This window comes from Flavobacterium sp. (assembly GCF_031411595.1).
Lineage (GTDB): Bacteria > Bacteroidota > Bacteroidia > Flavobacteriales > Flavobacteriaceae > Flavobacterium.
In genome coordinates, this window is sequence record NZ_JANOBI010000054.1 from 1 (window position 1) to 56,741 (window position 56,741).

Annotated in this window: 49 protein-coding genes and 1 tRNA gene; 14 read left to right on the forward strand and 36 right to left on the reverse strand. The window is 36.7% G+C overall.

The genetic code is table 11. The features are described 5' to 3' along the window. Window positions 1-187 (reverse strand): type IX secretion system membrane protein PorP/SprF (locus tag RMO03_RS12675; RefSeq protein ID WP_309642473.1); only part of this gene is annotated, 187 nt, incomplete at its 3' end. A 69-nt stretch (window positions 188-256) separates the two neighbouring features. Next, the gene (locus RMO03_RS12680; protein WP_309642474.1) at window positions 257-7,765 is read right to left on the reverse strand and encodes a fibronectin type III domain-containing protein; all 7,509 of its coding nucleotides are present in this window, start codon (window positions 7,763-7,765) and stop codon (window positions 257-259) included. A gap of 184 nt (window positions 7,766-7,949) precedes the next feature. On the opposite strand from RMO03_RS12680, the gene hflX reads away from it, so the two are divergent. Beyond that, window positions 7,950-9,176: a GTPase HflX gene (hflX, locus tag RMO03_RS12685; RefSeq protein ID WP_309642475.1), complete on the forward strand. Its 1,227-nt coding sequence runs from the start codon at window positions 7,950-7,952 to the stop codon at window positions 9,174-9,176. Between the two features lie 74 nt (window positions 9,177-9,250). Here the strand turns inward: hflX and RMO03_RS12690 are convergent, their stop codons facing one another. From RMO03_RS12690 to RMO03_RS12735, 10 genes are all read right to left on the reverse strand, one after another. Further along, window positions 9,251-10,168, reverse strand: coding sequence for a DUF3078 domain-containing protein (locus RMO03_RS12690; protein ID WP_309642476.1), 918 nt, complete (start codon window positions 10,166-10,168; stop codon window positions 9,251-9,253). An 86-nt stretch (window positions 10,169-10,254) separates the two neighbouring features. Continuing rightward, entirely contained in the window at window positions 10,255-10,767 is a 513-nt protein-coding gene (locus RMO03_RS12695) for a DUF2480 family protein (protein ID WP_309642521.1), read from the reverse strand. A 2-nt stretch (window positions 10,768-10,769) separates the two neighbouring features. Beyond that, window positions 10,770-11,093 carry an SUF system Fe-S cluster assembly protein gene (locus tag RMO03_RS12700; RefSeq protein ID WP_309642477.1) on the reverse strand — a complete coding sequence of 108 codons (324 nt, stop codon included), beginning with the start codon at window positions 11,091-11,093 and terminating at the stop codon, window positions 10,770-10,772. A gap of 4 nt (window positions 11,094-11,097) precedes the next feature. After that, window positions 11,098-11,517, reverse strand: a complete 420-nt coding sequence (locus tag RMO03_RS12705; protein ID WP_309642478.1) for a SufE family protein — start codon at window positions 11,515-11,517, stop codon at window positions 11,098-11,100. Then, a complete protein-coding gene (locus RMO03_RS12710) occupies window positions 11,517-11,951 on the reverse strand; it encodes a hypothetical protein (protein WP_309642479.1) in 435 nt (144 codons plus the stop codon). Before RMO03_RS12710 ends, RMO03_RS12705 begins: the two co-directional genes overlap by 1 nt. A gap of 11 nt (window positions 11,952-11,962) precedes the next feature. Further along, window positions 11,963-13,177 carry a cysteine desulfurase gene (locus tag RMO03_RS12715; RefSeq protein WP_309642480.1) on the reverse strand — a complete coding sequence of 405 codons (1,215 nt, stop codon included), beginning with the start codon at window positions 13,175-13,177 and terminating at the stop codon, window positions 11,963-11,965. A 256-nt stretch (window positions 13,178-13,433) separates the two neighbouring features. Further along, window positions 13,434-14,750, reverse strand: a complete 1,317-nt coding sequence (gene sufD / locus RMO03_RS12720; RefSeq protein WP_309642481.1) for a Fe-S cluster assembly protein SufD — start codon at window positions 14,748-14,750, stop codon at window positions 13,434-13,436. A gap of 36 nt (window positions 14,751-14,786) precedes the next feature. Then, complete coding sequence (sufC, locus tag RMO03_RS12725; protein WP_309642482.1) at window positions 14,787-15,539, reverse strand: Fe-S cluster assembly ATPase SufC; 753 nt, start codon at window positions 15,537-15,539, stop codon at window positions 14,787-14,789. Between the two features lie 50 nt (window positions 15,540-15,589). Continuing rightward, a complete protein-coding gene (gene sufB, locus RMO03_RS12730; protein WP_309642483.1) occupies window positions 15,590-17,038 on the reverse strand; it encodes a Fe-S cluster assembly protein SufB in 1,449 nt (482 codons plus the stop codon). A gap of 14 nt (window positions 17,039-17,052) precedes the next feature. Next, window positions 17,053-17,382, reverse strand: coding sequence for an iron-sulfur cluster assembly accessory protein (locus RMO03_RS12735; protein WP_309642484.1), 330 nt, complete (start codon window positions 17,380-17,382; stop codon window positions 17,053-17,055). Window positions 17,383-17,585: 203 nt separating this feature from the next. Here RMO03_RS12735 and RMO03_RS12740 point away from each other — a divergent pair, with 203 nt between their 5' ends. The 7 genes from RMO03_RS12740 (at window position 17,586) to RMO03_RS12770 (ending at window position 26,039) form a co-directional block, all read left to right on the forward strand. Continuing rightward, window positions 17,586-18,443 carry an MBL fold metallo-hydrolase gene (locus RMO03_RS12740; protein ID WP_309642485.1) on the forward strand — a complete coding sequence of 286 codons (858 nt, stop codon included), beginning with the start codon at window positions 17,586-17,588 and terminating at the stop codon, window positions 18,441-18,443. A gap of 112 nt (window positions 18,444-18,555) precedes the next feature. Continuing rightward, window positions 18,556-18,987, forward strand: a complete 432-nt coding sequence (locus RMO03_RS12745; protein WP_309642486.1) for a MarR family transcriptional regulator — start codon at window positions 18,556-18,558, stop codon at window positions 18,985-18,987. A 240-nt stretch (window positions 18,988-19,227) separates the two neighbouring features. Continuing rightward, the gene (locus RMO03_RS12750; RefSeq protein WP_309642487.1) at window positions 19,228-20,826 is read left to right on the forward strand and encodes a S8 family peptidase; all 1,599 of its coding nucleotides are present in this window, start codon (window positions 19,228-19,230) and stop codon (window positions 20,824-20,826) included. Window positions 20,827-20,919: 93 nt separating this feature from the next. Continuing rightward, window positions 20,920-22,824 (forward strand): M1 family metallopeptidase, encoded by a 1,905-nt coding sequence (locus tag RMO03_RS12755; RefSeq protein WP_309642488.1) that lies wholly within the window; start codon window positions 20,920-20,922, stop codon window positions 22,822-22,824. 251 nt (window positions 22,825-23,075) lie between these two features. After that, window positions 23,076-23,462 carry a ribonuclease P protein component gene (rnpA, locus tag RMO03_RS12760; protein ID WP_309642489.1) on the forward strand — a complete coding sequence of 129 codons (387 nt, stop codon included), beginning with the start codon at window positions 23,076-23,078 and terminating at the stop codon, window positions 23,460-23,462. A gap of 121 nt (window positions 23,463-23,583) precedes the next feature. Next, on the forward strand, window positions 23,584-25,224 hold the full coding sequence (locus tag RMO03_RS12765; protein WP_309642490.1) for a S41 family peptidase: 1,641 nt from the start codon (window positions 23,584-23,586) through the stop codon (window positions 25,222-25,224). After that, window positions 25,224-26,039 carry an OmpA family protein gene (locus RMO03_RS12770; RefSeq protein WP_309642491.1) on the forward strand — a complete coding sequence of 272 codons (816 nt, stop codon included), beginning with the start codon at window positions 25,224-25,226 and terminating at the stop codon, window positions 26,037-26,039. Before RMO03_RS12765 ends, RMO03_RS12770 begins: the two co-directional genes overlap by 1 nt. Here RMO03_RS12770 and RMO03_RS12775 read toward each other — a convergent pair whose 3' ends face one another. The 4 genes from RMO03_RS12775 to RMO03_RS12790 form a co-directional block, all read right to left on the reverse strand. Further along, the gene (locus RMO03_RS12775; protein WP_309642492.1) at window positions 26,040-26,486 is read right to left on the reverse strand and encodes a GNAT family N-acetyltransferase; all 447 of its coding nucleotides are present in this window, start codon (window positions 26,484-26,486) and stop codon (window positions 26,040-26,042) included. Next, window positions 26,483-27,478, reverse strand: a complete 996-nt coding sequence (locus RMO03_RS12780) for a DUF4837 family protein (RefSeq protein ID WP_309642493.1) — start codon at window positions 27,476-27,478, stop codon at window positions 26,483-26,485. The genes RMO03_RS12775 and RMO03_RS12780 overlap by 4 nt, the downstream gene beginning before the upstream one ends. A gap of 39 nt (window positions 27,479-27,517) precedes the next feature. Further along, window positions 27,518-29,788: a LysM peptidoglycan-binding domain-containing protein gene (locus RMO03_RS12785; protein WP_309642494.1), complete on the reverse strand. Its 2,271-nt coding sequence runs from the start codon at window positions 29,786-29,788 to the stop codon at window positions 27,518-27,520. 224 nt (window positions 29,789-30,012) lie between these two features. Beyond that, window positions 30,013-31,200: a phosphoglycerate kinase gene (locus RMO03_RS12790; protein ID WP_309642495.1), complete on the reverse strand. Its 1,188-nt coding sequence runs from the start codon at window positions 31,198-31,200 to the stop codon at window positions 30,013-30,015. A gap of 233 nt (window positions 31,201-31,433) precedes the next feature. Here RMO03_RS12790 and RMO03_RS12795 point away from each other — a divergent pair, with 233 nt between their 5' ends. Continuing rightward, a complete protein-coding gene (locus RMO03_RS12795; protein ID WP_309642496.1) occupies window positions 31,434-32,582 on the forward strand; it encodes a DNA polymerase III subunit delta' in 1,149 nt (382 codons plus the stop codon). 4 nt (window positions 32,583-32,586) lie between these two features. Next, on the forward strand, window positions 32,587-32,970 hold the full coding sequence (locus RMO03_RS12800; RefSeq protein WP_309642497.1) for a DoxX family membrane protein: 384 nt from the start codon (window positions 32,587-32,589) through the stop codon (window positions 32,968-32,970). A gap of 35 nt (window positions 32,971-33,005) precedes the next feature. Here RMO03_RS12800 and RMO03_RS12805 read toward each other — a convergent pair whose 3' ends face one another. The 7 genes from RMO03_RS12805 to RMO03_RS12835 form a co-directional block, all read right to left on the reverse strand. After that, window positions 33,006-35,282, reverse strand: a complete 2,277-nt coding sequence (locus RMO03_RS12805; RefSeq protein WP_309642498.1) for a helix-turn-helix domain-containing protein — start codon at window positions 35,280-35,282, stop codon at window positions 33,006-33,008. A gap of 153 nt (window positions 35,283-35,435) precedes the next feature. After that, a complete protein-coding gene (locus RMO03_RS12810) occupies window positions 35,436-35,996 on the reverse strand; it encodes an OmpH family outer membrane protein (RefSeq protein ID WP_309642499.1) in 561 nt (186 codons plus the stop codon). A 54-nt stretch (window positions 35,997-36,050) separates the two neighbouring features. Beyond that, the gene (locus tag RMO03_RS12815; RefSeq protein ID WP_309642500.1) at window positions 36,051-36,902 is read right to left on the reverse strand and encodes a class I SAM-dependent methyltransferase; all 852 of its coding nucleotides are present in this window, start codon (window positions 36,900-36,902) and stop codon (window positions 36,051-36,053) included. Next, window positions 36,902-37,336, reverse strand: coding sequence for a hypothetical protein (locus tag RMO03_RS12820; protein WP_309642501.1), 435 nt, complete (start codon window positions 37,334-37,336; stop codon window positions 36,902-36,904). The genes RMO03_RS12815 and RMO03_RS12820 overlap by 1 nt, the downstream gene beginning before the upstream one ends. An 87-nt stretch (window positions 37,337-37,423) precedes the next feature. Next, complete coding sequence (mnmG, locus tag RMO03_RS12825) at window positions 37,424-39,295, reverse strand: tRNA uridine-5-carboxymethylaminomethyl(34) synthesis enzyme MnmG (protein ID WP_309642502.1); 1,872 nt, start codon at window positions 39,293-39,295, stop codon at window positions 37,424-37,426. Between the two features lie 9 nt (window positions 39,296-39,304). Beyond that, window positions 39,305-39,730, reverse strand: coding sequence for an rRNA maturation RNase YbeY (gene ybeY / locus RMO03_RS12830; protein ID WP_309642503.1), 426 nt, complete (start codon window positions 39,728-39,730; stop codon window positions 39,305-39,307). Then, a complete protein-coding gene (locus RMO03_RS12835) occupies window positions 39,723-43,127 on the reverse strand; it encodes a DUF4175 family protein (protein WP_309642504.1) in 3,405 nt (1,134 codons plus the stop codon). Before RMO03_RS12835 ends, ybeY begins: the two co-directional genes overlap by 8 nt. Window positions 43,128-43,280: 153 nt before the next feature. Here RMO03_RS12835 and gltX point away from each other — a divergent pair, with 153 nt between their 5' ends. After that, entirely contained in the window at window positions 43,281-44,786 is a 1,506-nt protein-coding gene (gltX, locus tag RMO03_RS12840) for a glutamate--tRNA ligase (protein WP_309642505.1), read from the forward strand. A gap of 40 nt (window positions 44,787-44,826) precedes the next feature. On the opposite strand, the gene RMO03_RS12845 is transcribed toward gltX, so the two are convergent. The 8 genes from RMO03_RS12845 to RMO03_RS12880 form a co-directional block, all read right to left on the reverse strand. Beyond that, on the reverse strand, window positions 44,827-45,519 hold the full coding sequence (locus tag RMO03_RS12845) for an outer membrane beta-barrel protein (RefSeq protein WP_309642506.1): 693 nt from the start codon (window positions 45,517-45,519) through the stop codon (window positions 44,827-44,829). Between the two features lie 8 nt (window positions 45,520-45,527). Then, window positions 45,528-46,124, reverse strand: coding sequence for a hypothetical protein (locus tag RMO03_RS12850; RefSeq protein WP_309642507.1), 597 nt, complete (start codon window positions 46,122-46,124; stop codon window positions 45,528-45,530). A gap of 4 nt (window positions 46,125-46,128) precedes the next feature. Beyond that, window positions 46,129-46,878: a hypothetical protein gene (locus tag RMO03_RS12855; RefSeq protein WP_309642508.1), complete on the reverse strand. Its 750-nt coding sequence runs from the start codon at window positions 46,876-46,878 to the stop codon at window positions 46,129-46,131. Window positions 46,879-47,095: 217 nt separating this feature from the next. Then, window positions 47,096-47,755 (reverse strand): outer membrane beta-barrel protein, encoded by a 660-nt coding sequence (locus RMO03_RS12860; RefSeq protein ID WP_309642509.1) that lies wholly within the window; start codon window positions 47,753-47,755, stop codon window positions 47,096-47,098. Between the two features lie 67 nt (window positions 47,756-47,822). Further along, window positions 47,823-48,077 (reverse strand): DUF6327 family protein, encoded by a 255-nt coding sequence (locus RMO03_RS12865; protein WP_309642510.1) that lies wholly within the window; start codon window positions 48,075-48,077, stop codon window positions 47,823-47,825. 2 nt (window positions 48,078-48,079) lie between these two features. Next, on the reverse strand, window positions 48,080-48,430 hold the full coding sequence (locus RMO03_RS12870; protein WP_309642511.1) for a competence protein: 351 nt from the start codon (window positions 48,428-48,430) through the stop codon (window positions 48,080-48,082). A 4-nt stretch (window positions 48,431-48,434) separates the two neighbouring features. Further along, window positions 48,435-48,764: a YtxH domain-containing protein gene (locus tag RMO03_RS12875; RefSeq protein ID WP_309642512.1), complete on the reverse strand. Its 330-nt coding sequence runs from the start codon at window positions 48,762-48,764 to the stop codon at window positions 48,435-48,437. A 311-nt stretch (window positions 48,765-49,075) separates the two neighbouring features. After that, window positions 49,076-51,172, reverse strand: coding sequence for a glutamine--tRNA ligase/YqeY domain fusion protein (locus tag RMO03_RS12880; RefSeq protein ID WP_309642513.1), 2,097 nt, complete (start codon window positions 51,170-51,172; stop codon window positions 49,076-49,078). Window positions 51,173-51,307: 135 nt separating this feature from the next. Here RMO03_RS12880 and folB point away from each other — a divergent pair, with 135 nt between their 5' ends. Both folB and RMO03_RS12890 read left to right on the forward strand, forming a co-directional pair. Then, on the forward strand, window positions 51,308-51,667 hold the full coding sequence (folB, locus tag RMO03_RS12885; RefSeq protein ID WP_309642514.1) for a dihydroneopterin aldolase: 360 nt from the start codon (window positions 51,308-51,310) through the stop codon (window positions 51,665-51,667). A gap of 82 nt (window positions 51,668-51,749) precedes the next feature. Further along, window positions 51,750-51,820 (forward strand) — tRNA-Cys (locus tag RMO03_RS12890). 138 nt (window positions 51,821-51,958) lie between these two features. Here RMO03_RS12890 and RMO03_RS12895 read toward each other — a convergent pair. The 5 genes from RMO03_RS12895 to rnr form a co-directional block, all read right to left on the reverse strand. Continuing rightward, entirely contained in the window at window positions 51,959-52,351 is a 393-nt protein-coding gene (locus RMO03_RS12895; protein WP_309642515.1) for a VOC family protein, read from the reverse strand. A 10-nt stretch (window positions 52,352-52,361) separates the two neighbouring features. Further along, window positions 52,362-52,601 (reverse strand): hypothetical protein, encoded by a 240-nt coding sequence (locus RMO03_RS12900; RefSeq protein ID WP_309642516.1) that lies wholly within the window; start codon window positions 52,599-52,601, stop codon window positions 52,362-52,364. A gap of 114 nt (window positions 52,602-52,715) precedes the next feature. Next, window positions 52,716-53,390, reverse strand: a complete 675-nt coding sequence (locus RMO03_RS12905; protein WP_309642517.1) for a LysE family transporter — start codon at window positions 53,388-53,390, stop codon at window positions 52,716-52,718. 35 nt (window positions 53,391-53,425) lie between these two features. Beyond that, window positions 53,426-54,094 carry a head GIN domain-containing protein gene (locus RMO03_RS12910; protein WP_309642518.1) on the reverse strand — a complete coding sequence of 223 codons (669 nt, stop codon included), beginning with the start codon at window positions 54,092-54,094 and terminating at the stop codon, window positions 53,426-53,428. A gap of 1 nt (window position 54,095) precedes the next feature. Further along, complete coding sequence (gene rnr, locus RMO03_RS12915; protein ID WP_309642519.1) at window positions 54,096-56,276, reverse strand: ribonuclease R; 2,181 nt, start codon at window positions 56,274-56,276, stop codon at window positions 54,096-54,098. Between the two features lie 106 nt (window positions 56,277-56,382). On the opposite strand from rnr, the gene RMO03_RS12920 reads away from it, so the two are divergent. After that, complete coding sequence (locus tag RMO03_RS12920; RefSeq protein ID WP_309642520.1) at window positions 56,383-56,619, forward strand: DUF2007 domain-containing protein; 237 nt, start codon at window positions 56,383-56,385, stop codon at window positions 56,617-56,619. Window positions 56,620-56,741 lie beyond the last annotated feature (122 nt).

The following is a 56,741-nucleotide window of genomic DNA, read 5'->3' on the forward strand; positions in this document are numbered from 1 at the left end:
CATCTTCAATATCAACCCATTGTTTTCTGTATAACAATCCGAAAGACAGATTCTCTTTCGAACCTGCATATGCAGGATTGATGACGTTCATGTTATACATATACTGCGTGTAATGAGGGTCTTGTTGGGCGTTGGCATCGAATAATGCAAAAACCATTATTAAAGTTGTAAAAAATATTTTCTTCATTTTTTTATGTTTTGAATTGTTTGATTGCTGTCTTTTAACGACAGAGCAAATTTATATTTCGGTTTACTTTTATAGTTCGTGATTAATATAAATCCATCCTGTTTTTGATTTTTCTCCATTTCTTTCAATAACATAAAAATAGGTGCCGTCCGGTAATTCATCACCACTGTCAGATTGGCCATACCATTCTTTTGAGTAATTTGATTTACTATAAACTTTAGATCCGTATCGGTTGAAAATTTCAAGTTTGGTTACATTTTGTCCTTCTAAATCAAAATAATCATTCAAACCATCTCCTGTTCCGCTTCCTTTAGGAGAAATTCCTTTTTGGATCGAACAAGATATCGTTGTTGCATTGAAAACATCCGATTCAAAGCAACCCGCTAAATCAGTGACTTCCGCTGTGTAATTCCCCGGTTGGGCAATTTCAAGTGTACTTGATGTTGCTCCAGGTACAATATTTCCTCCATTATCTCTCCAAACAAAATGTGCTGTTTGTAAATCAGTAGTTTCAGAAGTAACGGTTAAAGTGTAATTACCATTTAAACAACCACCAATAACATCAAACACGGGTTTAGCACCAACTGAAACGGTTATGGTTTGAGTATCAAAACAACGTCCTGTTACTGGTGTTGGTGTAAAGACATAACTACCAGCCTGCGTAATGATATTTGGAGACCATGTTCCAACGATTCCGTTAGGAGCGTTTGTTTGCAATACTGGTGCGGTCGTACCTGCACAAAACGTTACGGTATCAATAAAATCAGATTGCTCTATAGGATTCACTGTTACAGTAATCGTTTTTGGTAACGCACATTGTCCGGGATTCGGTGTAAAGACATAATTCCCTGTTTGCGTATTGTTTATTGTTGCAGGCAACCAAGATCCAGCAATAATATTGTTTGATGTTGTAGGCAATGTCGGTATTGACGTTGCTCCGGAACAAAAATCAGCAATCGCATTAAATGTAGGCACTATGGTTGGTGTCGAAATTACGATATTATATTGTCTGTCAGATGCACATTGTCCTGGAGTTGCATGAAATGTGTAAACCTGATTACCGACAGTTTGATTATCAATGGCTGCTGGCACCCAACTTCCTGCAATACCATTCGGAGAATGATCTGCTAATATTGGCACCACTGCGCCAGGGCAGAATGGTGTAAACTCTGCAAAATCCGGTACACGAATAGCATTGATTGTAATAGGGAAATCTGTATGACCTGCTGAAATACAATTCGCTAAATCTGCAGCAACTGTATAAGTTACTACATAATTCCCAGCGGCTGAACCTGCTGTATTGATTTCTCCAGTTGTTGCATTAATCAATAGCAAATTCGAATCTGCGGTGTAAGTTCCTCCAGTTGTGAAGTTTGCGACCGGTAATGGTGACTGATTCGCATCACTATTACAAACTGGTGTTGTATAAGTAAATCCAGTTACAGGACTATTTACGAAATCAGGTGTAATATTTACAACCAATGAGTTGGTACAACCTGTTATTATGTCTTGAGCTGTAATCGTATGTTGTCCTACGGCTACAGGACTAAAAGTAGTTGTAAACTGCCATGGTCCATTATCAATATTATATTGATAGACATTAGATGAAACTATTGGATAAAAGCCTACATCAGAATAATCCCTAGGGTCGGTAGCATTCCAATCAACAACTGTCCAATCTGCAGGATTCCATGTAGTACTTGGAGCCGTTGCCGTAGTATTTCTTCTATAATCATAACCTGCTGCATTTAATGGTGTAAAATCAGTGCCATTAATACCCCAAACATCGACTACAGCATCAGTACTTGTGGTAAGTACTATACTATCATCAGTATTGACTCCAGTACAACCAGGAATTAAATCCGGAGATACTCCACCTTGATTCGGATCTGTACTTAATTTTATGATTTTAGTCGTATTATTTGCTATAGTTCCAGATAAAGGTTGATCGCAATTCGCAGTTGCGTTTCCATTGGTGTACACTTTAAGTTTGTAATTACTTAAATCTACAGGAGAACCAGTTCCGTTGAATATTTCCACATAAGATAATGAAGGCGAAGGTGCTCCTGATGGCTGATCCGTCACTTCCGATATAAACAAATTAGATGCTAATGTACCACCTGTTGGATTAAGCGGAGAAGTAACTTCTATTGTTCCTGTAGGCGTTAAACAAGTGGGTTGCGTTATCGTAACGGTAGGAGGATCGATTCCAAAGATAGAAACCGTGAAACTTCCTTCCTCAGAACATGTCCCTGATTGCGCATAAATATATATTGTTTGGTTTTCACTGATTACAGTAGCAGGATTTATTATTGTACCCGTTCCGTTTGGTCCTCCAGTTGCTGTATAATAAGTATTATTTACAGGTAAAACAGGTAAAGTAAAGTTATTACAATCCGATACACTGTTTTGAACGGCCAATACAACAGCAGGATCAATAGTGATGCTTAATTGGCTTTCTGCAGTACATAATCCGGATTGACCATAAATATTTAATGTTTGTGTACTACTAATTGTATCTCCACCCGAACCGCTATACATCGTTCCGGTTCCGGCTGCTCCTGTATAATAATTAAATGGGACATCTAAAGCTGGTAAAACATAGTTGACACATGCTGTTACAGGAGGAAGGACTGGCGCAACCAAAACATCTTGAATGTCAACCGTGAAACTAATTTCATAATCACAAGCAGGCACCGAAGTAGTTTGTGCATACACATATATTGTATGTAGTCCTAATCCTGTTATAGTAGTATCAGTAATCGGATCTAAACCGCCCGGTTGGTTAAAATAATTCCCAACAGTTAAAGCTGGTAAAACATACGATTGACAAGCCACTACATTTGGCATAGGCGGAATAATAACTTCATTAATACGAAGTAAAACATCTTCTGTTTTTGTGGTTATTTGACCTCCACAACCTGTGTATACTGCTTGAGCAGTCATGTTTGTTGTTTCAGAAACACATACATTGATGGTAGGAGCATTACTATAAAACGCTCCGCCTTTCAACCAAGAAAACACAACATTTGAATTACCATTCGGAGTAAATCTCCATGCTTCATTGTGCGCTTCCCAAGGTCCTAAGTTTCTGTCCGGTGGGAAATGTGCTAATGTTCCATCTAAATTTTGAATTCCAATAACACCTGAACCTTCGTTCCAACCCGGACATACAGTTCTGTCTTGAACATATACTTCAATAATATTAGAAGTTTCATACAATACCATTTGACTCGTTTGCAATCCCACACTAGTTCCACAACTAAATTGACCTACATTGTAATAATTTACTACAAACGCTCTACAAGGTGCTACTCCCAAAATTTGATAATTAATACTTCGTACAATAGGAGATGTGTCTACTGCAGGATTAATATCTTGGTATGGGCCATAAATTGCATTCAAAATAGGGAATGCAGGATTTGGTAAATTAACCGCAGGATCTGTATTCCATGGGCATCCGGCATTAGGATCTGGAGCAGTAAATGTCAATACTCCGTTAGAACCTACATAGACTGTCGGATAATTAACCCCATAAAAGCAAAAGTTAAATGGAAGTGTAAAAGGAGCTGACCAAACATCATCCGTATTAACAGGTAATTGAGTTCCTCCTGTAAAAGGGAATGGCGGAGCAAACACTGTCGGTAAAACAGTATACGTTGAAGTATCTTTAGAATCTGTAAATTCTGCTGCAAGATCCACACAATTTAATCCTGGACATAAGTCGATTACGCCCGGACTTGTAGTAGCAACATTAATCTCTACACTGGCACAAACTGCTGGAGGAAGTGCTATAAAGAAATTGAAAGGTCCTGTCCAAAAACTTTGATCGGTATCAGAACAATGACTTCTGACATAATATTCATAAAATCCTGGGTCTAAAGTTGGTGTTGTAAATGTTGTTGCTGTAAGTGGAATTCCAACAGTACCGGGTCCTGGTACCGGTCCACTTGGAGCTTGATATACTAAGTCCCAATTTGTAGCGGTTCCCGGCTCGGTCCATGATAATGTTGCAGTTGGGTCATTAGAATTGGCCGCCCCTAAATTCGTTGGTTGCGGACAAGTCGGAGGCGTACAGAAATTAAACGGTCCTGCCCATGTACTTAAACCATTGACACCACCACAAACGCTTCTAACATAATAGTCATAACACGTATTCGGTGTTAATCCTGTTGCCGGATATGCATTTTGAGTGATTGTCGTTCCGGTTTGAGATACTGCCGGAGCAGTAGAACCTGCAGCTTGAATGGATATTTGCCATTCTGTTACCGGGCTGTTTACATTATTTGTCCAACCTAAACTCGCGGTAAATGGTGTTATACTAGTTGCTGTTAAAGCTGCTGGTTTGTAACATGACGGCGGTGTGGTTACTGCTCTTGGGCCTGTTGGTGTACTTGGACTTCCTATAATATTCCCACAATTTCCTCTAATATAAAAAACATAGGCTGTTTCAGGTGTTAATCCTGGGTAAGTAAAAGTATATACTGGGCCTGGGCCTCCGCCTCCATTTGTATCCAACCATCCTGGTGTTGAGGCTGTTGGAGGTGGGTCAGTAGGCAATTGAGCAAGTACTTGCCAAGCCGTAGTTGTCGCAACACTATTCCATTGTAATTGAACTGAAAAAGCAGTCAATCCTGCTGCAACCGAAACAAAAGCAGTTGGTTTATAACAAGACGGTATAGTCGTAAAAGCTTTAGGTCCTGCTAAAGTACTTAAACCATTAACTATCCCACAATCTGTTCTTACATAAAATTCATATTGCGTTTCAGGTATTAAATTTGTTGCCATATAACTAAACAATGTTGGCCCTACACCTCCAGTTGTTGTAACCCAGTTAGGGTCATCCGTTGCTGGCGCAGGTAAACTTGCTAATTGAACAAGAATTTGAAAGTTTGTTCCTCCAGTTAAGTTAGTCCAACCTAATGTATAACTATATGGATCAAGTGCAATTGAAGCCGCTGTTAATGCCGTTGGTTTCGGGCAAGCAATAGCCGTAGTAAATGCTTTTGGTCCTTGAGGATTACTAATAATACCGCCACCACAATCTGTTCTTACATAAAATTCATATTGCGTTTCAGGTAATAAACTTGTTGCTATATAACTAAAAAGTGTTGGTCCAGCACCACCAGTTGTTGTAACCCAGTTAGGATCATTGGCCGCGGGCGCAGGTAAACTTGCCAATTGAACAAGAATTTGAAAGTTCGTTCCTCCGGTTAAGTTAGTCCAACCCAATGTCGCTCCAAAAGAATTAATAGCAGCAGTTGTTAAAGCCGTTGGTTTAGGACATTGCTCTTTGGTTTTAAAATTTGTTCCGCCAGTCCATACACTTGGTCCATTAACGGAACATAAAGATTGAACATATACTGTATAATTAGTATCTGGTAATAAATCCCCTACCGGAATAGTAAATGATACCGGGCCAGGACCAATTGCTGTTGTTGTATATGTTGGTACGGTAGATGCATCCGGAACCGGTGATCCTTGAAGTACGACGTAAATTCCATATCCAGTTGTTGTAGTAGCAGATGTACCTGTTGTATTCCAATTAATAACCGCATTGTTGAATGTAATCGTCGCTGCTGGAACTGTTGGATTGGCTGTGGGTTGTAAACACAACGGATTCAAACAATCTACAGTGCCTGAATATAATGTGGTTCCAATCAATGCTTGACTGTTGGTTGTCATAGCATAAATTGTTTGTGCAAAATTGTTTTTAATATTAATTCTGATTTCGTCAGGAAAATCTCCCGCTACACTCCAGAATAAACTAAACGGTTGATTAGTACAAAGCGGAACCGTAACTGTTGTTGGCCCACCATTGGTAATCGTTGCGCCAATCGTAGCCACAACCAATCCGTTTTGGATTACTTGCATTCTTCCGCCTTCCCAACCATTACCTCCTGTATCGGTCATGTTAAAAGTGTAATTACATTGTTGGGCGGGCAAACAAGCAGGCGTATTAAATGGAAATGGCCCAGTCCATGGACTGAAAAGCCCAGCCCCGCAATCAGCTCTTACCCAATATTGATATTGATGTGAAGCTACTAAATCATCTCCTATAAAGGTTTGCGTTATAAGATAATTTGAATTGTCATTGGTTGTAAGCCCAGCGTCATTAGGAATCGCTGCTCCTAAATCTTGAACCGCTATTTCCCACGAAGTTGCTGCACTTCCCAGACCGTTAACCCAATTAGCTTCTGCACTTGTTGGAGTAACAATACCCATAGGAGTTATTGTTGGTTGTGGGCAAGTAGCATTTTGTATGTTTAAATTGTAAGCAAAATTTGGCGTCGCTGTAGTGGATGAAATTACTATATATATAGTTTGTCCCGCAGTTACAGCAACTGATGGTATGATTCTAACGTTACCACCGGAATTTCCTACACCGGCGATACAAGTTGTTCCGATATTGGCACAACTGGTATAAACAAAAATACCCGTGTTGGTTGCGCCTTGAGGATCCATAGTGATTACTATGTTTCCTGTATCAGTAGCAGTATAAGAATATACAACATCATTTCCACCTAAAAATCCTGCTGGCGCTCCACATAAAGTAGCATTCCCAGGTGATCCGTTGGTAATATTATTACCATATATTGTCGTGTTGCTAGCATCCGAATAAGGCAATGGCGTCACTACAATTGGAGTAGCACAGGATGTTCCTAATGGTTTTGTATTCCAGTTGAATGGCCCTACCCAATTACTATTTGAGTCTGTACAAACGGCTCTTACATAATATTGATAACCTGTATTAGGCAATAATCCTGTTAGAGTGGTAGTTCTTGGATTTTCATTATTATTAACTGCCACTGTAAATACATTAGGTGCAGGTACATCTAAAATAAAACCTGTTGGACCATATTGTACGTCAAATGTTGTACTTGTACTAGATAGCCATGTTAATTTTGTCGTCGTTGCTGTTATAGATGCAGGAATAACCAAAAGTACTGTTGGGTCGATACATTTTTCAACAATTTTTACATCATCCACCAACCATCGGTCACCAGGTGTTGAAGGACCTGGCTGCGTAGTAACTTTAACGAAAGCAAAATATCTTAAACCTGTAAAAGGTAAATCTATTACTTTTTCTTCGTAATCTAATTGCGTAGCCGTTATCGTACTTAGTTCGGTTTCTGTATATTCAGCTACTAAGATAGTATAAGCAGACAAATCACTTTGATCCGCTGAAGCAGAAGCGAGAACTCGAAATTTAGTACTCGAATCATCACCGATTAAAGTCTGTCTCGTAAAAAACCGCAATTGACTATTAGCTGTTATGTTTCGCTGTGGCGTACACAACCATTCTTGAGCCAAAACACCTATTCCGGTATTTTCACGGTCGATAAAAGCCGCTTTAACTCCACTATTTGCAGGGAATGTGTTTGAAGGAGTGTTTCTTCTCCAATTTGGATTGCTGTTAGTTCGATTGTCTCTTACTAACCAGTTCCCTGAAGTCATCGTCCATACTCCTGATGCATCTGCATTATCCGGTGCGGCTTCAAAATCCTCAACTAGTATTTGAGAATAACCAAGTAACGATGTAAATGATAATAAAATGATGAAAATAAATTTTTTCATAAAATGAAAATTTAGTTGGTTTATTATAGTCTTGTAATTTTTGAGCACCAAATTTAACAAAAATTATGAAAGCATTAAGATAAATTTGTTTTTTAACGATTTTCTGCAATGAAAATCCTAATTTAAAGAGTGATAAAACAAATAAATGCGGGTTATTCATTAGCTTTGCGACATAAATTTAGTTATGCTAGAAAAAGAAAATATCAATTTTGAAAAGACGGTCATTGTAGGCATTGTCACCCAAAATCAATCAGAAGAAAAACTGACGGAGTATCTGGATGAACTTGAATTCCTAACCTTTACCGCAGGTGGCGAAGTCATCAAACGGTTTTTTCAAAAAATGGAACGCCCGAATCCGAAAACGTTTCTCGGAACCGGAAAAATGGAAGAAATCAATCTTTATGTTAAAGAAAATGGTATTGCTACCGTAATTTTCGATGACGAATTATCACCTTCCCAACAAAAGAATATTACCAAAATCCTCAACTGCAAAGTCTTAGACAGAACCAACCTCATCTTAGATATTTTTGCGCAAAGAGCCGAAACTTCTTATGCAAGAACTCAAGTAGAACTAGCACAGTGTCAATATTTATTACCTCGTTTGTCCGGAATGTGGACACACTTAGAACGTCAAAAAGGAGGAATCGGAATGCGTGGTCCTGGAGAAACCGAAATCGAAACTGACCGCCGTATTGTGCGCGATCGTATTGCTTTATTGAAAGATAAAATCAAAACGATCGACAAACAAATGTCGATCCAACGCAGCAATCGCGGCGCTATGGTTCGTGTGGCTTTGGTTGGTTATACCAATGTCGGAAAATCTACTTTGATGAATGTCATTAGTAAAAGTGAGGTTTTTGTTGAAAATAAATTGTTCGCAACCTTAGACACAACGGTTCGTAAAGTCGTGATTAAAAACCTGCCTTTCCTGCTTTCTGATACTGTTGGATTTATTCGAAAATTGCCAACGCAACTTGTTGATTCTTTTAAAAGCACTTTGGATGAAGTTCGCGAAGCCGATTTATTATTGCATGTGGTAGACATTTCACATCCAGATTTCGAAGATCATATTGCATCGGTCAATCAAACATTACTCGACATTAAAAGCAATAATAAACCAACGTTAATGGTGTTTAATAAAATCGATGCTTTCCATCATCTGACGATTGATGACGATGATTTAATCACCGAAAAAACCAAACGTCATTATACTCTAGAAGAATGGAAGCACACTTGGATGAACGATGTGGGCGAAAAAAATGCCTTGTTTATTTCGGCCATTAATAAAGAAAATTTAGAAGAATTTAGAAAGCGTGTTTATGAAACGGTAAGGGAAATCCATATCACGAGATTTCCGTATAATAAATTTTTATATCCTGATTATGAAGACGCTATTGAGAAAGAGGATTAATCGACATTTCATGCTAACAAAAAAAGACCTTTAAGTTTAAATCCTAAAGGTCTTTTTCTTTGAAGTATTTATTTTTAAAATCCGTAATTCGCAGCCAATCCGAATATTTGTCTTGTTTGCAATCCACGAAATGCATTGTCGTCATATATCGCCTGAAACACCAAATTCGTAGTTAAATAACGGTTGATTCGCATGACCATGGCCAAGGTGTAATCAACATCTACGTTTTGCCCATCTTCTAAATAGTTCGAGTAAAGGTTCAGTGTGTTTTCCATAGAAACGTTCAGCATTAAGTCGAGTTTGTAATATGATGAGGCGTAAAAACCAAGTTCATATCGCGAACTTCTTCCTTCTTCCACACCAAAATATTTCTTTTCAGCAAGTGTAAAATCGGCATCTACAAAAGTGATTTTTGAAGTTAATGGCGCAAGATTTACTTTTAAATTATCATTCTTTTTCCAGAACATTCCTGGTCCAAAAGTCAAATAGCCTGGTGAAAAAATATTCGTATATTCTGTTCTAATCTCTTTTCCATTGTCATCTTTTCCATAAACATATCCTTTGGTAAATTGCGTTCTGAAATTCAAAAAGAATGAATAATACCATTGCCCAACGGCTTTTTTACCCAACACAGAATTAAATTCAAAACGATCATCTGTTTTTTTCTCAAAGTCTGAATTTTTTGTTTGAAGCAAACCGTATGATGCAATCACTTTGTTATCCCAAGTAATATCTTTTTTCTTGTAGTTGAAATCATAGTTGACCCCTAAATTTCCAGATAAATTATTTTCGCCACCTGCTACCCAGTTATTGAAATTGGATTGGTTGAAAAGTAAAATAATATTGCCTTTTTTCTTCCAGCCATTACTTGTAGTATCTGTTATTTTCTTTACCGCCTTTTCTGTGTTGGCAATAATTTCTTTTTCTGCGTCTTGGGCTTGCAATAAGCCTGCACTAAACAAAAGCAATCCTAAGAATAAACTTTTTTTCATTTGTTCGTTTGTTTTATTTTTCGGGGTAAAGATAGTGAAAGCGTATAATAACGCCTCCAATTGTGCTTTAGAATTTTAAAACGGAATTATGATTTTGCTGCTTTGAATAAAGGAACCGCAGAACATGCTTCGCCATACATAATGCTTTTGGCAAAAGGTTGCAACAATTGAGACGCCATAATATAAGCACTCATCGGAACAGGCATTTTAGAACACCCTTTTAAAATAACGGGTTTGTCTTTATAGGAAGCATAATCAATCTTAGGAAGTACTTCTTGATAAAGTGCGGTTTCTAAATCTTCCAATGTTCCGTTGACGACTTTTGAAGCAAACGGCGTCAGATGAACTGCTACTAAAATCAATGCCCAAGCGGGAATAATAGCGTCAGTACTGCAATTTATAGCTACATATTGATTTTGATACTGTGCCCAATCGTGGACTTTCAAGGCTGCTCTAAAGTCTTTTTCTTTTAAAATAAATCCTTCAAACAACCATTGGGAAATATCCAATTGACATCGAATACCTTTGGTGTATAAATCTTCTAAATCGAAAACTTCTAAAGCACTATTGGCGACTTTATTGATGATTTCTTCTTGCATAATTACAGCATTCCCAATTCTAATTTGGCTTCTTCGCTCATCAAATCTTTGCTCCATGGTGGGTCAAAAGTGATTTCAACTTCAGCGCCTTTGACATGCTCAATTCCTTTTACTTTTTCTTCAACTTCTCGCGGCAACGTTTCCGCTACAGGGCAATTCGGAGAAGTAAGTGTCATCAAGATTTTCACTTCATAATCTTCGTTTACCATCACATCGTAGATTAATCCTAGTTCGTATATATCAACCGGAATTTCAGGATCGTAAATGGTTTTTAGTTTTTTAACGATGGCTTCACCGAGTAAGTTGGTGTCTATTGCTTGTTCCATAATTTTAATTTTTTGAATCGTATGCCAATGCATACATTTTTATTTGTTTAATCATCGACACCAATCCGTTAGCGCGTGTTGGTGACAACTGTTCTTTGAGGCCAATTTCATCAATAAATTTAGTGTCAGCTTCTAAAATATCTTTGGCTTTTTGATTGGAGAAAACACGAATCAAAATCGCAATGATACCTTTAGTAATAATCGCGTCGCTGTCGGCTGTGAAAATTACTTCACCATCAACTTCTTCACCATGCAACCATACTTTCGATTGGCAACCTTTAATTGTATTTTCTTCTGTTTTGTATTGATTGTCAATCAATGGAAGCGTTTTTCCTAAATCGATAACATATTGAAAACGTTCGTCCCAATCATCAAACATTGAAAATTCATCGATAATTTCTTCTTGTATTTCCTTTATTGACATTATTGCGGCAGTGCTAAAAGGGTTATTTTATTGACTAATTTTTCAATTTCTACCGGTGGATTTCCATGATCAAATGGTTGTGAACTATAGGTTTTTCCTTGGTAAGTGATTTTCAAATTTGCGATAGCAGCGCCATCATAAAATCGTTTTTCCGTTGGTCCTTTTAGGTTTGGAATGCCTTCTAAATCAACTTCCTGAAAAGCATCAATAATTTTTTTCCAATCTGAATTCGCAATTTTTTGATCCACAATCGGATTCTCATTGTTGCGCTCTTTTGAAACGCCAAACTTTTGATTCTGCACAACAATCTTTTGAAAAAAGCCACGTGTGTTTGCAGTGTATTCAATCACAGCGGTTTCAACATCCTGCTTCTGCTCTGCATTGCAACCTTTTCCTAAGAAAATGGTTAAAAAAAGTATCGAAATTATTTTCATAGTGAATAGTATTAAATCAACATGGCTTTTGCTTTTTGAATCGCGTCTACCATCGTATCTATTTCTTCTTTGGTGTTATAAAAAGCAAACGATGCTCTAATGGTTCCTGGTATTTTATAAAAATCCATAATCGGTTGGGCACAATGATGGCCGGTTCTCACGGCGATTCCTTTCTTGTCGATAATCGTCCCAATGTCATACGGATGAATGCCCTCAATGTTAAACGAAATTACGGAAGTTTTTTCTTTTGCAGTACCAAAAATTTTAAGTCCATCGATGGCTAATAATTTTTGTGTGGCGTATTCGAGTAATTCGTGTTCGTATTTTGCAATGTTGTCAAAACCAATTTCATTCAAATAATCAATTGCGGTTCCAAGCACGATTCCGCCTGCGATGTTGGGCGTTCCGGCTTCGAATTTATGAGGTAAATCGGCGTAAGTCGTTTTTTCGAAAGTGACAGTAGCAATCATTTCACCGCCGCCTTGATACGGTGGTAATTTGTTGAGCCATGCTTCTTTTCCGTATAAGATTCCGGTGCCTGTTGGTCCGCACATTTTGTGCCCTGAGAATACATAAAAATCACAATCGAGTTTTTGAACATCGGGTTTTAAATGCGGTACTGCTTGAGCACCGTCGATTAAAATGGCTGCGCCCACTTGATGTGCTTTTTGAATCATTTCCGCAACCGGATTGATCGTTCCCAAAGCATTGGAAATATGATTAACTGCTACGATTTTTGTGTTCGAGGACAACAGTTTTTCATATTCTGTTTGGATTAATTCACCGGCTTCGTTGATTGGAATTACTTTTAAAGTGGCTCCGGTTTTCTCACACAACATTTGCCAAGGCACAATATTGCTGTGATGCTCGAGCGCTGAAACCAAAACCTCATCACCTGCTTTTAGTATGGATGCAAAACCATTGGCAACCGCATTAATGCTATGGGTTGTTCCTGAAGTAAATATAATTTCGTGTGAATATTTAGCGTTGATGTGTTGTTGGATTTTTTTTCTGGAAACTTCATAAGCATCGGTCGCCATTTGACTTAAAGTATGCACACCGCGATGAATGTTTGCATTGATTTCCTGATAATATTTTGAAATGGCATCAATGACCACTTGTGGTTTTTGGGAAGTCGCACCATTATCGAAATAGACTAGCGGTTTGCCGTTTATTTTTTGGTTCAGAATGGGGAATTCGGCTCTTATTTTTTGAATGTCTAGCATGGGTTATTTAGAAAAATTCTACGTACAAAAGTAGTGTAAATCGATAAGAATTGTATCAAAGAGTTGTTAATATATTGGAGTCGATTTAGCTCGCAGAGGCGCTAAGACGCATAGGGTTTTTGTGTTTGCAGCGAACTTTCAATGATACGTGAAAACCTAGCCCCGATAGAAGGGAAAATCCTTGGCATTGGGAGATTGCCGCGCAAGCTCGCAATGACAAGATTGGAATGATAGCGGGAAACAGCTCCTGAAAAATCTACAAATCAAATCCGATTTTTACGCCCAATTTGGTTGCGATGAGTTTGGTGATTCTTTGTTTGAGTTCGGGGATTTTGATGCTTTCGATTACGGCATTTGAGAACGCATACATCAACAATGCTTTGGCTTCTTTTTTTGGAATTCCGCGCGATTGCATGTAGAACATGGCGGTATCATCAAGCTGTCCGATGGTGCAGCCGTGCGAACATTTAACATCGTCGGCAAAGATTTCGAGTTGTGGTTTGGCGTTGATTGTAGCCTTATCACTCAGTAAAATATTGTTGCTTTTTTGGAATGCATTGGTTTTTTGCGCTTCTTTTTCGACATAGATTTTTCCGTTGAAAACACCGGTCGAGTTGTCGGAAAAAATACCTTTATAATCCTGAAAACTCTCGCAATTCGGCTGTGCATGGTGCACTAAAGTGTAATGATCTACGTGTTGCTTTTCGCCAATAATCGTGATGCCGTTGAGATGGCTTTCGATTCTTTCGCCTTTATGGTAAAAATTAAGGTTGTTTCTCGTAAGATTTCCGCCGAAGCTGAATGTGTTTACATGCACGTGACTTTCTTGTTGTTGGGACACATAAGTATTGTCGATTAACGAGGCGAAATGGTTGTCATTTTGAATTTTATAATAATCGACAATGGCCCGTTTTTGAGCGAAAATTTCGGTTACAGAATTCGTCAAAACCGCATTGTCGTTGAGGCTTTGGTGTCTTTCGATGATTTGAACGTGTGAGTTTTCACCAACGATAATTAAGTTTCTAGGCTGTAACATTAGCGCTGCTTCACTTCCTGTGGAGAAATACATAATCTCTACAGGCTTGTCGGTTACTTTGCTTTTGGGAATGTTGATGTATGCGCCTTCGCTAGCAAAAGCTGTATTGAGTGAAGTTAGACTTTCGTCTTTGTTGGCGATTTTATTGAAATACTCATCAATAATCATTTTGTATTTTGGCTTGTTGAGTGCTGATGACATCAAACAAACATCGACACCGTCATGCGTTGTGGACGATAAAAATGAACTGAAAACACCATCGATAAACACTACTTTATAGGTGTCGATTTCATGTAAGAAATATTTTTTTACATCGGCAAATTCAATCGTATTTTCATGTTTTGGGAAAACAGAAAAATCGTTTTTAAGAAGTGCGTTGAGTGATGTATATTTCCAAGCTTCGTCCTTTTTGGTTGGAAAGCCTTTCGCTTCGAAGTTTTTGAATGCGGATGTGCGGATGTCATGCAAGTCGGCATTGACGTCGACTTGTTCTTCAAAAGCCATGAATGAGGCGATGAGTTTTTCTTTTAATTCCATATACTTGTCGGTTGTCGGTCTGAAACCGGTAACGTTTTATGCTTCTTGTTCTTGTTTGATCCAGTCGTATCCTTTTTCTTCGAGTTCGTAAGCCAGTTCTTTGCCACCTGATTTTACGATTTTTCCGTTGTATAAAACATGGACGAAATCCGGAACGATATAGTCTAAAAGTCTTTGATAGTGCGTGATGACGATAACAGCGTTGTTTTCGCTTTTGAGTTTGTTGACACCATTGGCTACGATTCTTAAGGCATCGATATCGAGACCCGAATCGGTTTCATCTAAAATCGCGAGTTTCGGTTCCAGCATTGCCATTTGGAAAATTTCGTTTCGTTTTTTCTCACCACCCGAAAAACCTTCGTTGAGCGAACGCGATAAAAACTTGCGATCGATTTCTAACAATTCTGATTTTTCACGGATTAGTTTGAGCATTTCATTCGCCGGCATTTCTTCTTTTCCGTTGGCTTTTCTGGTTTCGTTGATGGCGGTTCTCATGAAGTTGGTTACCGAAACACCCGGGATTTCTACGGGATATTGAAACGAAAGAAAAACGCCTTTGTGTGCGCGTTCTTCGGGAGCTAAATCTGATAAATCTTCACCGTCTAGAAAAACTTCGCCTGAGGTCACTTCGTAATTTTCGTTTCCTGCAATTACGGCTGAAAGTGTACTTTTTCCGGAACCGTTCGGGCCCATGATGGCGTGTACTTCACCCGCTTTTACTTCAAGATTGATGCCTTTTAATATTTCTTTGTCTTCTACTGAAGCGTGTAAATTTTTTATGCTTAACATTTTTATTTTTTATTTTAAACCATTAAGGGATTAAGATTCATCAAGTGTGTTTATCCAACGCTGCCTTCGAGCGAAATTTCAAGTAATTTCTGAGCTTCCACCGCAAACTCCATTGGCAGTTTATTGAGAACGTCTTTGCTGAAACCATTGACGATTAATGCAATTGCTTTTTCAGTAGGAATACCACGTTGGTTGCAATAAAAAACTTGGTCTTCTCCAATTTTTGAAGTCGTCGCTTCGTGTTCTATTTTGGCCGTTGGGTTTTTACTTTCGATGTATGGAAAAGTATGTGCGCCGCAATTGTTTCCCATGAGCAAAGAATCACATTGCGAAAAATTTCTGGCATTTTCAGCACGGGCTCCTATTTGAACCAAACCACGGTAACTGTTTTGAGATTTTCCGGCAGAAATTCCTTTTGAGATAATCGTTGATTTTGTGTTTTTCCCCAAGTGAACCATTTTCGTTCCTGTATCAGCTTGTTGAAAGTTATTGGTTACAGCAATCGAATAAAATTCACCTACAGAATTGTCGCCTTTCAAAATGCATGATGGATATTTCCAAGTAACGGCTGAACCAGTTTCAACTTGCGTCCAAGAAATCTTGGCGTTTTTCTCGCACAAACCTCTTTTGGTTACGAAGTTGAATACGCCGCCTTTGCCTTCTTTGTTTCCCGGATACCAGTTTTGTACGGTTGAATATTTAATTTCTGCATCATCCATAGCGATGAGTTCAACCACTGCTGCATGCAATTGATTTTCGTCACGACTTGGCGCCGTACAACCTTCGAGATACGAAACATAACTGCCTTCATCAGCAATCACCAACGTTCTTTCAAATTGTCCGGTTCCGGCTTGATTGATTCTGAAATACGTAGATAATTCCATCGGGCAACGAACGCCTTTTGGAATGTAACAGAACGAACCATCGGAGAAAACCGCCGAATTCAATGCTGCGTAAAAATTATCTTTTTGAGGCACAACAGTTCCTAAATGTTTTTTCACCAAATCAGGATATTCGCGAATCGCTTCAGAAATAGAACAGAAAATAATTCCTTTTTCGCCTAGCGTTTTCTTGAAAGTCGTGGCTACGGAAACCGAATCGACTACAATATCCATCGCGACACCGCTAAGCATTTTTTGCTCATCGATTGAAATTCCTAATTTTTTGAATGTTTCGAGTAATTCCGGATCAACCTCATCAAGGCTTTCATATTTTGCTTTGCTCAAAGGCGCAGAATAATACGAAATCGCTTGAAAATCGGGTTTGTCATAATGCACATTGGCCCATTCCGGTTCGATCATTTGTTCCCAAGCACGAAAAGCTTCAATGCGCCAATCGGTCATCCATTGCGGTTCTTCTTTGCGAAGTGAAATGGCGCGAACGATATCTTCATTCAACCCAACAGGAAAAGTATCCGATTTGATGTCGGTATAAAAACCGTACTCGTATTCTTTGTTTTCGAGTTCAATTTTTAAATCGTCTTCGGTATATTTTGACATAATTGTTTTTTAATTTATAATGAAAACGACTCCCCGCAACCGCAAGTTCTGCTGGCGTTCGGATTATTGAAAACAAAACCTTTTCCGTTTAATCCGCCTGAAAATTCTAAAATGGTTCCGGCTAAGTATAAAAACGATTTTTTCTCAACGGCAATTCTGACATGATTGACTTCGAAGATTTTATCGTTCTCACCGGTTTCTTTATCAAATTTCAATTCGTATGATAAACCTGAGCAACCACCACTTTTAACACCCACACGAACATAGTCTTTGGAAGCGTCAAAACCGTCGTCTTTCATCATCTCTACGATTTTTTTACTGGCTGTATCTGATACTTGTATCATAATGCTGATTTTTATTGTTCATCAAGAAATAAATACCTTATCTTGATTTTGTCTAAATTAATGGCAAAGATAAACTAAAATATACTTTTTGCTAATCAGACAAGGATTTTTAAATACAATATTAACATAGATATTTTTGATTTCTGCTTTTAAAACAAATGGATTTTAGTAATTTGGCAACTCATTTTCGAAAGCAAACTTACATGAAACTTTATCCTATTGAATCAGGCAATTTCAAATTAGACGGTGGCGCTATGTTCGGTGTTGTCCCAAAAACCATTTGGAACAAAACCAATCCGGCAGATCAAAACAACTTAATTGATATTGCCGCAAGATGCTTGTTGATTGAAGACGGCAACCGTTTAATCTTAATTGATACCGGAATGGGCAACAAACAATCGGAAAAATTTTTCGGCTATTATTCGCTTTGGGGAACACATAGCATCGATAAATCTTTGGCGAATTTTGGTTTTCATCGCGATGATATTACCGACGTTTTTATGACGCATTTGCATTTTGATCATTGCGGCGGAAGCGTACAATGGAATCAAGACAAAACGGGTTACGAAGTCGCTTTTAAAAATGCTAAATTCTGGACCAACGAAAATCATTGGGAATGGGCAACCAAACCCAATGCGCGCGAAAAAGCGTCTTTCCTTTCCGAGAATATTTTACCCATGCAAGAAAGTGGGCAATTAAATTTTATTCAAAAACCGAATAGCGATTTTCTTATGCAGTCTGAATTAAATTTTGGGGTTTTCTTTGTTGATGGTCATACCGAAAAAATGATGATTCCGCAGATTCAATACCAAGATAAAACGATTTGTTTTATGGCGGATTTGTTGCCGACTGCCGGACATATTCCATTGCCATATGTCATGGGTTATGATACAAGACCGCTTTTAACATTGCCTGAAAAAGAAAAGTTTATGAATTTGGCGGCGGATAATAATTACTATTTATTCCTCGAACATGATGCCCATAATGAAATCATTACTGTTGAAAAAACCGAAAGAGGCGTTCGTTTGAAAGATGTTTTTAAAACCGCTGAAGTCTTTTAATCAAAGTTCAAAAAGCATATCTTCTTTATTTTAAACAAGATCTGTTTCAAAATAGAATGTTAAAGTTTTATTGATATGTCAATTTTTGACAAAACATTTATATTTTTACTTCATGGAAAGACTTGAAACCATTAATTTTTATTTGCTCGACAAAGCCATTCGAACGTATCGAATTTACTCTCAAAAGAAGCTAAAAGAAAACGGGTTTAAAATAACGGTCGATCAATGGTTGATTATTAAAGTGTTGCTAGAAAATCCCGGAATATCGCAACAAAGTATTGCTGAGAAGGCTTTTAAAGACAATGCTTCGGTAACAAGAATCATTGAGCTTTTGGTGAAATCGAAATATCTGGACCGAAAAGTAAATCCAAAAGACAGAAGAACTTCCATATTGAAAGTCACAGCAGCCGGCGAAGATATCATCAACAAGGTGCAAGACTTAGTGCTTCAAAACAGAAAAATGGCCCAAATCGGAATCACATTAGAAGAATTAGAAAACCTCAATTCAACTTTAAAAAAAATAATTAAAAATTGCCAACCTTAATTTTAAGATTATGTTGAAATTAGTCTATGTAGTGGCGTTATTATTTGTCGTTGCTTTTCGATTTGTCTTGTCATTATTCGATATGATTTGAAAAACAAGTTGACCGTAAAATGATTTGTATCCCTTTATAAAACTTGACAAAATTCAAGTTAAACACTTGTGCGTAATAAATTAATGTTAATAAAACCTGATTATCAGATAAAACCTGATTATTTTTGGCTCACTTTAAAAACTATTAAAATGAATGTAATTAAAATGGCTTGTTATTCGATGCTACTTAGCGGTATGTTATCGATGTCCGTTCAAGCGCAAGGCACCAGTTTTACTGCAAAAAAAGGCAAACTTACCGATGACCAATTAAAACGATGGAGTCATCTTGATTTAAGCAAAGACAGCATTCCCGGAATGAGCGTCGATCGTGTCTATGCTGAATTGATTAAAAACAAAAAAAGCAAAAAAGTCATTGTAGGCATCGTTGATTCAGGTGTTGATATCGACCACGAAGATTTAAAAAGTGTCGTTTGGACCAATAAAAAAGAGATTGCAGGAAACGGAATTGATGATGACAAAAATGGTTATATCGATGATGTTCATGGATGGAATTTCTTAGGCGATTCCGGAAATGAAAATTTAGAAATGACCCGTATTTTGAAAAAACCGGACGATGGTTCTGAAGAATACAAAGCCGCCAAAACGGAATACGATAAAATGTATCAGGAAAATCTTCAAGGCAAACAGCAAGTTGATTTTCTTTTTAAATGCAATCAAGCGATTAAAGACTATCTAAAAAAAGACAATTATACACTCGAAGAGTTAAAAGCTATCGAAACTACTGATCCTGCTCTAAGTAAAAACAAGCAAGTGATGACGAGTGTTATTGGTCAAGCTGGTCCGGATTTTAATGAAGGTTTAAATGATTATAAGAATCAAGTTTACGACATGCTTAACTACAACCTCAACAAAGATTTTGACGGCAGAAAAGTATTGGGCGATAATCCTGACAACATGAGCAATATTCATTACGGCAACAATACGGTCTATGGCCCAGACAAAAAAGACGCTTTGCATGGAACACACGTTGCCGGTATCATTGCACAAAGTAGACACAACAATATTGGTGGCGACGGAATAGCTGACAACGTAGAAATCATGGCGGTTCGTGCCGTTCCTAATGGTGATGAATACGACAAAGACATCGCATTAAGCATTCGTTACGCCGTTGATAATGGCGCTAAAGTCATTAATGGAAGTTTCGGAAAAAACTTCTCACCGCACAAACAATGGGTTTATGATGCGATTAAATATGCTGAAAAGAAAGACGTTTTGATTGTTCATGCTGCCGGAAATGATTCAAAAGATATCGATGTGGAAAGCAATTATCCTAACGATTCTGATGACAAAAAAACAGAATTTGCTGACAATGTGATTACCGTTGGTGCTTTAAGCTACAACTACGGAGAAAAGATTGTTGCTCCTTTTTCTAACTACGGAAAACTCAATGTGGATGTGTATGCTCCAGGAATGGAAATCTACGCAACCACGCCAAACAACACCTACAAATACGAACAAGGAACTTCAATGGCATCACCAAATGTAGCTGGAGTTGCGGCATTAATTCGTTCGTACTTTCCGAACTTAACAGCCAAACAAGTGAAATATATCCTGCTGAATTCAGGAACCCCAATTACTGATAAAGTTGTGGTTGGTGGCGATCCAAAAGACATGAGGCCATTTGCCGATTTATCTACTTCAGGGAAAATCGTCAATGCTTACAATGCTTTTAAAATGGCTGAAAAAATGTCGCCAAAGTCCAAAAAACATAAAAAAGTAAGAGGATAAAAACTTCCATTTCCAATATTAAAATAAGCTTGTGAGAAACCAATCCTTTCTTCAAGCTTATTTTTGTTTTATTAAAACCGTAAATTTTATACGATGAAATCATTTTCTTTAATCGCATTGCTTTCTTTATTTTCGACGATTGGTTTTGCACAGCATTCAAATTATTGGCAACAACATGTTGATTATAAAATGAATGTGACTGTAGATGCCAAAGCCTATCAATACAAAGGAAATCAGAAATTAATCTATACGAACAATTCGCCCGATACTTTAAAACGTGTGTTTTATCACTTATACAACAACGCTTTTCAACCCGGAAGCGAAATGGATGCGCGCTTGCAATCAATCGCTGATCCGGACCGCAGAATGGTTAATAAAATAAAAGTGGATGGGAAAGAGGTCAAAGAAAGTCGCATTGCGAATTTGAAACCTAATGAAATAGGCTATCTCAAAATATCGAATTTCAAACAAAATGGCGTTGCTGCTGTAACGAAGGAAGTCGGGACAATACTCGAGGTGACTTTGGTAAAACCGATTTTACCTGGCAAAAAAACAACTTTTACTTTAGATTTCGACGGACAAGTGCCGGTGCAAATCAGACGTTCAGGAAGAAATAATGCTGAAGGCGTCGAATTCTCAATGTCGCAATGGTATCCTAAAATAGCAGAATTTGATTTCGAAGGCTGGCATGCCGATCCGTATATTGCAAGAGAATTTCACGGTGTTTGGGGTAATTTTGATGTCAATATTACAATTGACAAAGATTACATTCTCGGCGGAAGCGGTTATTTGAAAAACAAAAACGACATTGGAAAAGGCTATCAAGATGCAGGCGTAACTGTGACTTATCCGATGAAAACCAAAACGTTGACATGGCATTTCATCGCTCCAAATGTGCATGATTTTACTTGGGCTGCGGACAAGGATTATTTACACGATGTATATCAAATTCCAAATGGAGCCACTTTGCATTTTCTGTATAAAAATAATCCAAAAATTATCGACAATTGGAAAAAGGCGGAACCAGAAACCGCTCGTTTAATGCAATTCTACAACCAAACCGTCGGGAAATATCCTTACAATCAATACTCTGTAATTCAAGGCGGCGATGGCGGAATGGAATATGCAATGTGTACTTTGATTTTAGGTGAAGGCACTTATGACGGACTAATCGGAGTCATCGCTCATGAAATGGCGCACTCGTGGTTTCAACATGTTTTGGCATCAAACGAAAGCAAACACGGTTGGATGGATGAAGGCTTCACTTCATTTTTAGAAGATTTGGGGATGAATGAAATCGCTGAAAAAAAAGTGGAAAACCCACATTCAGGTTCTTATGATGGCTATTATTTTATGGTTAATTCAGGTAAGGAACAACCACAAAGCACGCATTCGGATCGTTATGATTTTAATCAAGTTTACAGCATTACTTCTTACAGCAAAGGCGATATTTTCCTTTCACAAATGATTTATTTGATTGGCCGAGACAATTTGATGAAGACTTTAAAAAGGTATTTTAATGATTTCAAATTCAAACATCCGACACCAAACGACATCAAAAGAACTGCGGAACGTGTTTCGGGTGCCAATCTCGATTGGTACTTAACCGATTGGACGCAAACCACAAACACGATTGATTACGGAATCAAGAACGTGGAAAGCGCTACAGACGGCGTGCAAAGAACTGGAGTTACATTAGAAAGAATTGGTAGAATGCCAATGCCTATTGACATTATGGTAGAATATACCGACGGAACCAAAGAGTCGTTTTACATTCCATTGCGTATGATGAGTTTTGAAAAAGACAACCCAAATCCTACTATCAAAAGAACTGTTTTGCCTGATTGGGCGTGGGCTAATCCTAGTTACTTTTTTGAAATTCCAAAAGCAAAAACTTCGATCAAAAAAATCACGATTGACGAAAGTGGTTTGATGGCGGATGTTAAAAAAGACAACAATACCTATCCCGCAGAAATAAAACCAGAAGTGAAAAAATAAAATAAGGAAAGCCCTCAAAGAATAATACCTTGAGGGCTTTTCAACTTATCCGCTTTATTTATAGCAGTTGCTTCTTCAACTCACGGATAATGCTTATCTTTTTTATATTGTTGTTTCAATCTTACAAAGTAAAATTACAATATAGACAGCCATATCATTTACAGAATTCCGACGTTAAATTATAGAATTTACTTACCTTCTTTTTTAAAAATCGCTTTGTACCTTTGTTGCGTTGTTTTTACAAAACCAAAATGAGATTCACCTATCCAAAACCCGAAAAGCTCAAAAGCAAAAAAACGATTGATTTACTTTTTTCAAAAGGCAAATCGGTCTCAAAATTTCCATTGCGTTTGGTGTATGTTTCATTAGACGAAGAAAAAGAGGCGAAAACAACCGTTGGCGTTTCTGTTTCTAAAAAGCATTTCAAACATGCCGTGGATCGAAATTACTACAAAAGAGTGTTGCGTGAAACCTATCGCTTGAACAAACATTTGCTATTGGATTCGCTCGAAAAACCCTATGGTTTCATGTTGTTTTATCAAACAAGCGATCGATTATCATATCAGGAAATTCATGAAAAAACGATACAATTGTTTGAAAAATTTTCGCTTCAAATACATTCCACATCGAAAGAATAAATTTTTATGCCATTTCAATGACAACGAATTCTTAATTCTCATTGTTTTTCATAGTTAAACTTTTATATTTGAAACCGTTTCGAAGCATCGAAAACCTAAATTGTTAGTAAAACCTATTGCCATGCGTTCAGTTCTTAAAAAGAAATACATCATTCCCGTGGTTGCCAGCTCGTTTTTATTTGTTGGCGTGAGCTTTATTAAAGAAGATTTTTTTGAAGTGGCAAAGCAAATCGAAATTTTCACCACATTATTCAAAGCCGTCAATGCCAATTACGTAGACGAAACCAATCCCGGCGACTTAATGGACAAAGCCATCAAAAGCATGTTGGCCGATTTAGATCCGTATACGAATTACTTCAACGAACAAGACGTCGTTAAATATAAAATCAACAATACCGGAGAATATACCGAAATTGGCGCGTTGATGATTCGAAAAGAAGACAAACTCATCATCAAAGAACCATACAAAAATTTTCCTGCGGATAAAGCTGGACTCAAAGCCGGAGATGAAATTATTCAAATCGGAGATATTGATTTGAAAGATTTTAAAGAAGATGCGTCGCAATTATTAAAAGGTGGAAAAAACACCAAAATCACGGTAAAATATATTCGACAAGGCAAAACGGCAACTGCTGATATCATATTGGGTGAAGTTGAAGTCAAAGCTGTTCCTTTCTTTGGAAAAATTGATGACAAAACCGGATACATCGTGCTCACACAATTTAGTGCCAAAGCAGCATTAGAAACCAAAGAGGCATTAGAACAACTCAAAAAAGATGGTGCTCAAAGAATTGTTTTAGATCTTCGAGGAAATCCCGGTGGTTTGCTCAACGAAGCCGTAAGCATTTGCAATTTATTTGTGCCGAAAAATGAAATCATCGTAACGACGAAATCGAAAATTGAGAAACACAACAACTCCTACAAAACCAACCGCGAGCCGATTGACACCGAAATTCCATTAGCCATTATTGTTGATAGTAAAAGTGCTTCGGCTTCTGAAATTGTTTCGGGCGCCTTACAGGATTTAGACCGCGCCGTGGTTTTAGGCTCGAGAAGTTTTGGAAAAGGATTGGTGCAACGCCCGGTAGATTTAACTTATGGAACGCAAATTAAAATTACGATTTCTAGATATTACACGCCTTCAGGCCGATGCATTCAAGCGCTAGATTATTCGCATAAAGACAAAGACGGACACGCTATTCGAACTACTTCCGACAACTACAATGCTTTCAAAACCAAAAACGGAAGAACAGTTTATGATGGCGGCGGAATTCTTCCTGACGTCGTGATGGATGAAACGAAATTGAGTCCAATTACAGAAAAACTTGTGAAAAATGATGGGATTTTTAATTATGTAACCGACTATTATTACAAACATCCGAATTTGGGAACTACGATTCCAACGATTACTGACACGGATTTTGCGGATTTTAAAGCATTTTTGAAAAAACAAAACTTTAATTTTGACTCCGAATCAGAATTGGCTTTAAAGAATACTTTGGCAGAAGCTAAAAAAGAAAAAATTGACGGCTCGATTTCGGTAGAATACCAACAATTGATGTCGGCCATTCAACGCAGTGAAGAAACACAGTTGAACCAAAATCAAAAAGAAATTAAGAATTTGATTTTAGATGAAATCATCAAAAGATACCAATACAAAGAAGGTTTGTATCAATATTATATCAAAAATAATTCAGAAGTTAAAAAAGCCGTTTCTATACTCGGCAACGCTTCTGAATACAATAAAATATTAAAAAAATAATGATTCGAATTGTAAGGTTTTTACCGTTGTTGCTTTGTGGTTTTTTGTACGCGCAAGAAGAAGTCGTTCAGTCGGTTTATTTCGACTTTGATAAATTTCATTTGGATGAAAAGCAAGGCAACGCTGTGGTTGATTTCATTAAAAACACAGATTCTACGCGCATCGAATCAATTCAAATTTTTGGCTATACTGATGATGTTGGGAAAGATGCTTACAACTTTAAATTGTCGAGCAACAGGGCCAATACGATTAAAGAAAAACTTATTGCAAGTGGCATCAAAAACAAAATTATCGTAACGATTGAAGGTAAAGGCCGCATTCTGATTGACGATGACGTTGTGGAAAATCTTCCTGAGAAAAGATCTAAAAACCGCCGTGTCGATTTGGTGTTGAATTTAAAAGAACTTCCAAAAATTGAAATCCCGGGTTTTTACACCACAATTCAAAAGAAACATATTATTGGCGATCATATTTATCTTGAGAATTTATTGTTCGAACGCGGCAGTAGCAAACTTACTTTCGAGGCCAAAACGCAACTTGATAAAATTGCCAAGCTTTTGTTGAAATACCGCAAACTAGAATTCGAAATTCAAGGCCACGTGTGCTGCACGCCACCCTATCAAAAAGAAGCCATCGATCGCGAAACCAGAAAGCGAAACTTATCATCAAATCGCGCGGAATCGGTTTATAAATATTTGGTTTTTAAGAAAATCCTCAAAACCAGAATGACTTTCAAAGGTTATGGGAATTCTGTTCCTTTAGGGAAAGGTTCTGAATATGATCGTCGTGTAGAGCTGGTGATTACGAAGATTTAATTACGCTTTTTTCATTTGAATATGTGGTATATCATCTTCTAAATACGTTTCGCTCGTTGCCACAAAACCATGACCTTCATAAAATTTTTGCAAATACAACTGCGCTGAAATTGTGATTTTGGTGGTTTTAAAATGCTCTTCAATACCGGCAATCGCTTGCTGCATCAACTCGTGTCCCCATTTTTTATCGCGGTATCGCGTTCCAATAACCACGCGTCCAATCGAAGCTTCGTCAAAATAATCGCCTGCTTGAAAAAGTCGTGCATATGCCACAATTTTAGAATCATATTCGCCAATCAAGTGTAAAGCTTTTCGATCTTTACCATCGATGTCTTGATAAACGCAATTTTGCTCTACTATAAAGACCTCACTGCGCAATTGTAGCAAATCGTATAACTCATCTGTAGTAAGCGCCTCAAAACGCTTTATTTTCCATTCTAAACTCATCGCTGCTTTTTATTTTCTTTTGTGGTAAATTCAATCGATTTGATAATGGCTTCGAGCTCGAACATCAAATCTCTTTTTTCTTTCGACGGATCGTAGCAAAAGCCTTCTAAAACAATGACTCTTCTATTCACTCTATCTAAAATACTGTAATTGATAAACGGTCCGGACATGAAATCATTTTTGAGTTCCCAAGTGCCTTTGGTTTCATAGGCTTCTTTTCCATTAATATTAATGTGAAACAAATACGGCGCATAGGAATCTTCCGTTACCATTTGTGTGTTTCTAGATGTGCCGTGAATGTATAAATTGCCAATAGAGTCTCTGGTTTTGATGATGCTATTGAGTACGTTTCGACTTCCATTTAATCGATACAGTGGAATCTGATAAATTAAAATACTCGTATTCCCACTGGTGATTTCTTTTTTGAGCCAAATGAATTTTCTACGTTCCAAAACATAATTGTAGCCTTTCGGAATATGCAAATCGATTTTGAATTTTCGCTTGATTTTTTTAGTAGTAATTCTCGATGTATCAATAATGCGTTGGTTTTCTTCAATTTCGGTTTGGCGCATTTGAGTGATAATCATCGGCGCATTGGTTTCGATTTGTTCTAAAATACTAGCGGTTGTTTTTCCTGAAATGTGAATGACGTTTTGTGGACTTGCGTATTCGTTTTTTACAATCTCAAATTTATTTTCCGCTTCTTTTTTAATCACAATAATATTACGAGAATTGGTCATAAAACCTTCAAGCAATTTAACCGGATATTGATTGATTGTGAAAAGTGGTTCTTCTTGAGGCAAACCAATAACAGGCGAAGCAAACTTATTTCGAATGCTGTCGCCGACTTCACCATTCCAAAGCTGATCGTCAATAATCACCGAAATTGTGTTGATTTTTCCCGAAGTTTTTTCGGTTTCTCGATTGTGTTTTTTAATGCACGAACCCAGAAATCCTGAAAAAACAAGCACAAAAAAAAGGGCTTTTTTCATAGTGTGAAATAAGCCCTAAATTTATATAGATTTTTTAGATTAACCGTTTATTTTCAACTTCATTCCTGGTTTTAAAGAATTTCCGTTGATGCCGTTCCATTTTTTAATGTCTGAAACCGTAACGCCCGGATATTTTTTAGCTATACTAAAAAGTGAATCTCCTTTTTGAACGTAGTAATGATCTTCTCTTTCGTTTTTAGTGGCTTTCTCTTTTTTAGTGGTTTTTTCCGCTACTGATTGGCTGTTATCAACGATTAGTTTTTTCGCTACAATCAATTTATCGCCCAATTGAATATTGTCATCAGATAAGTCGTTCCATATTTTTAAATCTGAAACTGCCACATTGTTTTTTCTGGCAATTGTTCCCAAATTGTCACCGCGTTGCACAGTATACTCGACATTTCTGATTTCAGTTTTAGGAGCAACTTCTGATTTATCTTCTTTATTAATCGTGATGTCAGCAATTTTAAGTTTGCTTTCCAATTGGATATTATTGCTTTCTAAATTGTTCCATTTTTTCAAATCATCAATCGAAACATTATATTTTTTAGCAATGGTTGACAAATTATCGCCTTGTTCAACCACATAAAAATCTTCAGTCGTTTCCTCTTTTTTAGCTTTTTCATTCGCAGCAATACCTTCAGATTTCACCAATTTCTTAACGGTAGTAACCACTCTTTCATTGGTAATAATTTTTAACTTTTTACCTAACGGAACATTATTGCTTTTAAGTTTATTCCATTTTTTGATATCGCTCATCGCAACACCATACTTGTCTGCAATCTCACCAAGGCTATCGCCTTTTTTCACTTTGTGGGTTTTGGTTACATCTTTAAATGAAACTACTTTTTCTTCCTTATAAACCTTAGGTTCTTTTACTGTAAGTTCAGCCACAGTATTAGAAATTGAATTGATTTTATTGTTAGAAGCAATCGCCGTAGAATCTTCTTTTGGTTTCTTCACGCGAGCGACAACTCTTTCGCTGGTGATAATTTTTAAGTTTCTTCCAAGTGGTGCTTTATTGCTTTTGAGCTTGTTCCATTTTTTGATATCCGACATCGACACATCGTAACGATTGGCAATTTCACTCAAATTATCACCGCGTCTCACTTTGTGAAATTTGGTTTTCGAAACCATATAACTTTGGGTGGTTTCCGAAGAATCGCGAGAAGCCCAAGCTTGTTGAAAACGAGAAAATGGTTTTTCACGTTGGTCAGCTTCGTGTTGAACATAAGCGTAGATTTTATCTTCATTTGAAGTGAAAACCGCGATTTTATCCAATGGTAATCTCAAAAAATGCTTCGTATCAAAATAAGCAGGAATCACATTGAGTTTAAACTGTGGGTTCAACAATTGCAATTGTGCTACCGGAACATCCAACAAATCAGAAATTTGTTTGAACGACATTTGTTTTCTAATCATAATCGTATCGGTAGCGAAATGCTTTACGATAGCGCGATTAGGAACAATACCGTGTTCTTTGTGGTATTCATAAATATACATTGTTGCCAAGAATGCAGGAACATAACCTTGAGTTTCTTGTGGAAGGTATTTTCTGATATTCCAGAAGTTCTGCTGCCCGCCAGATCGTCTGATGGCTTTTGCCACATTGCCCGGACCTGAATTGTAAGATGCCAATACCAAATCCCAATCGCCAAAAATCTTATACATATTGGTCATGTATTGTGCTGCAGCTTCACTGGCTTTTAATGGATCGCTTCGGTCATCAACATAAGAATCGATATTCAAATTGTATTGCTTTCCGGTTTGATACATAAATTGCCAAAGTCCCGTTGCTCCAACTCTTGAAACCGCTTTTGGATTCAAAGCCGATTCTACCACCGCTAAATATTTAATTTCTAACGGAACATTTTGCTTGGCTAAAGCATCTTCAAAAAGTGGGAAGTAATATTCAGAAATCGCCATCAATCTTTCGTAAGCTTTCTTTCTGTTTCTCAAGAATGATTTGATGATGTTTTCAAGACCTTGATTGTATTCGATGTTGAAAGGCGATTTAGAATCCATTTCTTTCAAACGCGCTTTCAATAATTCGGTTGGCAATTCGTATTCAACTTTTTGATCTAAGTTGATGTTTTTGATGTCGCTTTCGAGATCGTTGTATAAATCTAAACTCGTCAATTCTTTCATCCATAAACTGTCAACGCAAGATGCGATGTTGTCTTTGATGAATGTTTTTTTGATAGAATCGAGATACGAAATATTGCTTTGGGGTTTGCTGCTAAAGTCTTGAGCAAAAGCGTGCGCTGCAAAAAGAAGTACCGCCGCTAATGTGATTTTTTTTAATTTCATACTAATATTTTATTGGTTTTCTGTAGGTGGAAAACACTGTGTTTGTTTGTTTGTGATGTGTGCTTGGAGTCGAATTTTAGCCAAACTTCAATCTACAAGTGGCTATTTTTCAAACCATTGCACGCGGCAAAAATAAGAATCTTATAACAAATATAGCTAATCTTATAACTTAAAGTTGTGCTAAATATTGTAAATTTTTGTTTTTCATCGTGTTAATTGTGATTTTAATCGAGAATTGCAGCGATTCCCGGAAGTGTTCTTCCTTCCAGCATTTCGAGCATGGCACCACCACCGGTTGACACGTAACTCATTTTTTCTTCGAGTCCAAATTGTTTTACTGCTGAAACCGAATCGCCACCACCAACAAGTGAAAATGCACCTTTTGACGTAGCTTCTGCAATATAATTTCCAAGTTCAATCGTTCCGTTAGCGAATTTTGGCAATTCAAAAACGCCTAATGGTCCATTCCACAAAATGGTTTTTGATTCGAGAATTACTTTTTTGAAATTTTCTAATGATTTTGGTCCCGCATCCAATCCTTGCCAACCGTCGGGAATCGCATTGACATCAATGATTTGGGTTTGAGCGTCGTTTGAAAAAGCGTTGGCCGCAACCACATCTACTGGAATGTGAATCTGTACACCTTTCTCTTTGGCCAATCGCAAAATTTCTAAAGCCAATTCCTGTTTGTCATCTTCACAAATCGAATCGCCGATTTTTCCGCCTAGCGCTTTGACGAATGTGAAAGTCATTCCGCCGCCGATAATCATGTGGTCGACTTTGTCTAATATATTTTCAATTACTGTGATTTTAGACGATACTTTCGATCCGCCCAAAACGGCAGTTACCGGTTTTTCGCTGTTTTTTAAAACTTTATTCAAGCTTTCAATTTCTTTGGCCAATAAAGTTCCGAAGCATTTGTCGTTCGGGAAAAATTGTGCAATGATTGTTGTTGATGCATGCGCGCGGTGTGCCGTTCCGAAAGCATCATTCACATAAATATCGCCTAACGACGCCAATTCTTTTGAAAACGCTACATCGCCGGCTTCTTCTTCTGCATGAAAACGCAAATTTTCGAGCAATAAAACTTCGCCAGGTTGCAAATTCTTTGAGGCATTTTTAGCAACATCGCCAATGCAATCTTCTGCAAATTTTACAGGAACACCTAAAACTTCCGAAGCAGTTTTTAAAATATGCTTTAAAGAATATTTGGCTTCGACACCTTTTGGTCTGCCGAGATGTGACATTAAAATTACGCTTCCGCCATCGGCAAGAATTTTGTCGATGGTTGGTTTGGCAGCTTCGATTCTGGTGGCATCAGTCACGTGGAAGTTTTCGTCTAAAGGCACGTTGAAATCTACACGGATTAAAGCTCTTTTGTTTTTGAAATTAAAGTCTGCCAGCGTTTTCATGGTTTTGTGAATTTAAAAGTGTGGCGCAAATATACAATTTAAAAAAATTTGAGGCAATCTAAGTTTGGATGGACGTTCAAAAATTAGCCCCGATAGTAGCGGTTATCCTTTTGCGGCGGCGTTCGACGCAAAAGATTGTAGCGTATAGCGGGACTACTGCTTCATACTAAGACGATGTTGGTGCTCCTAATGAATAAACTTTGGCTCTTGACAACTTTCCGTTATATTTGCTCATGCTATTTTCAGAAATTTTAGGACAAGATTATATCAAAAACCATTTGACGACGACTGCGCTTTCGGGACGGATTCCACATGCGCAATTGTTTGTAGGGCCTGAAGGATGTGGTACTTTGGCAATGGCGATTGCTTATGCACAGTTTATTTTGTGCAATAATATTGGCACAGAAAATTCGGGCGGCAATGATGCTTGTAATTTGAAATTTCATTCTTTTTCGCATCCGGATTTGCATTTTGTGTATCCGACGGTGACTACTGAAGAAATTAAAAAAAATCCGAAAAGCTTAGATTTTATAGCAGATTGGCGTTCGTTTCTGACTGAAAACTCATATGGGAGTTTGTTTGATTGGTACCAAATTTTAGGCGTGCAAAATAAGCAAGGTGAAATTCGCGTGGAAGATGCTCAAGAAATTCTAAAGTCATTGGCGCTAAAATCCTACGAAGGCGGTTATAAAATTATGATCATTTGGATGGCGGAAAAAATGAATATTGCGGCCTCGAATAAATTATTGAAATTGCTTGAAGAACCTTTAGATAAAACTTTGTTTATTCTGATTGCCGAAAACGAGGAAGACATTATTCAGACGATTCGTTCGCGTTGTCAGGTGTTGCAATTTAATGCTTTGCCTGAAAAAGTGATTGCCGAAGCATTGGTTTTGCGTCAAAATGTTGATCCGAGAACCGCTTCTAAATTGGCGCATCAATCGCAGGGCAATTATAATAAAGCTGTGCAAGTGCTACAAGAAACCGGTGAAGATGTTGTTTTTGAAAAATGGTTTGTCGATTGGGTTCGCGCTGCTTTTCGTGCCAAAGGCAATGCCGCTGCGATTCAGGATTTGATTGGTTGGAGCGAGCAAATTGCGGGTTTGGGCCGAGAAACACAAAAGAAATTTTTGAGTTATTGCATTGATTTATTTCGTCAGGCTTTGTTGCTCAATTATCAGACGACAAGTTTGGTGTATATGGAACCTAAAATCGAAAAATTTAAACTCGAGAATTTTGCGCCTTTTGTCAATGGCAATAATATCAATGAGATTTTCAAGGAACTTTCAGATGCAATGTATCATATCGAGCGCAACGGCAATGCGAAAATTATTTTAACCGATTTGTCGATCAAACTCACGCGTTTAATTCATAAAAAATAGGCTTATGTTTAATGTTGCTTCTATTTTGATTTTGGCTTTTTTGGCGGTTACTTTCATTCAATCGGGTTATGATAAAGTCATGGATTGGAAGGGTAATGTGGCTTGGCTAAAAGAACATTTTGCCAAAACGCGTTTGAAAAACCAAGTGCCATTAGCGTTATTTCACATTTTGGTGTTGGAATTGATTTCGGGCGTTTTGTGTATTGTTGGCGGTATTCAATTGCTTGTCAATAATGGCAGAGCTTTCGGATTGTATGGTGGTGTTTTCTCATGTATCACTTTGATTATGTTGTTATTCGGACAGCGTTTGGCGAAAGACTATGATGGCGCGAGAACGATTGTGATTTATTTTATTCCGGCTGTTATGGTGGTTTACTGGCTAAGCTAAATCGCTCGCAAAGACGCAGAGCCAAAAAATTTTGATTATTCCACCGGCAGACTTGCCTTAAACATTTTCAATTCATCCCAAGTAAACGTGTCGCCGTATTTTTCTTTGAGCGGATTTAAAGATGCTTCTTCATAACCTTCAAAAGCTTTGGTTAATGCTACAATTTTATCCGGTGGCAATACATCGACAATGTTGATTGATTTGATTTCTATAAGTTTCGCCAAATGCGTGCAGATGGTTTGTTTGGTGAGTTTTCGAATGTTGGCGATTTCGGTAATGGAGTTTTTTTCTTGCCACAATTCGTATGTCACTAGGAAAGTGGATTTCTTTGGTTCTTTTGTTTTGGTGGCTTTTTTAGATGTATATCGTTCTACATCGTATTCATCTTCAATTAACGTGACGTTCGTTGATTTGAATTGCGTTTGAATCGATTCGACTTTATTGATTTTGTAGTTTTTTATCGCAATGGTATTTAGATTTTCTTTCGAAATTTCTCGTCCTTCAACAATGGCTTGAACGAACACTTTGGTTTTCATCAACCGAAGAACAGCTTTGGTTTGTGCTTCTTCTAAAACCAACAATTCTTCGAAAAAGGCTTTTGCTTTTTTAACGCGTTTGACTTCTTCGAGTTTCCAAATAATTTCATGCACGAGGTTGTCTAATGGCAAAAAGAAATAATCGAATGCAGCTTGTACTCTTTCTGAAATGAATTCGAAATTGAATGGTTCCGCGGCAAAAAGTTTGTCTAATTGCGCTGTGAATTTTCTTGCCGGTTCGAGCAATTCGGCCATCGTTTCTGAATTTTTTTTCGCCCAAACAGCGTGTTTTGATTTTTCTGAAACTTCCGATTTTTCGTTATAACTGAATTGATGGTTGCGCCATTCTTGTGCTAAACTTGACCAATCGAACGCTTCTTTTAGAAAATGTTGAATGAATGCTTGGGTTTCTTTTTTCAACGCCAGTTCCAAATCGCATTCGGCCGTTTTATTCGATGCATATTCCATGACTTCCTCATCGTTCGAAATGCCGTTCATACGCAAAGGCGAAAGCAACACCAAGCCTTCTAAAGTACGCAATCGTGATAGCGCCACATACGCTTGTCCGGGAAGAAAAACTTGCGACACATCAACAGCTGCTTTATCGAAAGTTAAACCTTGACTTTTATGCACCGTAATCGCCCAAGCCAATTTGAGTGGATAATGCACGAATGTTCCCAAAACCTCTTCTTCGATTTCCTTGGTCATTTCGTTGACGGTGTATCGTATGTTTTGCCATTCGTATTTTTCTACCGCAATCGATTTGTTTTCTTCGGGAAAGTGCACTAATATTTCTTCATCCGAAAGCGATTCGATGATGCCCATTTTACCATTGAAATACTGTTTATTAAAAGACAAATCATTTTTAACAAACATGACTTGTGCGCCGATTTTCAATTGTAGATTGGCATCAACAGGATAAATTTTTTCGGGAAAATCGCCCACAATTTCGGGTTGATAGGTGACCAATGTCCCTTTCAAATCAATCAAAGATTGTTGGTTGATCGTGTCGGCTTTGGCGTTGTGTGTCGTTAGTGTAATATAACCTTGATTGGATTTTAAATCGAAATTGGGTTGCACATGTGCGTTGAGATGCTGAATGTCTTGCTGTGAAATCTGGTTGTTTCTCAAGTTATTCAAAATCGAAATAAACACATCATCTGATTGGCGGAAAATTTTAGAAAGTTCGATGTATAATGGCGGATTGTTTTGAATGACGTGTGAATGGAAAAAGAATTTTCCGCGGTAGTACTTTTTCAAAATCTGCCATTCTTCGTTTTGCATTACGGGTGGCAATTGCATTAAATCGCCTATGAATAAAACCTGAACGCCACCAAATGGTTTTTTGTTTTTGCGAACGGATTGCATCATAAAATCGATGGCGTCTAATAAATCAGCGCGCAGCATACTGACTTCGTCGATGATTAGCAATTCCATATTTCGGATAACGGCTTTCTTTAAACCGCTCATTTTGAAATTCCTAACCAAAGTGTTTTTGGATTCGAATTTCACAGCATCGGAAAAATGAGGTGTAATGTTATCCGGGATAAATCCGCCGAAAGGCAATTGAAATAATGAATGAATCGTAACTCCGGATGCGTTTAAAGCAGCGATTCCTGTTGGCGCGACCACAACAGTGTTTTTGTGTGTGGTTTTGATGATTTCGCGTAATAATGTGGTTTTTCCTGTTCCGGCTTTTCCGGTTAGAAAAATAGATCGTTGGGTTTGGTTGATGAATTGAAGCGTGAATTTGGCTTCGGCTGTGATGGTTTCCATGTGGCTGATATTGAAATTTTGAAGTAAAAATATTGAAATTTATTTCACATCAGATTTCTACAACAACAAACTCACTTATTGATTGAGCATTTTTTATTGTTGTGCGAATTTTCATAAATAAAAAGAATGGCTAAAATTAATAGGTTTTTTAAATTATTTTTTAGCCTCTTTCTTATCGCCGGATTTATACTTTTCATTCAGCAATTTGACGATTTCTTTGGTGATATCGTATTGGTCTTTTGCGTATAAAATAGAAACCGCTTCTCCGGTTCCGTAGATGTAGTCGTAGCCTTTTTCTTTGCCGTATGTTTTGATGAATTTTTTTACATTTTCTACTAATGAATCCATTTCTACGCCGCTTTCTTGTTGGAGTTGATGCACCATGCCTTCTTGTGCATATCGCAATTCCTGTTCTTTCTTTTGCAATCTTGATCCGTTCTCTTGTGCCCAAGCTTGTCCGTTGGCTTGCGCGTTTTTTTGAAAACTGGAAGCTTCAATTTTAAATTTTGCTACTTCTGCTTCAAGTTCTTTTCCCATCACATCGGACTTTGCCTTATACTTCTCACCAATGTCTTTAGCTTCAGTATATTCTTCTAATAATTTTGACGTGTCGACATAAGCGGTTTTGATTTCTTTTGCTTTGGTTGTAGTAGAATTATTGTTACAAGCTACTATTGAAAATGCAAAAGCAAGAAGTAGTACTAATTTTTTCATGTGATTGGTTTCTAATTAAATTGAATTTTCAAAAGTATTGAATTTTGAGTTAAATTACTTTATCGTTTTGATGATATAAATGTGGGAAGAATATTCTCCCGTTGATTTGGCTTTCCAATTGGATTGTAATCCAATGAAGAAAGCTTTGAGGTAATTCATTCGTCCTGTTTTGTATTTTTCAGAAAGTAAAGCAACATAAAACGCATCAAATAGCATGGGTACTATTTTTACTAAATGAAGGTTTTCTCTTTCAAAAAGAGATTTAATGGATTTCTTGGAAAAATGCCATAAATGTCTTGGTACATCAAAAGCAGCCCAAAAAGAATTATAATATTTAGCGTCGTAAGAGTTGAAATTTGGAACAGCTATTATTATTGTTCCTGAAGGTTTCAGTAATCTTTTGAGTTCTTTAATTTGGTTTTCAATATTGGGAACATGTTCTAAAACGTGCCACATTGTAATGGCATCGATAGAGTGATCTTCAAGTGATGCTGTGTTTTCGGCGAAAGAAACTCCTTTTTTTTGGGCAATCATTTTGGCTTTATCGTTGGGTTCGATTCCGATAATTTGCCAACCATCTTGTTTTGCTACAGCAAGGAAATCGCCCGTTCCTGCACCTATATCTAGAAGAATCCCTTTTGATTCTTGTAGTTGGTTGATGCATTTCAACTTGTTTTTTAAAGCGATTTGCTTCACAAACTGATAGGCTTTTTCAAAAAATGAGCGACTGCCATCGGTATGAGAAATATAATCTTCACTTTCGTAATAAGCTGCTAATTTGTGCTCTTCCGGTTGTGGATACGTGAATACTAAATCGATGGATTCGTCTCGATATAATGTAAATTCTTCTTTTGAAACAGAATGATCTTTAACATTAAGATATGGTTTGTACTTTGAAATATTCATTATTGATTGTAATATTCGTCTTTTAATTTTTTTAAGTAATTGACCGTTATGTTTTGGAAAAGCGAGTCGTCTTTAAGGCAATCTTCATTATTGGAATTAATCATTGAGATGGCAATAAATTTTCTTTGTTGGTCACTTTGATCATTCTGTGGCTCTAAATTGATAACGGAGTAATTGGCGCTATTGAAATATTTTTCAAAGTCAGAATTATCGTAAACTATCATCTTATATTTTATTTTATCAATAACAACCCAATATTCTGTAGCAAAATAATTATCTGATTTAAACTTCATTGAAAGAAACTTCTCAATGGGTAAATTCTTGGTGTTGTTTTCAAAAATAAATGCAGTTAGACCTTCTTTGTTTCCTATTACTTCTTTTCCGTTTGGTACTAAAATATAATCTGGAATTTGAATTGTTGGCTTTCTACTCACACAATTTACCAATAGTATACAAAACAAAAAAAGAACAAGTTTTCCTTTATTTATAGTAGTTGGCAGATGTCGTTTCACGTGGAACATTTACCTTCCCATATAAATTAGCAACACAGAAATGTCGCTTGGTGAAACGCCGCTTATTCTAGAAGCTTGTGATATTGTGACTGGTTTAATGTTGGTCAATTTCTGTTTTGCTTCTATAGACATCGATTTTATTTTATAATAATCAAAGAATTCAGGGATTTTCACATCTTCCAAACGCGTTAATTTATTGGCGTTATTGCGTTCTTTTTCTATGTATCCTGAATACTTTACTTGAATTTCTGCCTGCTCCAAAATCTCTTGATCCAGCTCATTTTCCAACAGGTATGACTTGACCTTATCCAACTTCAACATATCTTCTAAATCAATTTGCGGGCGAGAAAATATCTTAAACATTTTATCGGACTGATTGATTAAAGTCGTTTCTTTTGCTTCCAAAACCGGATTAATTTCATCAATATTCACGCTTGTCTCTTTGAAAAAAGCTACCATTTTATCTGATTCGTTAAACTTATGCTCCATGCGTCTTAATCGCTTTTCAGAAGCCAAACCTATCTCGTGAGACATAGGCGTTAATCTAAAATCAGCATTGTCTTGCCTTAAAAGCGTTCTAAACTCCGCTCTCGAGGTGAACATTCTATAAGGTTCTTCTGTTCCTTTAGTAATTAAGTCGTCTATTAAAACCCCGATGTAGGCTTCGTCTCGCTTTAAAATCAACGGTGCTTGTTCTTTTGTTTTCAAGGCAGCGTTGATTCCTGCCATTAAACCTTGAGAAGCAGCTTCTTCATACCCTGTAGTGCCATTGATTTGACCAGCAAAGTATAGACCTTCAACAAGTTTAGTTTCTAAAGTATGCTTTAGTTGCGTTGGTGGAAAATAGTCGTATTCGATTGCATAACCCGGGCGAAAGAATTTTACCTTTTCAAAACCTACTACAGAACGTAATGCTTTAAATTGAATTTCTTCTGGCAACGATGTAGAAAAACCATTAACATAAACCTCAACAGTATTCCATCCTTCGGGCTCAACAAACAGCTGATGTCTTTCCTTATCTGCAAAACGATTGATTTTATCTTCAATAGATGGGCAATAGCGCGGTCCGATGCTTTTAATTCTTCCGTTGAACATTGGAGAGCGTTCGAAACCCTCACGTAAAATATCATGAACATCCAGCGACGTATAAGTCATGTGACAAGACTTTTGATGAATCAACGGCTTGGTAAGGTCTGAATAGGAAAATTTATCGGGTTTAACGTCGCCCTTTTCTTCATTCATTTTAGAATAATCCAAAGATCTTCCGTCAACTCTTGGTGGTGTTCCGGTTTTCATTCTGCCGGAATCGAAACCCGCATTTACCAAATCTTCTGTAATTCCATATGCCGCACTTTCTCCTGCTCTACCACCTCCAAATTGTTTGTCACCAATATGAATCAAGCCATTAAGAAACGTGCCATTAGTTAAAACAACAGTCTTTGCTTTTATTTCAATCCCTAAAGAAGTTTTAATACCAACTATTTTATGGTCTTTAATCAATAGCCCTTTTACCATTTCTTGATAAAAATCAAGATTAGGTGTTTGCTCTAACATCAATCGCCATTCTTCAGCAAATCGCATTCTATCGCTTTGAACCCTTGGAGACCACATAGCCGGTCCTTTCGACTTGTTAAGCATTTTAAACTGAATCGCCGTTTTGTCAGACACAATTCCCGAGTAACCGCCCAAAGCATCAATTTCCCGAACAATTTGTCCTTTGGCTATTCCACCCATTGCTGGATTACAAGACATTTGAGCAATATTCTGCAAACTCATCGTAACCAATAGGGTTTTACATCCCAAATTGGCAGCAGCAGCGGCAGCTTCAGAACCAGCATGTCCGGCGCCAACTACAATTACATCATATACATCTTGAAACATCTTAATACTTTATTTTTTTTGTTCCACGTGAAACAATTTCATCTTTTCATCTTCTTTCGAACGCATTAAAGCCTCGTCTTCTTTCGACTTATCTTTATATCCACAATAATGAAGCACTCCGTGCACCATAACTCTTTTCAATTCTTCATCAAAAGAAACATTAAAATCAGTGGCGTTTTCACGAATTCTTTCAATAGATACATAAATATCTCCATGTAGTTCATTTCCTACAGAATAATCAAAACTAATAATGTCGGTTAAAGTATCGTGATTAAGATATTGCTGATTAATTTCTAACAAATAATCGTCATCGCAAAAGATATAATTAATCTCACCTTCCTTCTTATTCTCAGATACAATGACTTCAGATAACCATTTAGAAAATGTTTTGTGTTTGGGTAATTTAAAATCCGTTTCGTAATTAAAACTAATCATTGCTTTTAAAATATTCTTGAACCTTCTGGTTGAAATTGGAGCGCAAAGGTAAGCTTTGTCTATTTAAAATTTCAACACTATTGAGATATTGTTGCAGGCTAGACGGCAAGACATTACTTTTATTAGAAAACTCCTTAGCATTCGTTTCCGATTGCCTTTTCTTGTCCTCGCCTTGTTGCTGGATCGCTTTTTGAAGTTTTAATAATTCATATTTTAAATTCAAAGCCTTTTGCAAAGTTTCATTATTAAATCCTTTATTCAATAATTGCTTTTCTATCTGCTTCATCTGATCGATGGCGTTTTGACCATTGCCACCCATGCCTTGCTTATCTAACTCGTTTTGTAAAGCATCTCGCAACTGCTTTTGTTCTTTATAAATCTCCATGATTGCTTTTGCATCTCCTTCGCCATCTTCATTGCTTTCTCCACTCTGACTGTTGCCGTCTCCTCCTCCGTTTTTACCATCTTTTCCTGATTTTCCTTTTTCACCTTCACCTGGTTTGTTTCCTTCACCTGGCTTATTTCCCTCGCCGGGTTTCTTACCGTCACCTGGCTTTTTACCTTCTCCAGGTTTGTCTCCGGGCTTATCCCCTTTTTTCATACCGTCTTTCATTTTTTCACCAAGACCTTCTTGCTTTTTAATAATATCCGGCAACTGCATCCCCATTCCTTGGCCTTGACCAGGCTTTGGTTTTCCCATTCCCATTCCAGACAAAGACATTTGCATATTATTCAAAATATCGCTTAAAAAATCCGCCAATTTATTAGCTGATGAAATAGTATACTGCTGGTGCGACAATCCTTTCGGTATTTGAGCTTCAACCAAACTCTCTAAAGCTTTATCGATGTTATAATGTACGTTACCTATTTCTTCTGTGATATTTTCTGCCATCTTCGGATTTCTCAATGACATAGCAAATAAGCTATCATCAACATGCTTGAATTGCTGTTTTAAATTCTGTTGGATTTTTAGGTTTTTATTAAATGACGGCGAACCTCTTTTCAAACCTTTAAATTGCCCCATCACTTCCTCTTGAGAAAAAGAAAATGCCAACAAATTATCCAGAATTTGACGCAACATTTTCACATCTTCTTCTATTTGTTCCATCTCAGAACTTTGCATGCCTTCATCCATTTTCATGGACATTTCCTTCATTTTCTTAGCAGCGCTTTTCTGTTTTGGCTTGGCTTTATCTTTCTTTTCTTTTTGCAATTCTTCGGATGCTTTTTTCAAATCCTCATCTATGCTTTTCTCTTTTTCAGCATCATTCGGAATATCTATAGGCGATTTCAATTCTTTATTTTCCTTTTGCAAATCTTTTAAATCTTCCTGTATTTTATCAAACTCTTTATTAATTTCGTTCTGCTTTTCAGTAGAATTTTCTTTTTCATTCTCCGATAATTTATCTTGCTTTTCTGCAAGTTTATCCAGTTTATCCGCCAATTGCTCTGCTTTCTTTTCTACATAATATTTCTTGGTCAGTTCAACCAATTGCTCTAAATTCTTAGTCTGATTTTTACTGTTTTGCTTGAACTTATCAAGCTTTTCCATGAGTTCTTCATTCTTGATTTTGTCATTCAATGCTTTCAATTCGTCAAGCAGCTTTTGATTTTTCTCCAAGTCTTTATCCGCTTTTTCCAAACGCTTTTGCAACTCTTCTTTAAACTCGTCCTTTTTATCGGTTTTGAATTTATCAAGATTCTCTTTCATTTTCTCCGCAAACTCTTTCATCATCGCGTCTTGCTGCTTCTGACGATTGATAAACTCATTAACTTTCTGTTGGTCTTTAAACTCTAAATTGTCTTTTTCTTTCCCTGCTTTTTGCAATTTTTCGATTTCAGAAATTTGCTTATCCTGATTCTTCAATGATTTCTCCAAACCATTAATGCTATTGTTTTGTTGCTGTAATACCTGGTCTTCTTTTTCTACATCAGTAACAATACGGTTTGAAAAAACTGAAGATTTTGTGCTTTTAAAATGATGCACCACATCATTGTCAAAAACTTCAAAATAATATTCATATGTAATACCTTGGTCCACGGGCAATGTACTCGGAAAAGAAAATACAAACTGATCATAAATATCTTTCTTCACGGCAATAATCCCTCTCTTAGCAGTATTCGGCTTGTCTTTCTCATAATAAACAACTTGAAGCTTAGACAATCCATAATCATCCGAAACTTGGCCAATTACATACGTTTTCTCTGTTTTTAAACTATCCGGCGCATGATCTACATTGATCGTTGGAAATTGATCTTTAATCACGGAAATCTGATAATTGAGCTTCTCGTAGTTCTTTACTTTTTCGTTAGAAGTCAATATTTGATAATCGGTATTTTGAAAAATAGATTTCGACAATGAAAACGTATTCTCATTTTTAGAAAACGGCGTCAATGATTTCATATCCGACCACTCGACATTTTGCGTAGCTTGTGTATTAATTTTCCACGAAACCGTTGTGCCTTCCGGAATAATAGCATTTCCAGAACCTTTGATTGTTTCAGATTTTTTATTCAAATAAGACGGAAAATTCAAATGCATTTCGAAGTTAGCAATCGAAGGAACTGTAATCACTTTCAATTCATATTCAGATGAAGTCACTGCATTCGCTTCGACATGGAAATCAATATTAGCAATAGGTTTCGAGAATTTGTATTGAAATTCACCCGGCTTCACCGATTCCATAAAATAACTTTCATCATTAATAAAAATCATCACATTTTCAGGAACAATTTTTCCTTTGGTATGCAACAACAGTATGAAGTCTTTATTCTGTTCGGTTTGCAATGCAGGATTTACAATCACAAATTCAAACGGTGCGGGCGGAATAAACTGTTCTTTATAATGTACCACACGATTGAAACTTTGCGAAATCATATTGCTATTGCCCGATAGATAAAAGAAGGCAAAGAATAAAAGCGGCAACAACGCCAATGGCAGGTATTTTTTATTGGCATTAAAATTAATTGCACTTCCAAACGGAATCGGCTGCAACGTATTGACTTTCTGGTCTATCGATGCTAAAAGCAATTCCGATTGATTATCATCTGAAGCCAATTGAAGAAAATTCGTCAACTTATCGCTGACTTCCGAAAAGTGATTTCCAATAATGATAGAAGCTTCCTGATAATCAATTCCTTTTTGGATTTTAAACAACTTGAAAACCGGAAAGACAATATAGCGAACTAGTAAAAACAATTCAACACCGACGAAAACCCAGAACAAGATCGTTCTTCCCATCGGTTTAAGCCAAAGGAAATACTCGAGGAAAAGCGTAAACAAGAAGTACAACAATCCTAAGCCCACAAAGAATAACACGCCGCGAATCAATTCGTTGGTGTAGTATTTTTTGATAAAAATTTCTAACTTTTGGTAAATTACATTGGAAGATTTCAATAGTGCAAGTTTTTTTATTCTAACCGCTAAAAGTACGATTTTATCTGAATGCGAAAACGTTAAAAAAATTCCAAAGTTTCCGGGCTTCAAATCGATGCTAAAAATCTAGAAATCCAACAATCTAACTTACTATCTTTGCACAAAATTTTTAAAATGTCGAAACCAGTTCGCGTGCGCTTTGCACCCAGTCCAACCGGACCTTTACACATTGGCGGTGTTCGTACCGCATTATTCAATTACCTGTTTGCTAAAAAACACAACGGCGTTTTCTTTCTCAGAATTGAAGATACCGACCAAAATCGTTTCGTTCCCGGAGCCGAACAATATATTTTTGAAGCGTTAGATTGGCTAGGAATTGCACCAAGTGAAACTGTTGGAAAGAATGAAAAATTCGGTCCATACCGACAATCTGAAAGAAAACATTTATACAAACAATACGCGGATCAACTCATCAATTCGGGAAATGCGTACTATGCTTTCGATACTGCTGAAGCGCTAGATTTCCATAGAAAACAGCATGAGGAACAAAGCAAAACATTCATCTACAATTGGCACAATCGTGAAAAGCTTGACACTTCGTTGGTGATATCAAAAGAAGAAACAGACAAGAGAATTGCCAACGGTGAAGATTTCGTCATCCGTTTTAAAACACCCGTTGATGAAACTTTGCATCTGCATGATATCATTCGCGGCGATATTCAATTCGAAACCAATCTTTTAGATGATAAGGTCTTGTTCAAAAGCGATGGCATGCCAACGTATCATTTGGCCAATATCGTTGACGATCATTTGATGGAAACTTCACACGTAATCCGTGGCGAAGAATGGTTGCCATCGATGCCATTGCACGTTTTATTATACCGATCGTTCGGTTGGGAAGCACCTGAATTTGCGCATTTACCATTAATCTTAAAACCTATTGGAAACGGTAAATTATCGAAACGCGACGGCGATAAATTAGGTTTTCCTGTGTTTCCATTAGAATGGAAAACTGAAGAAGGCATTTCGTCCGGCTATCGTGAAAAGGGGTTTTTCCCTGAAGCTGTTATTAATTTCTTAGCTCTATTAGGTTGGAATGACGGCACGGATAAAGAATTATTTTCACTGGATGAACTCGTAGATGCTTTCGATTTGAACCGCGTACATAAATCAGGCGCCAAATTCGATCCTGAAAAAAATAAATGGTTTAACCATCAATATCTGCAACAGCAAAGCAACGCGAGTCTTGTGAAAAGTTATGCTGCGGTTTTAACTGAAAAAGGAATTACAGTTGCCAGTGATAAACTTGAGCTTCTGGTTTCAATGATCAAAGAACGCGCGCATTTCGTTTCTGAATTCTGGGAACTTAGTGATTTATTTTTCAAGGCGCCAAATTCATACGATGAAAAAGCAGCCAAAAACTGGAATGCCGACACGCCAAGATTATTACAAGAATTGATTTCGGTATTAGAAAATGTCGGTGATTTCTCTTCATCAAACATAGAAACCATTGTCAAAGATTGGATGACGAAAAACGAAATCGGTATGGGAAAAGTCATGCAGCCTTTTCGATTGAGTTTGGTCGGTGCACTCAAAGGTCCGCATTTATTCGACATTGCGGCTTGGATCGGAAAAGCCGAAACCATCAAACGTTTGGAAGCCGCTATCGAAAAGTTATAATAAAAAAAGTCCCGAATCAATCGGGACTTTTTTGTATTCTTTACTTCTTCCTGCTTGTTAAGAGCATGTAACTGACGCCAAAGGTCAATGTGTTTGTTTTGGCAGATAACGATCTTCCGGTATAATTATTATTGGCATCATAGCTGTTCGTCTGCACATCTTTCAATGGATTGGCCATTCCTAAGCTATATCTGAAATCAAATCTGAATTTATTGATACCGCCTGTTAGCCCTAATCCTAAACCGTAATTGATCTTAGCATAATCTGATAAGCTGTTTGAACCTACTAAATACGGTAAGTAGTTTTGACCGTTTTCATCTTCAGTAGTTGCGCTAAGATTGTCTCCAAAAGAAGCAAATATACCGGCTTGAGGTCCTACGAAAAATTTACCTTCATCGGGTTTTAGGATGTAGTAATTCAAGTAAAAACCAACTTCAATCGTTGAGTATTTTAAATCTGCATCCTTTGCTACGGCGTAGGTATTGTCTACATAAGAAGCGCTGATTGTATTTTGTCTGTAAATGGCCTCGAATTGGTAATTATAATTTTCATGGTAGCCCATATTAAAATTAAATCCTGCATAAAACCCTGGTTTTGATTCGGTAATTAAATCCGACGACTTTAAACTGGTTTGACTGTAGCCTATCGCGCCATAAAAACCTCTCGGAGCTTGAGCGTATAAAGAAAAGCTTAATAGCATAATGCTTAAATAAAGTAGTATATGTTTTTTCATTTTTAATGTTATTGTTTGCAATTAATATATTTTGTGTTGTGTAAAAATCCCAAAATAGTCATATTCCTTTCATCTGAGCCTTCATTATCCTGAAGCTTTGACATGATGTCGGGACAATCTGAAAAATATTTCTTGATCATCGGCGCAATTTTAGCTCTTTTCTCAACATCATCTTTAGATTTGCTGTCGTCCATCTTAAGTTCTTCAATGATATTCTGATCGTTGTCAATCACATACAATTCATAAAAAGTTCTTGAAGAGCTCATGTTCCCTGAAGTTGATGTTACGGTAACCGCTACACCAATCAATTGTTTGTCTTCTTTTTGACCGTAAATAAAATAGACTTGTGATTTTTTCTTGTGATTTAAATTGAATGACTTTAATACGCTTGATCCAATAGCTGCGTAATCAAGGTCGTCAAACTTTACATACTTTTCCCATGTCTTGCCAACAAGCACGTATGAGATTCTTTTATCAATCAATATAACCTCCGTCGCATCATCTCTGACATATAGCTTTGTGCCTTTTTTATCAATGATATAAGATGTTTGAGCCAAGGAAACCGACGAAATAAAAAGAAGTACTATAAAAACTATTCTTTTCATATCTTTAGTCTTGAGTGAATTGAGTTGTGCTCGTAAAATCTGTTCCTGTTGATGTTGGCAAGGCAAATGGAATCGCACAAAATTTAATTACTGCCTTTCCGCCTACATAGGCAATTGATACATCTCCTGATTTGGCAAAATAATCCTTGAAAGTATCATTCAGAAATGTGTATCTCGCTGTTACTCTAACAGTGCTGGCCGTTAATGTTGTTGCAGCATTTACAATACTGTATATACCGGAAGTTGGGGTTGTGTCGCCTAAAAAGTCAACGGATATATTCCAACTACCATCTCCAGCTAAAAATCGATACCTATTTTCTGTGAAAGCATAGGAATCAAAAAAGTAAAAATTAGCACTTGGATCCGAAGCACCAGTAAATGTTGCCGTATTATTTGTTGGTGTACAGGTCACAGTATTGATAATGACTTCAACAGTTGTTTTTGTTACCGGAGTTTCACAAATCCCTATTGTTGTTTTTAGGGAATATTCACCCGCCATTGCACTGGTAGCAGTGGTTAGTGTTGGGTTTTGTACATTGGATACAAATCCGTTTGGCCCTGTCCATTCATAAATTGCATTGGCAGATTCAGAATATATGGGTGTGATTAAGTTTATCGATTGACCCGAAAGTACAGGCGAATTACTGGAAACGATAGGCGCTGGAAGATAACATGCTATTGGTTCGCTACTTGAACAGCCAAAGAAAACCAAAGAACTAATAAAAACTAGTAAAATGCTTAGTGTTTTTTTCATAAAAAAATTAAGTGTTTGTGAATTAAATAAAAAATGCTGCGAATATATAATATTTAAAGATTTCATTAGGTTTTTTTTAACAAAAAATATCCTATGAAATGGATGGTTGCATCATCTATTGAAATAGTTGATACCTTGAAGAAGAAACCATCAAGTGTTTGGAGAAAGCCATAGCAACTATATAAAAACAAAAAAGCTCCCAAATTTGGGAGCTTTTTTATAAACTAACTAAGAGCTGAGCTCCCAGTAATCCAATATTACCCTTAAATTTATTACCGCCGTTCAAAGCTTTCAAATCATCGTCTTTATTGAGCTTGTTCATGAAATTATTCACACCGTATTGGTAGAAAATAATCGCTTTGACCCTTTTGCTTCCGGCCGTCATTCCAAAATATAAGTTTCCGTTGATTGTGGTTACATCTACAATATCCTCAGCTTTTAACAGCGTTCCGGTAAGAATATTTTTTTCTTTATTCGATTCGACTTTGAGTTTTCCATTAACTTGAAGTACGGGTCCGAAATCTACGGCAACATAATCTTCAACAATATTATAACTCAATAACAATCGAATTTGAACGCCAGATACCGTATATTTTGCATCTTCTTTTTTACCTAAAGTACTAAGGGTTTCCAATGAAAAGCTGTTATTGATAAACTGCATTCCATAGGTCATGCTGAAATCATTGTAGAAATTTCCTCTTACCGACAATCCACCCATAAAACCCATTTCTGGTTTCGCTTTGAAATTGCTTGATAATAATGACATCTGAGAGATACCCGCCGAAATTCCGATTCGATTTCCATCTTTCTCGCGATATTGTGCGTTAACTTGAAAACCAACTAAAACAATAACTAATATTACTAGGCTTTTTTTCATAATGTAAATTTATATTCGCTAAAGTACTCTGTTTTTGTGGTATTCAACAGACTATTTTTGACGAATATTATGTCTTTTTAAATTTTTTGAACAACCATTTCACTAAATATGGAAGCGCCATATTGATGATGGTCATGTACGATTCTGAGAATATCGTTTGGTAAGAGCCTAAGAAATTCTTGACAATGCCTTGTGGCGTAAAACTTTCTCTGGTTTTTTGTACACTCAACAAAAGCTTTTGATATTGAATATCCTTTTCAAGTTTCAGGATTTCCAAATCTTTTTCAATCTCGGCGTAAGTGGCATATTTTTTAGCTTCCATAATTAGTCGTTAAAAAAGATTTCTGAGAAGTTCTGCATGATTTTGCCTTCGACGATTTTGTCTTTAATCAAAAATAAAAGTCCCGTGAAAACTGCATAAACACCCGCTACGATTAAGAATCCTAACGCATAACTGTCTAAAGCTTTACCAATCGCAAATGCCGCGGCGAAAGAACAAAACAATAAAACCATACTGAAGCATAAGAGAATTAAAGTGAATTTGAGAATCATTGTTGTCGATTTCATCGCGACTTTAAATCCCCATAATTTATAATAGGCCACAGTGCTTTCAATATAAGCCTGCGCCTGATCTTGAATATCTTCGGTTTGTTCTTTTAATTCGTCGAAAGCCATAACGCTATTTTTGAAGTTTGGCGTTTTGCTTTTTCAAATCTGCCAATTTGGTTTCTAAAAAAGAAATGACATCTTCGGTTTTGTGACTCATGTTCGAAACCAAATCTTCATAGCTTTCTTCCATGTCGAATTTGGCATCCGATAATTTGTCCTTCAGATTATCAGAAAGCGCTCCAAATTTATTTTTCAAATCATTCTTATCGTGATCAAAACCATCCTTGATTTTTTTTCTAGTATTTGACCCTTTGTCTGGTGCGAGCAAAATTCCGGCAACGGCTCCCAAAGCAGCTCCGATTAAAAGTGCAACAACGGTATTTCCTGTTTTATTTGACATGAGATTATAATTTAAAAATTTCACACCGCTAAAGATACTACTTTATCAACAACGAACGGTTAACAACTCGTTAAAGTGTCTTTTGTAAAGCTAAAATCTAAAATAAAGCGCGTTAATAAACTGTTTACAACCGCACCGCCTCTGAATTTGTTTTTATAAAAAAATCACCTTAAAACGAATTTAAAAGAGCCGTTTGTAATAGCTGTTTTCGATGTGATTTTAAAAATCAATAGTCATTTACAATAATAAGAAAAGCGCCTAAAATTAGACGCTTTGTATAGTTTAAAACAATAAAGATTTTTAATCGAAAATTAAATCGGATTCAAAAGCGTGATCACTGTTTCGTTTTTTTCTGTCTTTTTTAATTCCGTCAATTGAGGTTTCAAAATTTCAAAATTCGTTTTATCATTCAATAAATTTTTAATGGCTTCAAAACGAACGAATGAAGATTCGCTTTTCATTGACATCGAATATAATTTATGAATGGTTTCAGCATCAAAGTCTGACGGTTTTATTTTGTCTGAATATTTCAACATGAAATTGGCGAACAACAACGAACTCTTATTATTGTTGATGTTTTTCTTCAAAGCATTTTGCAGTAAACTAAAATTAGTGATGCTTTGAATGCTTTCTCCAATCATTTTTTCTACAGCATTTCTTTCGTCTTGCGTTTCAACTTTGAAATATTTATTGATTTCCTTCAACGAATTGTTGATGCTGTTTTCCTCTTTTTTCCCTTTTTCTTCCCACGCATCTTTGAGTCCAACCGTTTTATTGAAAACCAAACTTTCTGTCACAGAATCTTTATCGACAGTGAAATAACCCAAACGTTGAAACTGGAATTTATCCTCTATTTGAGCCGTTTTTAAACTCGGCTCCACATAGCCCGTAACAACCTTCAAAGAATCCGGATTAACAAACTCAAGGAAATCTTTTTCTTTGTGCGAATCTGGTGCTTCATCCACAAACAATCGATCATACAATCGCACTTCTGCTTCCACAGCATGCTCGATTGAAACCCAATGCAATGTTCCTGAAACCTTGCGTTGACTGGCTTCAGAACCACTTCCACTCAAACTGTCAGTGTCATAAGTCGCATGAATTTCTGTAATATTTCCGGCAGCATCTTTCACGACACTTTCTCCTTTGATGATATAAGCATTTTTCAAACGCACTTCTTTTCCGATACTCAAACGGAAAAACTTGGCCGGCGCTTCTTCTAAAAAGTCTTCTCTTTCGATAAATAATTCCTTAGAAAATGGCACTTTTCTATAACCCGCTTCTTCATCTTCTTGGTTGTTTTCAGCGTCAAGCCATTCTACATGTCCTTCGGGATAATTCGTAATCACCAACTTCACCGCATCTAAAACCGCCATGACTCTTGGTGCTGTTTTATTCAAATCTTCTCGGATGCAAAACTCTAAAACAGAAACATCAATCAGGTTATCACGCTTTGCGATTCCGATGGTATGCGCAAAATTTCTAATCGATATTGGTGTATAACCTCGTCGTCTCAAACCCGAAATCGTAGACATTCGTGGGTCATCCCAACCATTGACAAAATTTTCTTTCACCAATTGCATCAACTTTCTTTTGCTGACAACAGTATGACTTAAATTTCTTCTGGCGAATTCTCTTTGTTTCGGACGGATTAAATTCGAATCATAAATTTGATCCAAAAACCAATCGTATAATTCACGGTGTGGCAAAAATTCTAAAGTACAAAACGAATGCGAAATTTGCTCTACATAATCACTTTCTCCATGCGCCCAATCGTACATCGGATAAATGCACCAAGCATCGCCGGTTCTGTGATGGTGCTTGTGAAGAATGCGATACATGATAGGATCACGCATGAGCATATTGGTCGATTTCATATCGATTTTAGCTCGTAGAATATGTGTTCCCTCTTCAAATTCGCCATTTTTCATACGCTCGAAAAGGTCTAAATTTTCTGCAACGGAACGGTTTCTATAAGGGCTGTCAACACCAACGGTTGAGGGCGTTCCTTTTTGAATCGCCATTGCCTCAGAAGTTTGACTATCAACATACGCTTTGCCTTGCTTAATGAATACTATCGTCCAGTCATACAACTGTTGAAAATAATCAGAAGCATAACGCTCTTCCGCCCATTGATAACCCAACCATTGCACATCGCGTTTGATTGCATCAACAAATTCCTGTTCTTCTTTGGCGGGATTCGTATCATCAAAACGCAGATTGACCGGTGCTTGATAATCTATGCCCAATCCGAAATTTAAAGCGATCGCACTCGCATGACCCAAATGCAAATAACCATTAGGCTCGGGAGGAAAACGAAAACGCAATTTGTCAGGTGACAATCCGTTTTTGAGATCTTCTTCGATAATTTGTTCGATAAAATTCAATGATTTTTCTTCGGTTGACATAATCAAAATTTAGAGTCGCAAAGTTATTAAAATAGTTGGGAAATTCGTGGATGTGTTGATTTGGTTATTTGTACTTATGAATATTTTGTACTTTTATCGAATAAACGAATAACCACATCCACGAATAAACATAAAATGGGAAATATTAAACTAAAAAATATCAGAACCTTTTCGTATCACGGCTGTTTGGTTGAAGAAGGAAAAATTGGCTCTGATTATTCTGTTGATTTGGAAATAAAAACCGATTTGAGAAAATCTTCGATCAGTGATCATTTGGACGACACGGTAGATTATGTGCTTTTGAATAGCATTGTCGTGGAAGAAATGGCAATTCGTTCGAAGTTGTTAGAACATGTAGCGCATCGTATCATTGCGAGAATATTTAAGGAAATTCCATCGATTTCAAGAATTATTTTAGGTGTTTCTAAGATTAATCCGCCGATTGGTGGTGATGTTGAAGCGGTTACGATAGAAATGGAAGAATACAGAAATTGATGATTGAGGATTTTGAGAATAATTTCAACATTTAAAATTCAGAATTCAAAATAATTTATTAAGTTTGCCCACCAATAATAATGGCGTCGTGGCCGAGCGGCTAGGCTGGGCTCTGCAAAAGCTCCTACTCCGGTTCGAATCCGGACGATGCCTCTGAAAGCTTTCTAGAAATAGGAAGCTTTTTTGTTTTAAATTTTTAGGAAAAATTAATTAAAGTGGTGTTCGAATCTGAAAGATGCCTCAAAGAAAAACTTCCATAATTGAAGTTTTTTTATTTACCTCTATACCTTGCTACATTCCTGGCCAATACAAAATATTGAATTTATGACCGTCAGGATCTGAAAAACCAAACGTATAGCCTTGTTCATAGTTTTGTGGTTCTGCGAAAATAGTGCCGCCTGCCAATTTGACTTTTTCGACCCATTCATCCACATTCTGTTTACTTTCAGCTGAAAGAGAAAATATAATTTCGTTTTGGTTTTTGGCATCCGTTAGGTTGCCGTTTACAGCTTTTTCTAATCTTTGTTTGGTGAAGAAATTGATTATAAATCCGTTTTGTCCAAATTTAAAACTTGTCATTTCTTCTGACTCACCATTAAGTATAAAACCCAAATCAGTATAAAACTTTGCTGTTTTTTCTAAATCGTTAGAAACTAAATTTCCCCATATTAACCTTGTTTTCATGATTTTAAATTTATTTCTCTTTAGTTTTGTCTGCATCATTGTTAAAATTGTTCTTTCTCAAATTCATTCCATAAGTATAATTTGTTGAAAGAATCACATCGTTACAGTCGAAATGTTTGATTACACCATTGCTTTGAAGTGCCACAATCCAACAAGTGTTTTGATGCATTCCATAATCAATAATGAACAATGCCTGACCGGTTCCTAAAGGTGTTTCGACTAAGATTGATGGTTTTAGTTGGTGTATCATAACGTTTCTATTTACTAGTGTGGTAAATATAAAGCGTTATCAATGAGATTGTATTGTATAATATTATGAATAAATTATATTAATATGGACGTGAAATATTGGATAAACAATTGTTTATTCAATCTTCTCCAAAGCTTTCTTCACCAATTTCTGGTCGCTCGGAAACCAACCTTGAAACATCAAAACCAACCCAAAAATCACCAATAAAATACTGATGCCTTTTTTGATTTTTAAAATATTAGACGGTGTCATTTGATTTCTTAACTGTTTGGCGAGTAGTATTTTGCCAATATCAACGATAAGATAAGTCAGTAAAACAGTAGAGAAAAAGACAATCATTCTTGAAGTTTCCAATTCTAGTTTTGGTCCAATAGTAATCAATATCATAAACCAAAATAAGAGCACGCCAACATTGATGAAATTCAGAAAAAATCCTTTGAAAAACAAACTCAAATAGTTCTTTTTGATGAGTTCTTCAACCGCTATTTCGTCGATATTTTTACTGACTTTTTTTAATTTAATAAAAGAAATGATGCCGTAAGTCAACATCATAATGCCTCCAAAAATAAAAATCGCGGGATCATTTTTTATGGTTTGAATCAACCGATAACTACTGAAATAAGCCACGGCTATAAACAAAATATCAGCCAATACAACACCAACATCAAACACAAAAGCCGCTCTAAATCCTTTTACAGCGCTGGTTTCTAACAATACAAAAAAAACGGGACCTACCAGAAAACTCAAAAAAATACCCAACGGAATTCCGGTAATAATATCTTCAATCATTGATGTGTTATTTATGTAAAAATAACAATATTTTTTTATTCTTCTTTTTCATAAATTTTTCCACCCGCAATCACCTTTCTATCCACTTGTTTTGGCTTTCCATAAATGGATATTTTTCCACCAGCTCTGACTTTTGCATCAACGAGATCGGATGCATTCACAAATCCTTCAGCTCCTGTATTGGCGGTAATTGTAGTTTGCTTTGTTTTCAATTTCTGAGCTTTATAAATACTGCCTGAATTGATGACAACATCTTGGTTTGTGGCTTTTCCTTCCAAATTAACTTTAGAACCATCACTCATTTTCAAATGCAAATCTTCAACATCCAAATCCAAATCGATGATCGATCCTTCTTTGGTAATGATATCGAAATCGGTAGCTTCTATTGCAGATTCACTTGCAATACGAGAACCTTCATTAGCTTCAACCGCATCGATTTTAGTATAATAAACCGTCGCAGAAACATCATCGCCTTTTAATAATTTAGTCAATGGCATCCGGATTTTGAGTTCCCCATTTTTGTTGATCAACTCCACATCTTCAGAACCCGAACCATTCAAAATCACTTTATTTTCCTGTGATGGAATCAACATTACATCGATCTGGTCGAATGAAGTGACTTTATTAAAATCGCCTACATTTTTCTCTTGCGCGAACAAGAATTTTGTAGCCAACAATACCAATAAAAAACCAATCTTATTCATACTATTCGTTTTTTCTGATGAAGTGAAAATCGAGTTGCTTTTTCACTAAATCTGCATTTTTAACTTTCACCACAACTTCATCACCTAACTGTAAAATATTCTTCAAAATCTCACCAACGAGTGCATATTGTTTATCATCAAACGTGTAATAATCATCTTTTATTTCACGAATTCTACACATTCCTTCGCATTTATTTTCTACGATTTCAACATAAATTCCCCATTCGGTCACGCCCGAAATAACACCTAAAAACTCTTGATCTTTATGATCTTGCATGTATTTCACTTGCATATATTTGATGCTGTCGCGCTCTGCATTCGTAGCCAAACCTTCCATGTTTGAAGTGTGTACGCATTTTTCTTCATAGACTTCAGCATCAACCGATTTACCGCCATCGAGATAATACTGCAACAAACGATGCACCATGACATCAGGATAACGACGAATGGGTGACGTGAAATGCGAATAATAATCGAACGCCAATCCGTAATGACCAATGTTATCAGTAGAATATTTGGCTTTGCTCATGCTTCGAATCGTGAGTGTATCGACTAAATTTTGCTCTTTTTTGCCGACCACTTCATTCAATAAATTGTTTAATGATTTTGAAATATCAGCTTTCGATTTGAAATTAATGCTATAGCCAAACTTCGAAATAATCGTTTGCAAATTGATCAGTTTATCTTCATTCGGTTCGTCGTGAATTCTATAAACAAACGTTTTCTTCTGTTTTCCAATGAATTCCGCGACTTTTCGATTCGCTAATAACATGAACTCTTCAATCAAATGATTGGCATCTTTCGAAATTTTGAAATAAACACCAACCGGTTCTGCTGCTTCATTCAAATTGAATTTGACTTCCACTTTATCAAAAGAAATCGCACCGTCAGCCATTCTTTTTCTTCTGAGAATTTTCGCTAGTTCATCAAGTTTTAAAGTTGCTGCAACAATGGCATCATTCACTACATAAGATTTACCGGTGATGGAAGTTTCTGCCGGAATTGTATTGTCTTTCGTTTCAATGATGTATTGTGCTTCTTCATAAGCAAATCGTTGATCCGAAAAAATCACGGTTCTTCCAAACCATTGGTTCATGACTTGTGCATTTTCATTGATTTCAAAAATCGCAGAAAACGTATATTTTTCTTCTTGCGGTCGGAGTGAACAAGCGAAATTCGACAACACTTCCGGAAGCATTGGCACCACACGATCGACTAAATATACTGAAGTCGCACGATTGTATGCTTCATCATCGAGGATGGTTCCTTCTTTGAGATAATAAGAAACATCAGCGATATGAATTCCTATTTCGTAATTTCCGTTCTCTAATTTTTTAAATGAAAGCGCATCATCAAAATCTTTAGCATCTTTTGGATCAATCGTGAAGGTCAAGGTATCACGCATGTCGCGGCGGTTTTTGATTTCACTTTCTTGAATCGAAGTATCGATTTTCTGCGCATACAGTTCTACATCAATCGGGAAATCATATGGCAATCCGTATTCGGCTAAAATGGCGTGAATTTCTGTATCATGCTCTCCAGGTTTTCCTAAAACTTTGATAATCGAACCAAACGGACTGTCAGCTTTTTTGGGCCAATCTTCTATTCTCGCAATCACAACATCGCCTTGTTCGGCATCGCCAATTTTATCTTTTGGGATGAAAATATCGGTATACATTTTCGCATTGGCTGTTGTTACAAAAGCAAAATTCTTTTGAATATCGATCACACCAACGAATTCGGTTTTGTTGCGTTCTAAAACTTCAATGACTTCGCCTTCTGGTTTTTTCCCACGGCGACGATTGTAAACATAAACTTTGACTTTATCTTTATCTAAAGCGTGATTCAGATTATTGGTTGGAATGAAAACGTCGTCTTCAAAATCTTCACAAATAAAATATGCAGTTTTTCTGGATGTCATATCGATTTTGCCTTCGTAATATTCCTGGCTCATCGCTTTGACTAAATATTTTCCAGGTTCTGATTCGATGATGACTTTTTGTGCGGCGAGAATCTTTAAATCTTTGATGATTTCGTTTCTGCTTTTGGTATCATCGAGTTCGAGAATAGCAGCGATTTGTTTGTAGTTGAAAGGTTTATTGGCGTTTTTTGACAGTATTTTTAAAATCTTTTCGGAGAAGGTTTTCTCACTTTTGCCAAATTTTTTAGGCTTCTTACTCATAATTCTTTTCTTAAAGTTTGAAAATTACAAAATAGTTGGAAGTTATAAGTTATAAGTTAGGAGTTTTAATAGAAAACTAACATTTGGTTATCTTTATAAAAAAAAGATGACGGAATTTGTTACGGTTGCTACTTTCAATTTTGCGCATGAAGTCATGGTCTTGAAAACGATTTTAGATCATGAGGAAATTCCATATTTGTTTCAGAACGAGAATTTGATTTCGATTGATCCACTCGCTAGTATTGCTTATGGCGGAATTCAGTTGAAAGTGCATCCAAACGATTTATTAAAAGTCAAAGAAATTATTGAAGAATTAAATCGACCAAACCTAAATATCATTTAATAGTTTTCAACATCTATTAAAAACTACAAAAAGAAAAAGGGATTTAAAATTATTTTATGATGGTTATTATAGCGTGTTCATAGTTACAATAACTTTCAATTTTAAATTTGAATTTTGTAGTT

Excerpts from the sequence above, each read along its gene's own strand:
- RMO03_RS12740 (WP_309642485.1), top strand. The coding sequence starts at position 17,586 with ATGAAACTTTATCCTATTGAATCAGGCAATTTCAAATTAGACGGTGGC.
- RMO03_RS12790 (WP_309642495.1), bottom strand. The coding sequence starts at position 31,200 with ATGAAAACGCTGGCAGACTTTAATTTCAAAAACAAAAGAGCTTTAATC.
- rnpA (WP_309642489.1), top strand. The coding sequence starts at position 23,076 with ATGAGATTCACCTATCCAAAACCCGAAAAGCTCAAAAGCAAAAAAACG.
- RMO03_RS12855 (WP_309642508.1), bottom strand. The coding sequence starts at position 46,878 with ATGAAAAAAACACTAAGCATTTTACTAGTTTTTATTAGTTCTTTGGTT.
- RMO03_RS12875 (WP_309642512.1), bottom strand. The coding sequence starts at position 48,764 with ATGTCAAATAAAACAGGAAATACCGTTGTTGCACTTTTAATCGGAGCT.
- RMO03_RS12770 (WP_309642491.1), top strand. The coding sequence starts at position 25,224 with ATGATTCGAATTGTAAGGTTTTTACCGTTGTTGCTTTGTGGTTTTTTG.
- RMO03_RS12765 (WP_309642490.1), top strand. The coding sequence starts at position 23,584 with ATGCGTTCAGTTCTTAAAAAGAAATACATCATTCCCGTGGTTGCCAGC.
- RMO03_RS12690 (WP_309642476.1), bottom strand. The coding sequence starts at position 10,168 with ATGAAAAAAAGTTTATTCTTAGGATTGCTTTTGTTTAGTGCAGGCTTA.
- RMO03_RS12750 (WP_309642487.1), top strand. The coding sequence starts at position 19,228 with ATGAATGTAATTAAAATGGCTTGTTATTCGATGCTACTTAGCGGTATG.
- RMO03_RS12695 (WP_309642521.1), bottom strand. The coding sequence starts at position 10,767 with ATGCAAGAAGAAATCATCAATAAAGTCGCCAATAGTGCTTTAGAAGTT.
- sufB (WP_309642483.1), bottom strand. The coding sequence starts at position 17,038 with ATGTCAAAATATACCGAAGACGATTTAAAAATTGAACTCGAAAACAAA.
- ybeY (WP_309642503.1), bottom strand. The coding sequence starts at position 39,730 with ATGATTAGTTTTAATTACGAAACGGATTTTAAATTACCCAAACACAAA.
- RMO03_RS12785 (WP_309642494.1), bottom strand. The coding sequence starts at position 29,788 with ATGAAATTAAAAAAAATCACATTAGCGGCGGTACTTCTTTTTGCAGCG.
- rnr (WP_309642519.1), bottom strand. The coding sequence starts at position 56,276 with ATGAGTAAGAAGCCTAAAAAATTTGGCAAAAGTGAGAAAACCTTCTCC.
- RMO03_RS12845 (WP_309642506.1), bottom strand. The coding sequence starts at position 45,519 with ATGAAAAAACATATACTACTTTATTTAAGCATTATGCTATTAAGCTTT.
- RMO03_RS12700 (WP_309642477.1), bottom strand. The coding sequence starts at position 11,093 with ATGGAACAAGCAATAGACACCAACTTACTCGGTGAAGCCATCGTTAAA.
- RMO03_RS12780 (WP_309642493.1), bottom strand. The coding sequence starts at position 27,478 with ATGAAAAAAGCCCTTTTTTTTGTGCTTGTTTTTTCAGGATTTCTGGGT.
- RMO03_RS12860 (WP_309642509.1), bottom strand. The coding sequence starts at position 47,755 with ATGAAAAAAAGCCTAGTAATATTAGTTATTGTTTTAGTTGGTTTTCAA.
- RMO03_RS12735 (WP_309642484.1), bottom strand. The coding sequence starts at position 17,382 with ATGATACAAGTATCAGATACAGCCAGTAAAAAAATCGTAGAGATGATG.
- folB (WP_309642514.1), top strand. The coding sequence starts at position 51,308 with ATGGGAAATATTAAACTAAAAAATATCAGAACCTTTTCGTATCACGGC.
- gltX (WP_309642505.1), top strand. The coding sequence starts at position 43,281 with ATGTCGAAACCAGTTCGCGTGCGCTTTGCACCCAGTCCAACCGGACCT.
- RMO03_RS12850 (WP_309642507.1), bottom strand. The coding sequence starts at position 46,124 with ATGAAAAGAATAGTTTTTATAGTACTTCTTTTTATTTCGTCGGTTTCC.
- RMO03_RS12880 (WP_309642513.1), bottom strand. The coding sequence starts at position 51,172 with ATGTCAACCGAAGAAAAATCATTGAATTTTATCGAACAAATTATCGAA.
- RMO03_RS12905 (WP_309642517.1), bottom strand. The coding sequence starts at position 53,390 with ATGATTGAAGATATTATTACCGGAATTCCGTTGGGTATTTTTTTGAGT.
- RMO03_RS12920 (WP_309642520.1), top strand. The coding sequence starts at position 56,383 with ATGACGGAATTTGTTACGGTTGCTACTTTCAATTTTGCGCATGAAGTC.
- sufD (WP_309642481.1), bottom strand. The coding sequence starts at position 14,750 with ATGGAATTAAAAGAAAAACTCATCGCCTCATTCATGGCTTTTGAAGAA.
- RMO03_RS12795 (WP_309642496.1), top strand. The coding sequence starts at position 31,434 with ATGCTATTTTCAGAAATTTTAGGACAAGATTATATCAAAAACCATTTG.
- hflX (WP_309642475.1), top strand. The coding sequence starts at position 7,950 with ATGCTAGAAAAAGAAAATATCAATTTTGAAAAGACGGTCATTGTAGGC.
- RMO03_RS12865 (WP_309642510.1), bottom strand. The coding sequence starts at position 48,077 with ATGGAAGCTAAAAAATATGCCACTTACGCCGAGATTGAAAAAGATTTG.
- RMO03_RS12815 (WP_309642500.1), bottom strand. The coding sequence starts at position 36,902 with ATGAATATTTCAAAGTACAAACCATATCTTAATGTTAAAGATCATTCT.
- sufC (WP_309642482.1), bottom strand. The coding sequence starts at position 15,539 with ATGTTAAGCATAAAAAATTTACACGCTTCAGTAGAAGACAAAGAAATA.
- RMO03_RS12715 (WP_309642480.1), bottom strand. The coding sequence starts at position 13,177 with ATGCTAGACATTCAAAAAATAAGAGCCGAATTCCCCATTCTGAACCAA.
- RMO03_RS12900 (WP_309642516.1), bottom strand. The coding sequence starts at position 52,601 with ATGATACACCAACTAAAACCATCAATCTTAGTCGAAACACCTTTAGGA.
- RMO03_RS12705 (WP_309642478.1), bottom strand. The coding sequence starts at position 11,517 with ATGTCAATAAAGGAAATACAAGAAGAAATTATCGATGAATTTTCAATG.
- RMO03_RS12745 (WP_309642486.1), top strand. The coding sequence starts at position 18,556 with ATGGAAAGACTTGAAACCATTAATTTTTATTTGCTCGACAAAGCCATT.
- RMO03_RS12870 (WP_309642511.1), bottom strand. The coding sequence starts at position 48,430 with ATGGCTTTCGACGAATTAAAAGAACAAACCGAAGATATTCAAGATCAG.
- RMO03_RS12810 (WP_309642499.1), bottom strand. The coding sequence starts at position 35,996 with ATGAAAAAATTAGTACTACTTCTTGCTTTTGCATTTTCAATAGTAGCT.
- RMO03_RS12775 (WP_309642492.1), bottom strand. The coding sequence starts at position 26,486 with ATGAGTTTAGAATGGAAAATAAAGCGTTTTGAGGCGCTTACTACAGAT.
- RMO03_RS12805 (WP_309642498.1), bottom strand. The coding sequence starts at position 35,282 with ATGGAAACCATCACAGCCGAAGCCAAATTCACGCTTCAATTCATCAAC.
- RMO03_RS12800 (WP_309642497.1), top strand. The coding sequence starts at position 32,587 with ATGTTTAATGTTGCTTCTATTTTGATTTTGGCTTTTTTGGCGGTTACT.
- RMO03_RS12755 (WP_309642488.1), top strand. The coding sequence starts at position 20,920 with ATGAAATCATTTTCTTTAATCGCATTGCTTTCTTTATTTTCGACGATT.
- RMO03_RS12680 (WP_309642474.1), bottom strand. The coding sequence starts at position 7,765 with ATGAAAAAATTTATTTTCATCATTTTATTATCATTTACATCGTTACTT.
- mnmG (WP_309642502.1), bottom strand. The coding sequence starts at position 39,295 with ATGTTTCAAGATGTATATGATGTAATTGTAGTTGGCGCCGGACATGCT.
- RMO03_RS12910 (WP_309642518.1), bottom strand. The coding sequence starts at position 54,094 with ATGAATAAGATTGGTTTTTTATTGGTATTGTTGGCTACAAAATTCTTG.
- RMO03_RS12710 (WP_309642479.1), bottom strand. The coding sequence starts at position 11,951 with ATGAAAATAATTTCGATACTTTTTTTAACCATTTTCTTAGGAAAAGGT.
- RMO03_RS12895 (WP_309642515.1), bottom strand. The coding sequence starts at position 52,351 with ATGAAAACAAGGTTAATATGGGGAAATTTAGTTTCTAACGATTTAGAA.